The organism is Bradyrhizobium sp. MV1.5, from assembly GCF_055807615.1.
This window is the reverse complement of the sequence record NZ_JBVVPL010000050.1, coordinates 1-40,746: the sequence shown is the minus strand read 5'-3', so window position 1 is coordinate 40,746 and position 40,746 is coordinate 1. Positions and strand designations below refer to the sequence as shown.

The window sequence follows — 40,746 nt, the reverse complement described above, 5'->3', positions numbered from 1 at the left end:
ATCTAGTGGCCGAATGACAATGGTCGCTGGTTTCACGGGATAGAGCGGGCGCCCTGCGTCTCGGAAGCGTTCGGTTTGGAGCGCTTAGCGTCCCCGATAGTCCGGGGACCGCTTCTCGAAGAACGCATCCATCCCTTCCTGCTGGTCGGCGGTCGTGAAGGCGACCCGGATCGCTTGACGCTCGAACTCCACGCCGGCATCAAGAGGCGTCTGGTAGGCAGCGAGCACCGCCGATTTCGCGAGCTCGACCGAACGTGGCGGCTTCTGCGCGATGATGCTGGCGATCTCGAGGGCCCTCGCCGTCGCCGTCCCGGTCGGGACAATGTCCGCAACGAGTCCAGCCTGCAGCGCGGTCCGCGCGGAGATAGGCTGGCCGGTCAGGACCATCAACATCGCCAAAGATTTTCCCGCCACCCGCGTCAGGCGCTGCGTACCCCCATCGCCGGGTATGACGCCGATGTTGATCTCCGGTTGGCCGAACTGAGCGCTCTCGCCCGCCACGACGACGTCAGCGAGCATGGCGAGTTCGTTCCCACCTCCGAAACAGATGCCTTCGACTGCCGCGACGATCGGCTTCACGCAGTTGGTGATGTCCCGCCAATCGTTCCGCCTGTCCGGATTGTTGATGGCTTCGAATCCACGCTGCTGCATCTCCTTGATGTCTGCGCCCGCGCAGAAGAATGCGTCACCGCCCGTAAGTACGATGCAACGGATATCCCTGTCGGCAACGGCAGCTCTGCAAGCGCCAGCGATCGCCGCGATGAGCTCATTGCTCAGTGCGTTGCGCTTCGCGTGTCGGTTCATATTCAACAGTCGAACATGCGGAGACGGCGTTGTCGCGATGACGAGGTCCGACGTAGTCATTTGGCGTACTCGGGTTCGAATTTGATTTTCATTCAGTCGGATCCTGTGAAAGGACCGCGCAGATCAACCGAAAGCTTTCTTGCCGCGCGCCTCGGCGATGGCCTCGACACTGAATCCGAACGAGGACAGAACTTCGTCGGTGGCGGCGCCGATTGCCGCCGGATGAATGCGCACCCCGGGCGGAGTTCGCGACAGACGCACTGGAAGGCCGACGAGAGGCACGGTCCCGCGGCCCGGCACTTCCACGTCCCACATAATGCCGTTGTGTGCAGTCTGCTCCTGAGCGACGGCATCGGCAATTTCATTGACCGGCATACAGAGCAGATCGACTTCGGACAGCTTTCGCACCGCTTCTTCCGTCGTGAGTGCCGCAATCGTCGTTTCACAGTATGCCTTGACGACAGAAAGGTGCTCAACCTGCCCGCTCAGAGACGAAAGCTCCGGTCGCGTGCTGATGTCCGGCAGTTCTAGCGCCTTGCACATGAGGCCCAGCGGGTTGTCCCGAAACAACATGACCACGGACACCCAACCGTCCGACGTCTTGAAGAAGATCGATTGCTTGATCCAATTGGTCTTCGTGCCGTAGATGCTCTCACTCGCGACCTCGCAAAGCTGCATCGCGAGCGCTACGTCGTACAGGCACGTAGAGACGATCTGGCCGCGGCCCGAAGTCTGCCGCTCGATGAGAGCGGCGAGAACCCCTTGTACAAGAGACATCGCCGCGCCGTAATCGACGATGGGCGAATTGGTCAGGTGAGGCGGCTCGTTGCCTTCCAGCCCACCGCGGGCCATTCCGCTGAACGCCTGAGCCAACATATCCTGGCCTGGTCTATCAGCCAGAGGCCCGCTCTCGCCGAAGCCGAAGCCCGCGGCGTAGACCAGTCGCGGATTGCGGGCGCTCAGTTCGGCGTAACCGAGGCCTAGTCGTTCCATGACGCCCGGCCGGAAGTTGTGCATGAGGACATCGGCCTTGTCGACCAACTGAAGCAGAATCTCCTTCGCCACCGGGTTTTTGAGATCCAGCGACAGCAACCGCTTATTGCGCCCCATTGCCGCGTAGTAAGAACTCATACCGCCCAGGCGCGTGGCTTCGAAGTCGAGACCGCGGGTGATGTCGCCTTGCGGCCGCTCCACCTTGATGACGTCCGCCCCGAGGTCGCCCAGAACTTGGCAGGCCAGCGGAACCTGCATCACCATCCCCACTTCCAGCACGACGATGCCATTCAGGGCACCAGCCTTAGCGGTGAGCGATTTGCCGTTGGGTTGAGCGTTCACTGGGCATCCTCTCCTAGAACGGGTTCTTGGCCGACCGAGCCGACATCCGGACGCTACTGCACATCTCCCGGGCGGTCAATTAATACTACAGCCCAATTATTAATTGATATATCTCAATTCCTGTGAAAACAGAATTGCTGCGGGATTGGTCTTTGCCCGTTGCTCGTCCCCGCAGGGCGCCCCTCCCACATGGATCGACACGAGATGACGTTGAATTACATCGCCGGAGAATGGACCACCGCAGCAGATGCTGCTCCGAACGTGAACCCTTCGAACACGAACGACATTCTCGGGGACTATGCGCTTGCGTCGTCCATCGACGTCGAGCGAGCCATCGACGCAGCATCCGATGCGTTCCGGAGTTGGTCACGTGCGACCATCCAGACCAGGCACGACTGCCTGAATGCGATCGCGACCGAGCTCCTCTCTCGCAAGGAGGAACTCGGGCGTCTGCTCTCCCGTGAGGAAGGCAAGACACTCCCGGAAGGGATAGGCGAGGTCACGCGCGCCGGACAGATATTTCAGTTCTTCGCCGGCGAATGTCTGCGCCTCACGGGTGAGAAAGTGCCGTCGGTTCGTGCGGGCGTGGACGTCGAAATCACGCGAGAGCCGTTGGGCGTCATCGGGCTTATCACGCCCTGGAATTTCCCGATCGCAATCCCCGCCTGGAAAATCGCTCCAGCACTGGCATATGGAAACACGATCGTATTCAAGCCGGCGGAATTGGTGCCGGGATCGGCGCACAAATTAGCCGAGATCATCGCCCGCTCGGGGATCCCGTCGGGAGTGTTCAATCTCGTGATGGGGCGCGGCTCGGTCATAGGCGAAGCCATGCTGAAGAGTCCCAAGATCGCGGCCATCTCGTTTACGGGTTCGGTCTCGACGGGAAAACACGTCGCCCGAGCCTGCATGGCCTCCGACCCAATGAAGAAAGTTCAACTCGAGATGGGCGGTAAGAATCCCATGATCGTACTGAACGACGCTGATATCGACGTTGCCGTTGAATGCGCGGTGAACAGCTCCTTTTTCTCGACCGGTCAGCGTTGCACCGCGTCGTCTCGCCTGATCGTAACGGATGGCATCCACGACGCTTTTGTTGCTGCGATGACGAAACGCATGATATCCCTCGTCGTGGACGATGCATGTAAGATCGGGACTCATATCGGTCCTGTCGTCGATCAACGCCAGCTCGACCAAGATCTACGCTACATCCGCCTCGGCCAGGATGAAGGCGCCAGGCTCGTCACCGGAGGCGAGCTGTTGAAACGAGATACGCCCGGCTTCTACTTGTCTCCCGCGCTCTTCACGGACGTTGACAACGGAATGCGCGTCGCGCGCGAGGAGATCTTTGGGCCGGTGGCCACGGTGATCCGCGCCAGAAGCTACGAAGAAGCTCTCGAAATTGCAAACGATACACCGTTCGGGCTGTCTTCCGGCATCTGTACGACGAGCTTGAAATGCGCGAGCCACTTCAAGCGCAACGCTCAGGCCGGGATGATCATGGTGAACCTGCCGACGGCGGGCGTTGACTATCACGTACCGTTCGGCGGTAGAAAGGGCTCGTCCTATGGACCGCGCGAGCAGGGCCGCTACGCCGCCGAGTTCTACACGACGGTGAAGACGTCCTATTCCTTCGACGGGACCGTCTGAAGCATAGCTCGACATCGGCAATCGGACCGAAATGCGCCCGCCGCATTCCGCTCTCAGATGATGGACATGTCCGCTGCGTGGCCGATCTCAAGCGCACCGGCCAACTGCCGCAGGGCCCATTCGAGGTCTTCGAGCCGCTCGGGAACGCCGATCGAGATCCGCAAGCCGGAGATCAGCGTCGGATCAACAAGGAGAGCGGACGTGGGCGTGGTGATCACGCCACGCTGCAGCGCCCGTGCGGCAACTTGTTCGACGGATTCGCTCGGAAGATCGAGCCAGACATGAAAGCTTGTCGGATGACCTGCCCGGACGTACGGGCGCAGAATCTGCGAAGCGAGCTTAACCCGATTTTTCGCTTCTTGGATCAGAGACTGGCGAACTCTCGCAGCCGTGCCGTTTTCGATCCACTCAGAAGCGATCATGGATGAGATCGGGGAAGCCATCCAACAAGTTGCCCGCATGGCCTGATGAATGCGGGGAATGTATTGCTCCGGCACCACCAGCATGCCCAGCCTGAGGCCGGGCGCCAGGCATTTCGAAAGCGTATTGACGTAGAACGTCCGCTCCGGCGCCAGGGAAGCCAACGGAACGCTGGCCTCGTCAAGGAAGCCATAGGCATCATCTTCGATGATCAGGATATCGTGCTTGCGCGCGATCCGAACGATTTCCTGCCGACGCGCCGCACCCATGATCGCGGCGGTCGAACTCTGCACGGTCGGCATCGTGAACAGCACGCGCGCGACGCCGGACGCCGCCGCCTTCTCGAACGCGTCCGGAACGAGGCCTTCCTCGTCCATAGCAAGCCCGACCAAATCGAGCCTGGCGAAATGAGCGTAGGATTTCATGCCGTGATAGGTGGTCGCCTCGACGAATACCTTGTCTCCGGGCTGGCAAATCGCGCTCAGAGTCTGAGAGATACCGTGCAGCGCGCCATTGGTGATGACAAGATTGTCGGGTGATGTGTCGAAGCCGGTCTCGCGCAACAACCTGGCAAACTGATTGCGGTGCTCGAGTACGCCCGATTGCGAAAGGTAGCCGACGTAATTTGAGATGTCGCTGGGAAAGGTCCAGGTGCTCTCGGCAAGGACCTTCGGCAAGATGGAAGGACCCGGTATGTTCAGGCTGAGGTCGACGACCCGCCCGCGCGCCTGAGAGTTCTGTCGTTGTTCTGCGACGAAAGTCCCTCGGCCCACGTGGCCGACGAGCAAGCTCCTGCGCTGCCCCTCCGCGTAGGCCTTGATCACGGTACCCACACTGAGACCAACACGCTCGGCCAAGTGGCGTTGCGTCGGAAGCTTCGTCCCGCTAGCAAGCGTCCCTGACGAAATGTCCTTCTCGATCGCCTCAAGCAAACGGAGAAAGGCGGGGGCGTTGCCGGGTTGTATTTCGGGGTACCATTTTTGCATTGTAGTCGCTTATCTTACAGGACCTCGACTTCCGAAGCCCAGCTCGCGATCGCGAATTTGGGCGAGAAGTTGCTGATTTTCAACAGATTTGAGGAACCCGGCCGGGCCATTCCCGAAGTGAAGTGGCCAGCCGGCGTCGCGAACGCCCCACGTACACCATTACAAGACCTTAACAGAAATGAGCTCCGTCTTATCGTCGGCCATCATCGGATTACGCAGCGGCCGACCGAAGGCCTCGGCTTCCACCTCGAAGATGTCGCCGCTCTGCGGCATCACTCCTGAAGCGAAGCTCAAGACGCTCGCACCGAAGAAGTGCACGTGCACATCGCCGGGCCGACGGAAATGACGATACTTGAAATGATGGTGCTCGAGGTTGCCTATCGAATGGGACATGTTGTCCTCGCCTGAGATGAACTTGCCGGACCAGACCGTCGAGCCCGACCGCGTCACGCGGACGCTGCCGTTAACGTCATTCGGCAGTGGACCGAGAAGGACCTCTGGGCCGTAGGAGCACTGCCGCAACTTCGAATGGGCGAGATAAAGATAGTTGCGCTGCTCCATCACGTGATCGGAATATTCGTTGCCAAGACTGAAGCCCACGCGCAGCACTTCTCCCCGATCGCCGATGACGTAGAGGCCCACGACCTCCGCTTCGTCTCCGCCATCTTCAGCCCATGACGGCAGCCCCAACGCATGTTCAGGAGGCACTGCCCATGAACCGTCTCCCTTGTACGCCCACTCGGGCTGCACCCCGATGGTGCCAGGGCTCGGCTTGCCGCCGTCGAGGCCGAGTTTGAACATCCGCATCGTGTCGGAGAGATCGGCAGCGGCCAACTTCGCATGCATGGCGTCGCGCGACTCGGCGCTTCCGAGATGGGTCAGACCCGTCACCGAAATGATGCAGTGGGAAGGCTCCACATGATCAAGGGGCGGGAGCAGTTTCTTCTCGGCGATGAGTGTATCGTAGTCGACTTCTCCGTCAAACCCGCGTTCCGAAACAAATTGTTCCAGAGACGCGCCCCTACGCGCGGCTTCGAGTGCGAGGTCGCGGACGCTCGCCGCATTCCTGACCACGACCGGCTCGGCACCATTCGTTAGGATGGCGCCCACCTGCCGACGTCCCTCCGCAGTATTGAATTGAATCAATCGCATGACCGGGCTCCCTAAACGTCGGACGGTTGTAGGCGACCGCTAAGGATGTGCAGCGCTTCAAAAAGGTAGTAGCTACCGAAGATCAGTTCGGCGTTATTGATGAAATCCTCGGGTCGGGAATCTTCTCTCTTGTTGAAGCACCCCTCGACCAACATGCCGACGTGCCTTCGGTCGTCGCACCGTATCGGGGTGAGATAGCCCCCCACTAGCGCAGCCGCGGCCTTCTCCGCGGCGTCGCGATATTTCCGACGCAAGCTCTCGGACGGCGCGATCGAGCCCAACTTCAATAAGGTCGACGCCATGAACGCGGTAGCAGCGGTGTCCCGTTCGGTGTTCGGAGCCGCCGGGTCATCGAAATCCCAGTACGAAACGCCGTCGGCGGGCACGTGGTCTATCCACCAATCCGCCCCCTTCGTTGCGGCGGCAAGCAAGCGCTCGTCAATGCCGCCCGAAAGGCAACTGATCGTCGCGCCCAACACGCCCCATGCCTGTGCCCTCGCCCAAACGCTGTTTGCACTGTAACCCTTGTGGGTGTAGCGCTGCAGAAGCTCTCCCGTCTTCGGGTCGAGTTTCGAGGATTGGATGAAGGCGCCATCCTCGCGTTGATGAAGCGCGAGCACCCTGGCTGTGTGACGCGTAGCGATGCCCTTCATCTCCTCATCACCGGATTCCCGCGCCGCCCAGAACAGCAACAGGGAAACCACCAGGCTGTCGATGCTGCTGGCGGTCGCGCCAACGTGCGCGCCCTCTTCTGCCTTGGCTCCCAGCGGAACCAGACCGAGCAAAGGATCGAAACGTCGCTTAAGGTCGTTCGCCGCAGCGAGACCCATCGCGCGAGCGGACTCGCTCCCCGCAAGCAGCGAACCCAGTCCGGCGCCATAGTAGAAGGTCGCGGCTTTGAAGGCCGTGTCGGCGGTCACCCGCGGCGCGAGGCGCGCACAAACGGCCTCGGCGAGGCGACGATATCGCTCACCACCCGCATCGCGGGAAACCAGCCACAGCATTCCGAGCCAGTAACCACCCGTCCAATCCCCATTTTCGGTCGTCCGCCATATGCCGGTATTCGGATCGGCCCAATGAGGAAATCCCTCGCCTACCTGTCGGGCCGTCCCATGGATGCGCTCGCTGATGAGGTCGATCGCCTCATCCCAGCTTCTAAGCATTTCTCGTCCTCATAGATTGCATTGGCGCTGTTCCCACTGGAGCGGCGCATGGCAATCCTAAGCTGGCACGGATTTTGAGATAGTTCAATTGGAACTTGAGATAGCCTATCAGGCGACTTAGACCCAAAAAGACTCAAATTGGCTGCGCCACTGGGTGGCGGCGCAAGGTCGAGAGCCGTCTAGGCCGTTGAAGACTCGGCTGCGGTGGTCATCCCCGTACCGGCGTTGCCATGCCCTCAAGCACCTCCATGACAGCCGTTTGGGCATCAACCGCTTCATTTATAGGACGGACATAGTTCAAGGCCCATCCTGCGGAGCCCGCGGTTTCTTAGTCATCAGCATCGAGCTGACGAATTCTTCCGGCCGCGCGAGCGTTGCTGCCGATTAGCACGCAGCAGGGGTTTCGAACCGACACGTCCGCCCCTTCTCCATGTGATCCGCGGCCCCTTTTAGAACCTGGGCCGGCAGAGCCGGATCTACTTTCTCGCCGCTTGCTACTATCCTGGCCACCATCCGGACGGTTGCACTGCAGGCCCTTCGCCGCGTCCGAGGGGGGCGCATCCAGACGTCGTACTCCTCTGTCGTCGCGAGGATCGCAGGCATGGCCTTCGGGTGAACGCGACCTACCGCAGCATTGGGGCTCCGTTGTGAGGAAGGTGCAGATGTCAGCGGTGACCTCGCCTTCGGCGAATGGCCCGGTGTGGCTGCTCGATCGGTTGACCATCACTGCGACATCGTCGAGACCGAAAATGATAGCTGGCGATTCAAAAGTTGCGACGACGATGCGCAACCCGCGGTCGTCTCGTCTCCGCAATCCCGGCCAGCTCCGCCGAGCGAGCGCTAGCGTCAAACGGCGCCGCGAGAAGGGGCGAAATTTGCAAGCCGGTTTACACTCTGACGGCATGGGTTGCGTCGCACGCCATGACATGGACCGGAAGCTAAAAAAAGAGGCCGCTGCTGGACTTCTCCAACAGCGGCTTGAGTCGAGGGAGGAAGCAGACGAGGCCGGTCTGCCAGCGGAGCCGACCCGATCCAGGGAAAATCGGCAATGGACTGTGGGCCGATTGACTTCTCGCGGCGCAGTTCTCGTGGGAATATGCCCCAGCCAGTAAAGTTCAGCGTGCGCTCACATCTAGACCGAGCTGAAAACACGTATAAGATCGATAAAGGATACAGATGAGCAAAATCGGGTAGAATGCCGTGAACGTGGCAGCTGTCGGCAAACTTGCCACTCTTCTGCCGGTCGCCCGTGAAGGCGCGTCCTTGGAAATCTACGCACCATCTTTGCGCAGCCTTCCGAAAGGCTCCATGCTTGTCATGACCACCTTGCCTATTATCGACTGGAACGACTGTCTCCTGCGAGACTTGCAAACCGTTCCCAAGGGAAGGCGTACCGATATTTACGCGGCGATCATGATGATCGATCCGTTCGCGTGCTGGGAGGACTTCGCCGAGGCATTGAAGAATGCTGGAATCCTCGGAGTAATAAACTTCCCACCTGCCTCCATGATTGAGCGGTCGATGGCCGGCGAGCCGGTCGATACCGGCCAGGAGCTAGAACTTCGGCGTATGGAATGGTTTACGAGTCGGGGATTCAAGACGTTGTTCGCCGCTGCCGAGGATTCTGCAATCATATCGGCAGAGAGACGACTTGGTTCGGATCTCCACGGCATTGTCTATTTGCCGGAAAAGGCTCTTGAGCTGAGGATTTGCGTCGAGATGGAGCTCGTCAGCCTTGGCCAGCAGGGGTCGTCGATGCCGAAGTTCGCGCTCTTGGAGGGGACGGCCTCAAAGCGGCCGGTACCCAAAAATTGACGGCAACTGCTACTCCAAGATCCTCAGCTTCTTGATCTTGTTGTAGAGCGTTTTTCTTGAAAGCCCCAGAGAACGAGCAGTCCTCCCGCGGTGGAGCCTGTTTCGTTTCAACCCTTCGATGATCCATTCGCGCTCGGAGAATGCCGATGTGGGCTTGGCGGGTAACGCCGCATTCAACAACGGCTTGAGGACCTCGGCGACTATATGGGTATCCTTCAGCGCCACAAGTTGATTGACGATCTGGCGCAACTCCCTCAAGTTTGCGGGCCAATGATGGCCCGCTAGCGCCAAGAAAGCAGACTTTTCTATCGCGAGCGTTTGCGCGTTCGAATCCCCCTTGGCCTCAACTGTAAAATGCTGAATGAGCTGCGGAAGGTCCTCTAGCCGGTTTGGCAAAGCGGGTACTTCTATGTTGAGCCCAACAAAGAAGGCAAGAAGGCGAGGACATAGAACACTCTCCAAGCCTGCCCCGCGAGCTACTGTTGCAGTTGCGACGATGCGGGCGTTCGAGCTTACAACGGACACGCCGTTCAGCGGCGTGAAGCTACCCGTCTCAAGATAGTCGGCAAGACGCTCTTGCCCATCCCGCGACAGCTGATCGACATGCATCAGCAAGAGGGCAGAATTGTTCGCGGCTTCCAGGAGCGACAGTTGGCGTCTCCTGTCCTCACCTCCCTCCATGCCGAACAGCGCACCGATCGTATCGATTAGCTGACCCGTCCGGCAAAGAAACAGCGCCGCCTTCGTGTTTTTCCGGTCGCTGAAGGCATGAATGAGACTTGCTATTCGTCGCTTCCCTGATCCCGGCTCGCCCCACACCAGCACCGGATTGGGGTTGCTAGCCAAGCGCCTTGCGGTCTCGAGCACGCGTTGCATGATGGAGGACTGCGCAATGATGCCGTGCCTGAACCCGCTCAACTGGAGCTGGCGCTCGAGGAGATCGACCTTCTCTCGTAGCAAGTGAATGGCCTTGAAGCCCGAGGTGACTTCAAGGACCGACATTTCCAGTGGGACGCGGTCGAGCGAAGAGCCGCCGATGAATCCCTGGATACCGGTTTCGCGGCAGATATCCAGCAATTCGTCCGGCTTCGTCATAGGTCCGCCGCCAAGCAGGCAGATCATGCTCTTGTCGATGGATTGAGCCGCGCGTGCAACTGCGCTGGTGCGAGCAGCCAGCTCCGATAGGCTGATCGATGGGTCGGTCCCGCTTTCGACCTCCCGATTGAGATTGAAGTTGATGCAGATGGCCTCAACTCCCGCTTCAACCATGCGTCTTGCTTCGGACTGGGTGCGGGTATAGCCGATCGTCATCAGGCCGCGTCTTGCCGCCTTCACCAGGAGTTTGATTTCCCGCTCGTAGCCGAGCCCGCACTTTTCAAGGAGCGACCTCCTGTTGCCATCGATGTGGATGACCGAAGGGAAATTTGTCACACCTGAAAAGCCCCACCTGATGATTCGGTCGAGAAAGCGGTCGATATCGAGCTGCGGTTCGAAGGTACAGGCTCCGAAAAAAACCGGCAATTTCGTGCTGGGCAGTATCTCGGTCCGGCCGAAACTGGCCACGAATTCGTTGCTGTTGCGGATTGGAAGAATGGAGGCTGGCGAAGAGCCTCCCATCGCGCGAAAACGGCCGGCATTAAGCGCAAGCACGAAATCTGCCCCAGCGCGTTCGGCGGCTCGCGCGGTCATGCCCGATCCAATTCCCGCGCCAAGCACAAACGAGCGCGAGTTCCGGAAGAATTGCCTGATCTCGCCGCCCTTTACCTGGTCCGCTCGCGTATGCATACCGGCCCGCCTCCCACACGGCAGGTCCGAAAACTAGCTCCAATTTGCGGGCGCGTGCAACCGTCGGAGCGCTTTTCCGTTCGTCATGAAGAGGTGGCAGTCCACCGTGGAAGCCGCGAGACGGACCTTGCCGGACCTGTTGGCCAGCTCCGATTTCGGTGCCTTTGCAACCACTGCTTCGAGCCCAGCGTTGCCGTAGATGTAGGTGACGCTGCCAAGATGCTCAACAAAATCGACGTCAAGCTCGATCGCGACCCCCTTCTTCTCGTCCGGGGACAGAGAGAAATCATCAGGACGAATTCCAAGGGTAATCGGCTTGCCAATGAGCAATGCATCAGGCTGGACAGGGACGGAGACCGTCGCCCCCGCATCGAGCTTGACGTCCATGCCGGTCTCGTGCGCTGCCTCGATGTGGCCGTTGAGGAAATTCATCTTGGGCGAGCCAATGAATCCCGCCACAAACCGGGACGTTGGATTGTGATAGAGATCATGGGGACTCCCAACCTGCTCGATATTGCCGTCCTTAAGCACAACGATTTTGTCGGCCATCGTCATGGCCTCGACCTGGTCGTGCGTCACATAGATCATGGTGTTTCCCAGCTGCTTGTGCAGTTTGGCAATCTGAACCCGCATTTGCACCCGCAAATCAGTATCCAGGTTCGACAGCGGCTCGTCGAACAGGAATACCTTGGGTTCGCGCACAATGGCACGTCCAATCGCCACACGCTGCCGCTGTCCCCCTGAGAGCTGCCGAGGCTTACGATCCAAGAGGTGATTGATCTGTAACAGCTATGCAGTCTCCGCGACCCTGGTATCAATGTCGGCCCTCCTCGTCTTGGCCATACGCAAAGGAAAGGCCAGGTTCTCGCGCACCGTCATGTGCGGATAGAGTGCGTAGCTCTGAAATACCATCCCGAGATTGCGGTCAGCGGCATCAACATCATTGACGACTTCATTGTCGATCAAGAGCCGGCCGCCGCTGATGCGCTCCAGCCCTCCGATCATGCGCAGCAGCGTCGACTTGCCAGACCCGGACGGTCCGACGAAGACGACGAATTCGCCATGATCGATGGTCAGGTCGACATTCCGCAGGATCTGGATCGTCCCATAGGCCTTATTGATGCCTTCCAAACGAACATCGGCCATCACGCTCTCCTCTGGTTCCGGCTTCCAACCAGCGGCCGGGACACCGAAATCTCTGTCAGGCTGGACACGATGAAATCAGGCGGCGTCAGTGCTGGATCGTCTCGGGGCGGCACGCCGGTCGTGACAAGCACGGTCGACAGACCAGCTCGCTTACCGGCCTGTATATCCGTCGAAATCTGGTCACCGATCATCAGTGTAGCGCTGCGCACCGTTCCTAGGCGGGAAAGTGCGTTTTCGATCATGTGCGGCTCGGGCTTACCGACGATCAGGGGTTTGACTTGGGTGGCCGCAGCCACAGCGGTAATCGTTGCTCCTGCCCCTGGTTCGAAGCCGCCTGAAGTCGGCAAGAGGAGATCGGGGTTTGTTCCGATGAATACCGCCCCGTTCAAGATCGCCTCAACCGCAATCCGCATCTTCTCATGCGTGATCTGCCGGTCGAGCCCCATCACGACGGCTTGCGGCTTTTGATCGGTTACCTCCAGCCCCTTATCGGCAACAGCCTGCACCAGCGATGGCGCGCCGATGACAAATACACGCTTAAGGTCCGGGAATTTCAACCGTAAGAGTTCGGCGGCGGTGACGGCGCTCGTGACAACGTCTTTCGGCGCGACCACCAGTCCAAAACCCTCCAGTTTGCCAACGACATCGTCCGGCGTGTGGGTCGAGTTGTTTGTTACGAAGCAGAACGGCAATCCGGCCGCCTGCCAGCGTCCAAATGCCCGGACGGCATCGGCGATCGCAGCATCGCCGCGATAGACCACGCCATCCAGATCCGAAATGATTCCTTCGACCGGCGGCCAATCGAGTTGGGAAGCGGTATTAGCCATTCATCAGCATCCCGCCGTTCACGTGCACGATCTGGCCAGTCATGTAGGACGCTGCGGGACTTGCAAGGAAAACGGCAAGCCCTGCGATATCCTCCGGCACTCCCAGGCGCCCCAGCGGAATGCGGCCACTGTGCCGGGCTTCGGTCTCCTCACGCGGACGGCTATGCATCGGTGTATCGATGATCCCGGGCGCAATTGCGTTCACATTGATGTTGAGGGGCGCGCATTCATAGGCAAGAAGCTTGGTTATGTCGTGAACGATCGCCTTCGACAGGCAATAATCAGCCCCGCCGGCCTGGTAGTTGAACACTGCACCCTGCGAGGACAGTGAAGAGCCGACGTTGACGATGCGCCCGCCCTTGGCTTTCATGAAGCGTTCGATAGCCAGTTTTGAGCAGCGCAAGACAGCGACCGAGTTGATCTGGATGGTACGCTCGATTTTATCCGCATTGCCATTCAAGAGCGGCTGGGCAGATTTGATGCCGGCGTTATTGACCAGCACGTCGAGCCGGCCAAACCGCTTGGCGACCTCATCGAGAACCCTGGCGACATCTTCCTCGCGCCCGACATCCATCGCCATCGGCAATACGCCATTCCCATATGGCAAGCTTGCCAAGGTGCCCCTGAGATTTTCCAGGTTGGCGTCGGTGGCGAAGACGTTCGCCCCTCCCGCCCGAAACGCATTCACGATGGCAGACCCGATGCCGCCACCGGCTCCGGTCACGAGCACCGTTCTGTCTGAAACGGAGAACTGTTCGGTCATTCCAACTCCAAGATCGTTTGGGACTTCAGAAATTCGTCAACGGCGTCTGCACTCGGCATGGAGCTTTGAGCCCCGCGGCGTGTTACACACAGGGCGGCTACCGCCAGCGCCTTTCTCACGGCTTCCCTCAATGGCAAGCGCTGGGCCAGTGACGCGGCGAAAGCGCCATTAAAGGCATCTCCTGCGGCTGTGGTATCAACGGCCTTGACGGGAAAGGCATGTAGAGCAAAGGAGTGTGTTGCGTCGGCGTAATAAGCTCCTTGCGCCCCGAGGGTGATCAGCGCGGCACGTGGCCCGAGATCAAGAAGCCTCACCGCCGCCGCGGCGGCGCTGTCGAAGTCGCAGACTTCGATTCCTGTGAGCTCGAAAGCTTCCCTCTGGTTCGGCGTGACGAAATCGACGCTTCGCCACGCCGCCGATGAAAGACCGGGCCGTACCGGTGCTGGGTTGAAGATGAGCTCGAAGCCCTTGTCGCGCTTCATCTCGAACAGTCGATTGAGCGCAACGCTCGGCATGCCCATTTCGGCAACGACGATTGCGTCGTGCTCTATGAATTTGGTTGCGCTTGCGATCATGTCCTGCGCCACCTTCGCATTGGCGCCCGGGTCTATGACGATCATGTTGGAGCCGTCGTCGCCGACCAGAACCAACGCCGAGCCCGACACTTCCCCTACACAGATCTCGATTGCATCAGTGCAAACGCCGGCTTCCGTGAGCGACTTTAGGAGCGACTGACCGGCATCATCATCGCCGAGACGCGTGTAGAAGTGTGGTTTCAGTCCAAGCCGGGCGGCGGCAACGGCCTGGTTGGCGCCCTTTCCTCCTGGGTGGCGGCTCAAAATACCCATCAGGCTTTCACCAGGCATTGGAAGCCGCTCGACATTGAAGCAGAGATCGAGATTCGTCGTTCCGAAGAACATCAATGGCCTGGCAGTCATTTTACGGCACCGAAGGTCAGACCACGTTCAAGGTGACGCTGACCGATCACGATCAGAATGACGGGAATGATCATCGTCACAACCAGCCCTGCAGCCATGACCGGATAGAACTGCACGCCGGGATTGAGCAGCTTGAGAAGAGCGACGGTCACCGGTGCCTTGGTCGAACTGAGGATCAGACCGAGCGCGAAATTGTGCCAGGCGAGCAGAAAGATGAGCAACGAGGCTCCGATGAGGCCGGGCTCCAGAAGTGGCAGCACAATGTGCAACACGATCCGGACCGGTTTGGCGCCATCCATGGCGGCCGCCTCCTCGATATCTTTCGGAATGTCCTCGATATACGAACGGCTCAGCCAGACAATCATGGGCAATGTGACGACCTGGTAGACCCAGATCATCCCGATATAGGTGTCATACAATCCAATCGTCTGAAACAGGCTGAAGAGCGGGATGACGACCAGGAGGACCGGGGCAAAGCGGAAGCCCAAAATGAAAAAGGCAATGTCTTCCTTGAGGGGTATGTCTCGCCTCGCCAGGACGTAGCCGGCGGGCACCCCAACGAGCAGAGAGATGATTACGGAGCCGAGAGCAATGACGACGCTGTTCGTGATCGGCGTCAAGAAGTCGACTTTGATGGTGCCATAGCTGCTCGCTCCGGCCTGAGCGACATCAAACAAGACGCGAAAATTCTCCAGTGTCGGCACGAACAGGAAGGTTGGCGGCCAGGTCATGACCTCAGCCTGCTGCTTCAGCGACATCATCACGATCCAGACGAGTGGAAATGCCAGGATCAATGCGCAAATGCCAACTAGCAGGTTTAGCACCAAACTGAGGGAGGTCGAGCGCTTCAGTCGCATAGGTTACCTCCTCAGCTTACGCGCTGCCGAACGAAGCGCCACAGCTTCACCATGGCAAACGTTGCGATCAGCACGATCATCCAATTGACGACCATAAGTGCGGCACCACGCCCAAAGGTGAGATTCTGGAACGCGGTGACGTAAGCTCGCACCGAAAGTACGGAGGTGCTATTTCCGGGCCCGCCTTGCGTTGTCCCGAAGATGATGTCGAACTGATTCAGGGATTCGATCAGCCGAAACACTGCGGCGATCAGAATGTATGGGGCAACCAGGGGCAACTCGATGTGCAGGAAGGTTGCCCACCCCTTCGCGCCATTGACACGCGCGGCCTCCCTCACCTCTTCATTGATGCCCTGAAGGCCTGCGAAGACGATTAGCGCGAAGAATGGCGTGTAGGTCCAGACGTCAATGAAGACCACTGAAAACATCGCGGTGTTCGGATGTGAAATCCACGCAAACCGGCTTATCCCCGCGAGGGACAGCAAGTAATTCAGAATCCCGCTTTGCGGGTCCATCATTGTCGTCCACATGAGCGCAACGCTCATCGGGGGCAGGACGAGCGGCAAGAGAATGACGGGCCGCATCACACGCGCAAGGAAGACTTCGGTTGCGAACAGCTTGGCAAGTGCGAGACCGAGTACAGCCTCCGCAACTACCGCCGACCCGGCGTAGACAAGAGTGGCACGAATGCTGTTCCAATAGTCGCTGGTCTTGATCAGTGCAGCGTAATTATTGAGGCCGATGAAGTGGACCAGCGGCCGACCGAACTTGAGATCGGTCAGCGACTGAAAGACGCCATAAAAAAACAAGAAAAGAAAGCCAAGAAGTATGATGATAGTGGGCGCTATTGCGCTAATGCTCCACCAATCAAGGCGCCGCTGTTCGGCGATCCTGACCGCCCCATGTTTTGGCGGGGCAAGTTGGCTGGCCGAAGGCTGCAGCGTCACGATTCCGTCGGATCCTCGAAGGTCCATCTCACTATATCTCTACAATGCAAGGGGGCGGCGACGATGCTCGACGCCCCCAGCTCGCTTCACATGGACGAACGGATCTCGGAGGCGAGGTCAGCCAAGGTCGCCTTCACATCAGCTCCATTGACCATTTTTTGCATGGCCACGGCCCAACCATTCATTGCTTCGGCGAAGCCGACGCGAGCTGTAAAGGCGAGTTGTGCTCTGTCCTGCACGGTCTTGAACGTTTCCACGAAGTTGTTGAACTCCGGCTTTGCCGCATACTCGAGCCAAGCCTTATCGCTCCAGGTTGATGCACGCGGAGAATTGACGAGCTTGCCGGCGACCGCGCCATTCAGCTCGACCTGCTTTGACGTTGCCCATTGAATGAACAGCCAGGCTGCCCCCTTCTTCTGGGACGCAGCATTCATAGCAAGAGACCATATCCAGATGTTGGACTCGAAATTCTTGCTGTTCGGAGCGTGCAGGGGAGGCGCGAATGCGATCTTCCCCGAGGCAGGCTTGCCGGCCACGTCATTCCAAAAGCCGAACATGTTGGAATCGATCGCCATCGCCGTTCGCCCCGAACTGATGCCATCGACCACCTGGTACCAGTTGTCGTTGGCAAAGGACGGAGCCGCGCATTTCTTGATCATGTCCACATAGTCCCTGTGGAACGCGATCGACTCGGGCGAGTCGAGGTCGGTGTCCAGCTTACCGTCCTTGACGACGAAATCATGCACCCCGTAGGACCTGGCAATCGAGATAGCAGCCGTGTGGATGCTGCTCCAGAATCGAACGCCGCGCACGCCCAAAGGTGTGATCGCGGGGTCCGCAGCCTTCAGCTTTTCGCAGGCCGCTGACATCTCCGGCGGAGTCGTTGGGACCTTGACGCTGTACTTGTCGAGGATGTCCTTGCGGTAGAACAACTGGATGTTCTCAAAGCCATGCGGAATGGCCCACACCTGTCCGCTTCCCGGCTCAATCTGCCCTTCTTTGACCTTCCAGGTCAGTGCATCCCGTAGTGCAGGGAAGAAATCCTTGTAGTCGTAGCCCCCCGCCGTGAGCTTCGGATCGTTCAGATAGCGGTCGAGCGGCTCAAGCAGTTGACCTGGTGCAAGATCCCAAGCTGGTTGAATGCCCGTACCCACAACGTCCCAGCTCGGCGACTTGGTACTGAGCTGGATTGTCAACTTGTTCCAATAGGCATCATCAGGATAAAGCTCGGGCGTCACCTTGATGCCCGTGAGCTTCTCGAATTCCGACAACTGGGCTGCGACCGCGTCGGCATACGGATGAATGTCGTAGGCCCAGACGATCGACGCGCCTTCGAACTGGCGCCAGTTGATGTCGTCCGCCCTGGCTTGGCTAAACGCCGTGGCCATTCCGGCCAAAAGCGTGGAGCCGATGAGAGCCTTTTTGGCAAAATTGGCCGAATGGCCGCGACAAGCGGCGAGCTTCCTTGGCATGATTCCCTCCGATGGGCTCTTTGGCCCGTAGACCACGCGCCCCCTCCCCTTCCAGAGGCCGCAGTGTCGGGAAGGCTAGCCCTCATTGTACGGTCGTAAGCGGCTTTTCAAACACCGGTTGGGTAAGGTTGGGTAACCTCCAACTGGCTGAACCGAAACGCGTGCGACACGTGAGAGCAGTAGTTGACCGGTCCGATCGCGGCCGACCTGCCGGCGCTGGCTGGGATCGGCTTGATGGGAGGCGCGATGCTGCGGGATTTCGCCATCGTTGCATCGGCCTTCGCTGTTTGATTACGGCGGACCCTACGCCAGCGGTTTCTTCTTTAGCTTCATCGGGAGAGTTCGTCCGATGCCGGCTCAAGTATGGGCTCTCGCCACGTCAATCCGCTGGACAGTCGTTGTGGCCGTGATCCTGCTCTATTTGAATCTCAGGCTTGGCGAATCCGGCCGCCGTTAAAGAGACGCCTAGTCGTGATTGCGCAGCCGTGTCCATGGGACTGCCGGGCGGATATGGCCCGGTCCAAAAAAAGGGCCTTCAAACGCCCCGCCGAATTGGAAACGCCCACGGGGGAGCAATCGCTGTCAACCGGGGCCACATGCCGTAAGGTGATGCTACCCGCAGCGACTCCGCGGCTGCCAAGGTTCTCGAGCACTTCCTGACTCGTCGACATCGATATCGATTCCGGATGCCGATCATGGTGGTGCTGATGCTGGTGCTAGTGCTGATGCTGATGCTGATGCTGATGCTGCCGATGATGATCATCATTGGCATCGACGACGACATGTCGATCATACTGCTGGCGGCCGTCGCCGGAACCTATGCCTCACCGAGCAGTCGACGGCATTGCCCGGCTCTTGCGATCAGGTGCTCGGCGAGACGCCCGATGATGACATTGTCCAATCCGTCTTTCCGGGCTTGCTTCCGTACAGCGGCTACAATATCGGGAAGCTGCTCGGCCATGGCAATCAGTCCGGTGATCACCTTGTCAGCATCGAGCCGCGTTTCGCGCGCGAACTTCTGCCAATCGCGCAAACTAATCTGGCTGAGCTTGTAGTCACCGCCGATTTTCATCGCGAGCTTGATCTTCTGAAGATCGACGTCATCGTAGGGAAGAATGCTGGCGATGTCGTAGAGCGGGGCGAGCCGTACATGAGGGCCTCCGGCCAGCAGCAGCGAATAATTCTTGGCATGCGCATCCGTACCCGCGATCAGCCAATTGAAGCCTAGCGCGTCGACAAACGTGTCAACGTCGGCGACCCGATCCGTGGAGTAAGTGCGCAAAAGCTCGATTACATCGGCAGGGCTTGGTCCGCCATCGTTTTGATACTTCCTGGTCGGCAGGATACCGAGGGCCTGGCAGATATCTTCCTGGTGGACACGGACGATCTCGTTCCCACTGAACTGCCGGTCGTAGCGCTCGATGACGATGGCGATTTCCTTTCCGAAACGCATCACCTGGGTGTCGGCGACGGGCAGACCGAGACTGCGCGCAAGCATGAGGCAGATGTGTTCATTTTCCGCGTGTCCATCGAAATGGCCGGTCGGCGGTTTGAGGATATGCGTCGTCGGAATGCGCCCAGAGGGAATTCCCCACTTGCCTTTTTGCCGAAGCAAGGCGGTTTTCGGTTGGGCACCCGCAAGGCTGAATTGTCCGGCATCGCGCGGCAATCGCCAGGCGGCGTGATCCTCGCGTAAGGTTTGCAGGCGTTTGGCGATCGCCGTCTCATCAAGCCATTCGACCTTGTCTTCGGCCCCGCTTCGCAAGGCGCCCAGCCGATCGGGCGTGACGAACTGAACGGCACCCGCGCAGTCCTCGCCGACATGGGAAATAAGGGCAAACACGTTGCGCGCGGACACCTGAAATCTTCGGGCCCACCGTTCCAGCACGCGCTCGTTGTCGGGCAGGAGTCCCCAGAGGAAGGCCTGCACGGCGGAAGGACCGTGCTCTTCGGCCGCGAGCGGCATGGACAGCGATAGCGGATAGGCTCCCTCGGCCTGGCGCCAGTCCTTGTCATAGACAAGGGTGAGCCGGCCGCGGGCGTCATTGCGCACGCGGCCGATTTCCCGACCATCGAGCAGAGCAACAAGTTCGCTCGTCATGCCTTTTTCTTCCTGGCCTTGGCCACGATGGCGTTGATATCGACGGCTGGCCTGGTGGTCCCGCGGGCTGGCGTTTGTTCGGTGCCCGCATCCAGGCGGATGTCCAGGGCGTCGAGGGCGCGAAGGATCAGCCCGAGCTCCGCGCGCGGGTGACCGTGCTCAACCTCGATCACCCATTGGCGGCTGACGCCAATGCTCTTGGCAAACGTCGATTGATCGAGTTTGAGCTTCTTGCGCCGGTCGCGAAGGATGGCGCCGAGTTCGGCCGGTGTGCGTATGAGCATGGGATATCCAAATGTCTACGTTCGCCTACTTTAGCATAAGTCGGCGTTCGTTGACAATTTATGAATGTCAGCGATCGATGACAAAGTTGAAGGTCATCGAATGCTGATTAGTCCCAAGTGTTCGAAGCAGGTCGTCCCCACTTGCAGCGATATGGCGTGTTCCGGAACGACTATACCGCTGCAGCGCTCCGGGGAGCACTACGTCCTGAGATCGCCGCACGGCATGTTCTCGGGCGCCGTTCAGGCAATCGCATAAGGGTTCGATACCCGGGATGGATCGCCCCTACAATGAGAACGCAGATGAGGGGCATCGCTGCTGCCAGGTAGCGTCGATTCAGGAGTGAGTTGGGGGCGACCCTCCTCATTGAATCAATTCGAACCGGATTTGGTTTCTCTGGCAATTAGCCCGAGCAAATATTCCGGCTGGTTACAAATTGGACTCCGATTTCCGAGCCGTCCAGTCGAATCAACTTGCATCGCCGGTAAGCTAATCCGACCGTTGAAAGCAGCAGGAAGAACTGGCGAGCATTGAGCACGTCTGTCGATCCATCAATTCGAAGGCGTGCTCCGGTGTCGGAAACGTCGATGAGAATGCAATCGCGCCGCCACGTGCCGTCTAGACCTAAAAGGGTTGCCCGGTACTCGTGCTCGAAGTGAACGCGCTTTGATTTTCCCTTATCCCACATCCAATGGCTTTCAGTCCAGACCAGGCGAAGCGGAGTCAAATTGCTCCTCATCTGGCCTCGCATCTGCAATCAAATGAAATGACAACTACCAAGAGGCAAAATATCTGTCGGCTTGATACGATGGCAAAGATACTGAAAGCGGACGCGGCTCTCGCCACCACTTTCCGAAGATGGTTCGTGCGGGCTTGAGCGACGTAGTTGGAGAAGCTCCGAGACAACAGCGATTGAGGTCTACAAAGATGGCAACACGACCGACCAATTTACTTTACGTGAAGACGAGCGGAAGCAGAGTTGCGCAACTCAAGCTGCCGACGGCACCAGAAGCTGCTGCTGACAAGATCAACAATGCCCATGAACGAACTCAATTTTGGCGAGGAGTAGAGATCAGGTAATCCTCGGTTCGCCGGCTTATCATGAAAGATTATTCAAATACGGCGCATAATTCCTGCTGGTCTCCCAATGGACCGCTGGTTTCCAGCACGATCAGCGAGCAGTGCGCCGCATTCCCGCACCGTTCAACCCTGTGGCGTGTAAGGGGACGCGATCGCTAATCGGCAGTAGAGTAGAGCACCTGCGTTCAGATGCAGAGCAGGACCGTCGAACTCGGAGACGTCTTGGGCGCGGCACAATCGCGACGCGAAGCCCATTTGGCTTCGTAAACAACTAGGCTGATGCCGCCCAATTTGAGCGCCGATGGCTACTACTCACTTTCGATCGCCGTCTGTGCGCAATGGACGCCTCTACAGTAGTCTAGGCACGGGCGAAAGATCATAGGTCTGAAATCGTTTTTGACTTCACAAGTGGCGAGTCCGACTTTTGATTCTGGCGGTCCCCAAGTAGGGGCTCTTATCTCGAACAGGGTTTGAGGTAACTTCAAGAGGCCGCTGTCCCCCGCCAGCGGTGTCTTAGCCTCGTCGGGAGAGTTCGTCCGATGCCAATCCAAGTATGGGCTCTCGCCACGTCAATCGGTTGGACATTGGTCGTGGCGGCGATCCTGCTCTGCTTGATCTTCAGCCCTGGCTAATCCAGCGCCTTACGAGGGCGAACGCCTAACCGTCGTGATTGCGCAGCCGTGTCCACCGGAGTGCCGGGTGAATGGGGTGGGCAAGAGTACTCAGAAGCGCCCCGCGGAATTGGAAAAGCCGCGGAGGAAAAATTATCTTTTGCTGGAGCCTCGAAAGAGCACCTCTAACGTGAGGTGATGCCGGCAGCAGCAGCGACTACGCGGCTGCCACCGATCGCGAGAAGCGACCGACCGTGGTCGACATCGACATCGATATCGGCATGCCGACCGCGGGGATGTTGATGCTGGTGCTGCTGTTTGCGTCGAAAACGACAAGTCGATGATCGGCGGCAATCTCTGACTGATCCGCCGAACAGCATGGTTACGCAGGCGGCCAGCGCGGAACCTGCGAGCGGCGCCTGATTCCATATCTCGGTCAAGATCCGTATCGAGCAAGTCGGTGATGCGGTGCTCGGCCTGCTTGGCGATTATCCGACACGCTCCGGCTATCTGATCACCCGGTTGTCCTATGGACCGATCGCGCCGCTCTAGCGCCGAACCCGCAGGAGGTCGCCTCCGTCCACCACATCGCACTTCATACGGTCGAGCGCGAGGACGCTTCGACTTCGTTGCCATCCCCGAAAGCGAGCGGCGCGTGATCCGCTTTCATCATCAGGGAAGCCTGATCCGCGCGCCGACAGCGGCCCTGATTTATCAGTTCCGCGAGCTTCTCGCGGGGCGCACGACCCGCGTCAGCGAGTTGGAACAACCGGTCTTCGCCTGGAAGTAAACGGCGCCTCACGCAGGCATGCCAACGATCCCAGATCGTGTCGCGCTCGGAGCGTGACCTTGAGCTTCCCGCGGGTCAAGCCGTCGAGGCGTGTGGCAAAGACGCGGGGGAGATGGTGAAGGGGTCTTGCCCGTAGGCGCGTACGATTCTCTCAAGAGCCAGATGATCGAGCTGCGGGCGGCGCAGCCGAATGGGGGCCACGTCGCGCGAACGCAATCGCAAGGATTAAGTGGCCTTACTCACATATTCCGGTGGCGTTCGTCGAGGGCGGCCGTTCCTCGCTGATTACCTGCCCGGTAATTTGTTGAAAATATTCCTGGATGTGGTATCCTCGGAGGATTTACTGCGCCGCGAAACGTTTTCGCGGTGAAATTCACTCAAAGTTGGGCCCGATTATGCAGTACGATCGGATTGATGCCCGCATCCTCGAGATCGTGCAAAAAAACAACCGCATCACTTCCGAAGCAGTCGGCGACCTGGCCGGGCTTTCTGCCACCGCGTGTCAGCGGCGACTGAAGAGGCTCCGTTCTGAAGGGATCATTGAGGCCGATATCTCGATTGTTTCGCCGAAGGCGGTAGGCAGATCAATTCAGATGCTTGTGCTTGTTAGTCTGGAGCGCGAGCGTGCTGATATAATCGACAAATTCAAGAAGGCCGTCAAATCTTCAGTTGAAATCGTCAACGGTTTCTACGTTACAGGTGATGCGGACTTTGTCCTATACATTACCGCCCGCACCATGGAGGATTATGAGGAGTTCACCCGGAAGTTTTTCTATGTGAATCCTGACATAAAAGGCTTCAAGACGATGGTCGTCTTGGATCGCATAAAAGCGGGCTTTGCGGTACCGATCGAGATTCCCTCGGAAGATTGACCACGGGTTCAGGTTCACCGCAGATCGCCACGATTATCTTTCTTCGCGAGCGCCGAGGCCTGCAGCACTGAAGCGCAGCAACTTGAAACGGGCCCACGACAAGGCCGTCGCTTCCATCAACGCTGGTCGGAGTTTCACTCGGGGGGCAGCGGTGCGCCCCCGGGACAGGGCCTTCCGGTTTGGGCGGCTGGATCACTCTCTTTACCGGCCTCAAAAAACGGGATGGGGCTGGCGAAGGAGTCGGGGGCACAGTCGTGGCGACGGGTAAATTCTGCAAAACACAATCTTCGCGGTCAGCGCCTCGATCTGATCCGTCATCCGTTTCAAATTGGTCTGCTGCGCACCGATATTGCGATTGAGCTCTGCCATTTCGCCTATCGCTTGCCGTTGCCCGATCGAATCTCCCAGACAGTTTCCCTATCTTCAGGTGATAAGCTCGGCACAGGGACAGGTTCATGCGCGATGACGTCGCGAAAGCTGTTTCGATGTTAGTCCAATAACAAGCTGCCCCGGCGCACAGAGCGAGGGAGACGGCCACGAGCGCGAGAATCCAAGAAAACGACTTGGGGATTTGGGTCGGGTGGCAACTCCGAGGCGCTCACTTCGTCAATGCCGCAGATAGCATCGTTCTACGCGACTTTGTCATCGCTCGCCTCTCTTCAGTGCTGTTATAGTGGGCGCAGCAACTCGTTCGGGAACTTTGGAGCCAGGACATGTGATCCCCGTGCGCGCGTTGTGCTTCGCGTTGCTCGAGAACCATGGGCAATTGAGCTTTATTGGCTGGAGAAAGTCGAACCATGTTACTCCTCAACCATCATCCCGATTACCGGGCCATCCTGGAGGTTGCCGATGCGGACACTTTGAGTATCGACGCCGCTCGAGACGTCGAGCGCTTTCTGAGGTATCGCGAAGGTCACAAGGAAACGCCGCTCCTTTCATTAGCAGGGCTCGCTGGCGAAATCGGCGTGAACTCCATTCATCTCAAGGATGAGGGTCATCGACTCGGTCTTGGCAGCTTCAAGGCTTTGGGCGGCTCCTATGCCGTGATCCGGCTGGTGCTGGAAGAAGCCACGCGGCGGCTCGGCCGAGATGTTGATGTGTCCGAGCTACAAAATCCCGAAGTGAAGGCCGTGGCGCGAGAGATGACGGTATCGTGCGCCACAGACGGCAATCATGGCAGATCGGTAGCTCAGGGCGCTCAGCTTGTAGGAGCAAAGTGCGCCATCTTCGTTCATTCAGGTGTCACCGTGGAGCGCATCAACGCGATCGGTCGCTATGGGGCCCAGATGATCCGGGTCGATGGCAACTACGATGACTCCGTCTGCGAGGCGTCGCGAGTTGCAGCCGAAAACAGCTGGATTACTGTGTCCGATACCTCCTGGCCAGGGTATGAGCGCATTCCCGGCTTAGTGATGCAGGGATATACTGCCCTTGTAAGCGAAGCTCTGTGCCAGTTGCCCCAGGTCCCGACACATGTCTTCGTCCAATCGGGTGTGGGCGGTATTGCTGCAGCGGTCGCGGGCCATCTTTCAATTCTGCTCGGCAAGAACCCTCCATTTTTCACGGTTGTTGAGCCCGCCCGCGCAGCGTGTCTTTTTGAAAGCGCGCGGGCTGGACGCGCTGTGAAGGTAGATCATGGGCAGTCGACGGTGATGGCAATGCTCGAATGCTACGAACCCTCGCTCGTCGCCTGGCGCATCCTTTCTCGCACAGCGGATGCCTTTATGACTGTGGAAGACGAGGACGCAATCAACGTCATGAGGAAGCTTGCCAATCCCAGCAATACTGACCCCGCTGTTGTTTCAGGCGAAAGTGGTGGTGTTGGTCTCGCGGGCTTGCTGAAGGTCGCTTCCAAGCAAACTGTGCGGGACAAGGTCGGGCTTGGACGCGATTCTCGAGTCTTCCTGATCAATACCGAGGGCGCGACCGATGCTCGCCGCTATGAGGAACTTGTCGGCCTGTCCCCAGCCCAGGTAACTCTGTCGAGCCGCTCGCCCGGCTAGAGACAGCGTGAGTCACGGCGCTTCACCCATGACGGGACCGGATCGAGCGGTCTGCGATAGACTTCGTCACTCGAACTGAACAGCCCTTATCTCTCAGCTCGGGGTACACAATAGACAATTCGGTCGCAAGTTGATCCGCTCGATCGCCGGCAAGCTCAACATTCTCGAGGATAAGGCCTCCTTGATCTTTGTACTCCTCTCCAACTACGAGATCAAAAGAGTAGTACGGCATCCGAATGTTTCCTTGCTTCTCCAGTTGATCTCACAGTCCACGAATCGTGAAACGGCCGGTCCGTGTTGTCGAGCAGAACTGCCGAAGGGCGAGCTAGCATCTGCTCATCAAATCGTTTGCAACGGGTCCAAGGTCGTCCCTCGCCCGTCTCATGCGGCGGCTAGCACCCTCGGCCAGAAAGAGGAACAGTCCCGCTTGTAGAGCCGGTCAGCATCCGAGCGATCATCCACCGTTGCGCGGGATACGAGGGCGTCACTGCAGCGCCCGAGTGAAGCACATTCGACGCACTCTCTCACTATGAGACTGCGCAGGCTGTTCCGCTGTGGCCACGGCCCGCGGCGAAGACACGAGTTGATTCCCGAGCTGCATGAGAATGCACTGAAGTTGGATCCTTTGGATGGTCTCTCGCTTGCTGCCTCGGACCAGAGCCTCTGCATAACTGTACATTCGGAGTCGGTAGAAATAGCGAAACATGTCCTACTCCCTCGTCCACAATGTGCGTAGCTGACGTCAGTAATGCCAGATAGTATCGAAGTGTTGCTTCCTGTTGGTGCAATGAAGGGGGCGCCAACGCTGAATTTCTGCTTTCAGCGCCTTCTTTTTTTTGGACTTTCAGCATAACGATCATTGTCGATATTGCGAGACCTGACACACCGACGGGTGCCATCCGAACGATGCCGTGGTCCGATGACCGTCGTCGCCTCGGTCGAATGCGCCCCGCGGCATCAACTTTTTCTGGCCTGCACACACGTTGAAGGGGCCGTCTCTCCGGCAGCACTCGTGGGCCTCGATCTTGCAGCGCGGATACAGGTGCATGCCCGCAATACCCCGCAAGGCGCATGATTCCTGCGCGGAACCCTTCCAAACGCATGATGCAATCGCGATCCCAGATTAATGTTCCGGTGCCCACCAGAGGGGGACGTACGTCGAGGCGCGAAGTCCCAGAGAACCGACGCCTACAGTTTTCTCCCACTCTTCACCCGGGCAAAGTTCACTCAAGGCCTATTTTGACGAAAGGATAAGGACTGCTAGTCAGGCGCTGGCAACATAACAATTGACCCAATTGAGAGACGTCGAATGGCTAGTTACAAGAAGACAAACTATCTGCAAGTATCGACTGTTCAGGCTTTGACGAAGCGTACCGGGGCTCAGTATCCCGGAATTTGCCGCTGCATGGGCTGGCAGCGCGGAAGCGGCATTGCGTCGCGACGCGTGCTACCGGCGCAATCCGATCACGCGCGCACACCCGGTCAATGAACGATTGGCTGGCGATTGATCGTGTACGCCGGCCACAATCCGAAATAAGCACGAGCTCCGACCAAAGATCGAAATTTTGTTTTCAGGTAGCTTTACGCATACGATTGTCGCTGTCACATAACACGCTTAGCACGCGTTATCCGTTATTGGTTCAGCCAAGCTCCTTTAGAGGGCACAATGTTCGACGTGTATGTAAACGACAAGCATGATTTTCTGGTGGTTGCGCAGGGCGCCCCGTTTCCCTTTATCGGGGCTCTCGGGAAATGGCGAAGAAAGAAAAGACGCGTCATCAGCGTCAGTCACGAGATCAGATCGGCTGTTCAGAAGCAGGGCTTCTACATCCGAAAGATGAGTGACATCAGAAATCTTTAAATTTCCGGGCACCTTTCCAATTCGGCGCCTTCATTGGAGTTCATTCGGCGTCGGAATGTCTCGCTTCTGCCTGAGGACTCTATCGATAACTTTTGAACTCGGCGAACGGCCTAAACGGGCCTGGATTCTGCCCAACCTGACCGTGTCCCCAAACAAACAAGGAGTAGTGCCAATAGCCGATCGACTCGAATGTGAGGAAGTAGCGGATACCTCGATGTGTTCCCTCGTACTCGATAGGTTGATCCTTACGCTTCGCCACGCACCGGGCATGGCCGATCAAATCAGGTGCACAATCAAGAGGCCGCGTCCGGTCATTCGAGCTAGATCAACGCGAATGCGAGCAGGCTGGAGCAGAGCAAAGCGATCCCAGCAGCAGTGAGCGCCAACAAGCCAACGGAGACAAGATCACATCCGTACATGGAATGCCCTCGATCGCCTGAAAGAAGCCGGCCGACGCTCAAACGCTAGCGATCTGAGAATTGTTAATCGAACCCGACGCATTCTTCCTGCCATTGTGGAACGCCTGTGCATTTTTTCGACGATTCTGCAGGAAGGACTGCCGACTTGCGGCGCGCGAAGAGCGCTATTGAGCAGTCTCGCCACTTGCCTCCGTCTCGCATCAAGGCATCCCTCACATCCGAATGCATTCGGATCGGCGGATGTGAATGGCTCCATAATTTTACCAGGTTATTTCAGGTATTTCTTTGAAATGCGCGGACTTCTGATCCTCCTTACGGCGTTTGCGATCATTTTGGCGGCACGCGGCCAACACCAGAATGTTTTCGAGCCGCTCCCGACCGGCCCGATGCCCCCGGTAAACATCCCTTAGCTCACGCGCCTTGGCTCCATCTGTGAGGCGACCGGATGCACTTCATCAACGGTGAGAAAGCCTCGTCACGCCTCTCAGACTTTTACTCCCGCTCTGCACGCAGCCTTCGTAGTAAGTACATCTTCTACCCTAGCATGGGGGTAGCTCGGTCATTCTGTCCTTGCAATATTGGCGCAGCGCACTTAAATCCAGGCTCCCAAGCCAAACTCAAGGAGCTCATTGGCGATTCGCCACCCGCTCGGATGGCACGGCATACACGCGCGCCTCGACGTTCCACCCTGTGGGACGATTCGCTAGTCGACCTAGAAGCGTATTCTTGGGGTTAGTTGCGCCGACGCACTGGATGCCTGCCCCTAGCCCACCGTGGACCTTCCACCGTATGACCAAGCCCGCATCGTTGCTTGGGCAAATGACCCACACGCTCTCATTGAAGGATTATCAGCTCCTGCCGGCCGGAACGCTCGTTCACAACGGTCCCGGCCATGCCGTGGAGATCGGCAACGACTATCCCGTCGCTATCAGAACGGACCTCGATGGCGAACTGGTCAAAGGCGCGGCCCGCCTGAAAACCATCCTGGACGATGCGCTTGGAAGTTCGTAGATGGCCCTTCCTGATGCGGACAAATGTTGTCAGATCCGGGGGAGATCACCAAGGCACTGCGCTCGCGGCAAGCCGCGTGCGTTTGCGTAACCGATCAGCGCCTCGGCCGCCTTCGCGTTGGCAGCTTCCGCTTTGGCGCTCGCCGCGACCCCTTTCGCTTGAAGGCGCGCGGCGCGCTTCGCGAGGATCATCGCATGCGCGGCGGCAAGATCGGTGGGAAGCGATTCAGATGTGGTCACGACGATGATGGAATCACATCATCACGATCCACAAGTTCAAAGGCTCATTCGACCGATGTCGGCCGCCACGTATCTTGTGGGTGCCTCCAGTCGATTCCCGACAGGAGGTAACCGAGCTGCGCCGACGAGATCATCACCACCCCCTCCACCGGGCTCAGCCAGATGAAGCGACCCCGCTCCAGGCGCTTCGTGAACAAGCAGGCACCCTGGCCGTCGTGCCAGATCACCTTCAAGAGATTGCCGCGACGGCCGCGGAAGCAAAACAGGTAGCCGCCCAGCGGGTCGCGATGCAGGGATCTCCTGAACCTGCAATGCCAGCGACGGAAAGCGCTTCCGCACGTCGATATAGCCGGTTGCGAGCCATACCCGCACGCCGGCCGGCAACGGAATCATCGTGACCGTCCATCAGGCAGCGCCGCCACGACTGCGCTCAGCGTCGCCGCGTCAACCGCGCCTGTGATCGGCATCCGAGCCCCGGCCGCAAACTCAATCTCGATTTCACCGCAGGCTCAACGGTTGCCGGTCTGGCGCAATGTAGACTGCCGCAAAACGGACTTCGTCATCCTGGCGCTGCACCGGCCCAGCCCGCACGCAAGACGCCTGTGCGCGCCTGCCGACGCCAAGCGCAAAACGGGGCTCATAATCGGGCCATCGGGCGTTCGCGCGGCGGCCTGACCACTAAAATCCATATGGCTGTGCGCGACTGGAATTGCCCGGTCCGCTTCGTCCTAACGGCAGGTCAAGCTGGCGATGTCAACAGGCCCCGCCGCTCATCGAGGGGCTCGCAGCCAAGGTCGTGATGGGCGATGCCGCCTATGATTCCGATGCGTTGCGATCCGCGATCTCCGCAAAAAAGGGGCCCAAGCCGTCATTCCGAACCACCCCTCACGCGCCATTAAACATCCGCTCAAGCCTCTCTGCGCCAAGCGTCACCTGATCGAATGCTGCTTCTGAAACTGAAGCGGTTCAGACGTGTCGCCAGGCGATACAAAACGACAGCGCAAAATTACTTCGCCGCCGTCGCTATCGCCGCAAGTCTGCGCTGGCTAGGGTAATTGTCCACACAGCCTAGCGCCACATCGTTGGCGCCTCGGTGAGAGCCTCACGTCCGATTTGCTTGAGGCGTTCGCGCGAAATATCGCCTCGAGCAGCGGCTTCCAGCATCTTTGAGGCGACGTGAGCGCGCGCTCCGGTGTCATGGCTGGAAATATGTTCGCAGACTTCATCAAGGACGGCACGCAGAAGTGCTGTGGTTGCAGGATCAAGCATAGGACCCCCAAGGGAAAACCTATCGTAGCGAAATCGATCTAGCCCAGAATTCAAGATTGTTAAACTTTCAAGCCCGCAGGGACTCTAAGCTGGTTTGTGCTTGGCACACTAGGAGAAGGCTATCGGGCTGCGATGCAGTCTTGCTGAGCCGGCGCGATACTGAAACTCCAGCCAAGGCATGCTGAACCGGCCTTCCCCACGGGAACTCGGCCTGACGAGGCACGCGCAGCATTCAAGCGATCTCCCACCGGGCCTCCCGATCGCACTCAAGCTTCGTTCACACGCCGTCATCTGACTTAGCCGAAGTATTCACGAGCGTTAATCTAGCAGAAGCTTAACCATCCAGGCCGATGTCGTCTCGCGACCGATCCGTTGGATCAGACCTGTCTACCAATCCTTTTGAGCTGACGACGAACCGTCCGGCCTTAGATGCCGCCGTTCCCCTTCTCTCTTTGTAGCTCAAGGCGCCTTTGTCGACAGCATGACGCTTTATGCCGCCGCTTAAAAACAGCAAGGACCCACGTGCCGGCTTTGATCGCTCCATGTCGGCTTTCGCAAGTGCGCTCACGGCGGCGTCATACTCAAGCCGCAGGTCGCAACAAATGGTTGACAATAATCGAATTGATTAGGAGATCTAGGCGAGCCTAGAAATATCATCGCCGCTGTCGCTGCCGGGGCGGCGCTTGCCAGGCGCAATGACCGGGAGAGAGCAATGCAATCGGACGCCTTTGCTCGGGCGCGCAAAAGTCGGGTTGATCTCTTTCAAACCCGCAGCGTTCCCGTCGCCAGGAACCGCTCGCTCGTGCTGTACGGCCGTGCTTTCTTAGCTCCTGACTCGCTCAGAACGCAATCAAGCAGCCCTCGCGCTCTCAGATTTTCGCGTGTTAGGCCGTTGCGCGCTACGCAGGCTCCGCTTCAGTTCGTCAGGCAAGGTGTCACGACGTATTGCGTCTTTCTGACGCTCATCAATCGGATAGAGCTGGGCCGAATGGTGGTCCCAGATCGCTATATCTCCGTGTTTCCAGCTCCACAGAAGAGCATTTTCCGGCGCAGTCATATAAGAACGAAGCAGATGAAATAGCCTTTTGCTCGTATACCTCTGTAGTCCAACAAAGTGACGTTCGCATTTTCCGAGCGCGAGAACACGCTCACCCGTCTCGGGATGGATCTCGACCACCGGATGGTCGACGACAGCTTTCGTTTGGTCAGGCCACTCATCCGCAAACATAGTGTCTGCATCCGCGAGCCGTGAGTCCGTGGTATCCGCCGCCTCATCATCTCTGATCACCCATAGATCGTCAGCGAATCTTCGTAGCGGCAACGGAAGGTCAAGATATGCAGTTCGCATATTCGACCAGGCTGTCGCGCGACCAGATGCGATTGCCGCTGCACGCAAAATGGAGAATCCGGGATCGAGCCGGTGGGTGACATTTGTAGGCCCATTGCCATGTGGATAGGCAGCCTCCGATCCCACATTGCCAAGCCGTTCCAAGAGCCGCTTGTGCTCGGCGCCAGCAAGAGGCTTCTGCTCTCGGAAGAAGATCACTTGGTGCTCACGCAGCAGCCGGCGGATAGCACAGAGAACATCATTCGGGATATCAGCGGAAAGTCCGACCCCTACGATCTCAGCCCCCAGCCGAGGCGCGCACCGAATGATATTTGCCCGCGGGATCAACGTGCCCACCATCTTTGCATCTTGCATCGCTCTATCCTCATCCTATGATCCAGCAAATAACGCTCCGCCACCCGCCGACCGCTCGTCGACTTGGCGTTTCCTGGTCCCATCGATAAGTTTCTTTTCGAGCAGCGCGGCCGGATTTCACTTCAGCATCATGACCTCGCTCGGACACTGAAAATGTAAGAGCGATCTTCCATCAGTCAATGAAAAGAACTCGCTTTTGTTTCGGGTTAACTGCGCAGTTTACTTCGCAAACGAAGCCGTTCTTGCAATATTTTTTAGAGGCGTAGCTGGGACTGTCGCGTCGAGTGGATGTCGACGACGACTAATCGCTCTTGTCGTTCTGCATCAGCGCGATCTGAGCAAGCAATGATCTAATACAGGTTATGACGAGAGCATGAGGCGCCCATGAAGCGTCGCTGCAATCACCACGTCAATTTCTAGCAAGTGACCGCTCTCAGCGGCTTAAATCGGTTGCCACGACTTCAAAATCTGCAGGATTTCTGCGCCACCAGTCGCCTTCGGACGACTGCGAATAATAGCTCACACTTAACCTCATCGACCAAGCAGCGATCGGCACTTTTGCGGCACCGCAAAGCTCGCCTCTTCGGAACAAGCAAGCAGTTCACCGCCCTTTACTTCCGAGCGCCCTAACAAACAGCGGACCGCGATAGGGCCGGCTTAATTAGGATTTGCGAATGCAAGCATGCCGATCGACCCAAGCCCGGCCGCCAGGACACGATCCCACGGATCATGTTATCCGCTTACGGAACGATGGACAACAAACGGGCGACAGCAAGCGTAGCATGTCCCAAACCTTCAAGGCGTTCGAGTAGCGACGTCGGAGCTCAAGGTGCAAGGTTCTCCGCCTGATTCCGCTAAGGAACCGGTCGAGCTGATGCCTTAACCTAGTGCTTTCGCCAGACAATTGCTCAGCTGATTTGAGCACCTGCACTGAAGCTCCTCCCGTTTCAGTCGCCCGATTTGTAACTGCGCCCGCACTCGAGGCCACCTCAACAGCCTTTGCCGCAGCTTCCTGTAAAGTGAGCGCGATATCCCTGCCAGTCGGCTTCTGATCCTCAATTGAGGCGACGGCAGACATGGCGATGTCGGCGATACGAGCGACGATGACGCCGACGTCAGTATCCTCTTGGACCGCTTCGCTCGTGGCTGCCTGAATATCGCCAATCTGCTTGCCAATTTCGACGGTTGCTTCAGCCGGTTGCGAGGCAAGGGAGTTCACTTCCTGCGCTACGACGGCGAATCCTCCACCCACTTCGCCCGCGCGCGCTGCTTTGAAGGTCGCGTTCAGTGCGAGTAAATTGGTCTGCCGCGTGATCGCGGCAATCAATCGGACCACGCTTCCGATCCTCTCCGCCGCGGCTGCGAGGCTAGCCGAGGTCATTGACGCGACCGTCTTGGCGATGCGCTGACCAAATAGGAAGGCGAGCAGCCCCACCACCATTGCTGCTAGCGCGATAATCCAGATCGACTCCCGCCGAACGTGATCAGCAACGGCATCCCCGAGACGCGAACGCACATCAGCTGCAGCTACAATCGTCTTAAGCATCGGATGAATGCGCTGTCGATTTGCTTGAGGTCGTCGACTTGTTCTCGCAGCGTCTGCTTGGTTACCATAAGCGCTAGAAAATCCGATTTCTATGCACGGATGAGCGCCAGGGCAGCCGACATTACCTCGGGAGCAAAGTCGCTATGCCTGAGGAGGGTACCAACTTTTGCGTCACAGTCCACGAGCTGGTCGCCATTCTTGTCCTCGCCCGGGCAACAGGAATTCGCTCTCGTAGCGTCGCATCTTTTAGCATCGACATCACGAGCTGAGGCTGATTGAGCTCGGTCACTGGGTGCTCAACGGCTTGCACAGCACTCCGTAACTTGCGTTGAAATCCCTCATTCTCGCTGAAGCCGAGGTTACGCTGCGCCAAGACTACGTTCTGGAACCGCATGGCACAAAGATTGCTCACGGATCGCAGAGAGTTTGCATCCTTCATGGGGTCGCCGTCGTGTACATCCGCCACGAATGTCTCGACCCCTAGTGCCGCAAGCTGGAGTTCCTTATTCTCCGCATGCTTCTTGGCCACGTCTGTGACAACGCTGCGACATGACCTTTGAACTCGTCACTCGCCCTCGACTCTCGTTCCGCAACGCTGAGGTAGAGCATGGCGGCCGCGCAGATCGCGCCTGTGACAATAACCCCCGAAATCCCTAGCAGTGCCAGCTGCTCGCGCAGCCCTATGCGGCAGCCGCAAACCGGTGATGATGTCCGGCGAATTCCGATTGCCACTTGGCGCATTAGCGCCTCAAGGGTTTTATTCGACGCGCCTGGCGCTCGTACACACTGCCAGGACGCACAGCGCGTCCTGCTGGATCGCGGACAGCCCGTCGTGACGAGGCGCTGACTAATTGAGATTGATTTCGAAAACCTGAACCAAGCTCTTTGAGCGTACGCGCGAATACACAGATCGATGTGCACGATGGTGTCTGTGAGGAGCACGCAATCTCCGACCATACGCGAAACAGCCTTCAAAGCAGCGGTTGCGCTGCAAGCTTGCCGCCATTTGCGCATAAAAGCTGCAACTTATCCTACGGAACGCCGCCAATCCTCTCAAAGAAATGAGTATGCGATGTCTGCTTGCACGATTTCGCGACGTTTCGTGCAAGATTGGAGTGCCAGTGAGTTCATTTACTCACTGGGCTTCTCTCAGTGCCCTTCGGGGCGTTTCCTCCCTGACTTGGCCGCGCGGTAACTCGCGCGGCCTTTCTTTAGCTGTTAATGGCAAATTGGATCTCTTGGATTCAAAGAGCTAGGCGTACGGCGATGAAACTCGGGGCCGCTGCGCAAGCCAAGCTCGCCCATTGTGCGCGATCTTCTGAAGGGTTCAATCGCTTCTCCGGGAGGCCTGCTCCATGAGTGAAGCTGGCTTGGCGTGCCACGCTTTTCATGACAATCCACCGGCAAGTACCGAGCTCGCCGGGTGCCGCAGCACGCGACGGCACCCAGGCAGGCGTTACGGGCGGTCCGCCGATCAACACGGAGCCGATCGACAAAGTTGGGGGCAACATCGCGGACGTCCTGAAGCGCGGCGCAGGTCTTGACGGGCTGCGAGCATCACGCGCTTGGCCGCTCGTTCTTTGAGCCGACCGTGATTCGCCAATGTCACGGCCGGATTCGTAGATCGCCCTTGAGGAGACGTTCGGTCCTCTTCCGTCGGTGATTGGGTTCAAGAAAGAGGGAGTCTGACGCGTCCCCGAGCCGCTGGAATCCGCCATTCGGCGCCCACACCGGGCTGATCACCACTGAGGTTGCACCGTTCGCCGACTTCGAAGAGAGCGGTCTTGGCCGTGAAGGCTCGCGTCACGATAAGGAAGAATATGGCGACGTCAAATACATGACGATGGTTGACTTCGGGGTCGTCGATGATCGGTGTAGGGCCTGAAACTCGAGGCGATCATGTTGGGGCACGCCTCACCATGGGTCGCCGTTGCTGTCAGCCTCACATAGATCCAACAATCCCCCATGCCGCCGCTCCTTCGTTGAACGGGCCACGCATGTAGCCTCCCCGAAATTGCACCTCTCCAGCTGGCCTGGCATGACATCTTCGGACCGGCGGGGCGTTCGAATGTCACGCGGGCACAGGCAATATGATATTATCGATCAGCCTAGTTGAGCCGACATAGCCCGCCACGCAGAGGGCCGCCGTAGTCGCTAATGGGCTTTCAGCAGGTTTAAGGTCAATGCTATCGACCAAATCGAGGTACTCGAGCTGGTCGATGCCTGCCATATGCTGCCTCGCGATCGCTAGCAGTCGGCTTGCGTCTCGTTCTCCTGCTTGAAACTCTTCGCTCGCGGCGAATAGGCCGCGGCAAATGGCGAGCGCCCGCTGACGCTGCTCCTGACTGAGATAACGATTGCGGCTACTCAGCGCCAGCCCGTCAGCCTCTCGCACTGTTGGTAGGACGAGGATCTCAATTGGAAAGTCGAGATCAGCCGTCATACGACGCACGACCGCGCATTGCTGGAAGTCCTTTTGTCCAAAAACTGCAACATCAGGCTGCACCATATTGAACAGTTTGCAGACTACGGTTGCAACGCCTCGGAAATGCCCCGGCCTGAAAGCTCCGCAGAGGGGCCTGGCGAGCTCGCCGGGCTCAACGAAGGTGTCAAATCCAGCCGGATATATTTCTTTTGTATCCGGCGCAAAGAGGATCGTGACCCCGGCATCTCGGCACAGTTTTTCGTCGCGCAGGAAATCGCGGGGATAAGTGCCGAGATCCTCGTTTGCAGCGAATTGAGTCGGGTTCACGAAAATGCTCACAACGCTGACATCGCACTGCGGCCTGCTTGCTTCGATCAGGGCCCGGTGCCCCTGGTGTAGATAGCCCATCGTGGGAACGAAGCCGACCCGGTTGTCCGGCTTACGAATTTGCCGGATTGCCCGCCGAAGCTCGGCGACTGTCCTGACGGTTTCCATCTGAAGCGTTCACTTCGGTCCCGAGGGCGTCCACCGTGCGATTGCCTCGCCGCAGTCATGAGGCAACTGATAGGATTCGTCCGCGCCCGGAAACGAACCGTCCCGCACATCCGCAGCCCAGCGCGGCAACGCGTCTTGCAAAATCCCAAAGCCCTCCGCATAGGCGCGAACAAATTTGGGACGGTGGCCCTTGGTGAGGCCGAGTACGTCGTGGAATACGAGCACCTGGCCGGAGCAGGAGGGGCCTGCACCGATTCCGATCGTTGGAATCGCTAGCGTTTCGGTTGCACGCGCCGCGAGTTCGGCTGGAATGCCTTCAAGGACCAAAGCGAAGCATCCGGCTTCCTGCAGACTGTAGGCATCCTCCAGCAGCCGCAGGGCATCAGCAGCTGTTCTTCCCTGCACTTTGTATCCGCCCATGACAGTAACGCTTTGCGGCGTGAAGCCGAGATGGCCCATCACGGGAATTTCGCAATCCACCAAAGCACGGATCATTTGGACGCGCTTGGCTCCGCCCTCCAGCTTCACAGCATCTGCACCGCGCTGCAGAAACCCACCAGCGTTTCGGATCGTATCCTCTGCACTGAGGTGAAAGCTGAGGAATGGCATATCCGCCACCAGTAACGCACGATGCCTCGTACGGGCCACCGCCTCAAGGTGGTGGCTCATCATTGCCATGCTGACTGGGAGTGTGTTTTCGAGCCCTAGGCAGACGTTGCCGACACTATCCCCGACCAGGAGAATATCTACCAGAGGATCGGCGATGCGCGCCGAAACGGCATCGTAAGCGGTGGTCATGGCGAGACGACGTCCCTCCTTCTTCCAGCGCCCTAGGATTGGGATCGTCACTCTTTCGCTGATAGAGGACGGAATGTGACTCATTCCTTGAACTCCTTGTCTCTCGACATCCACTTCGTGGACTAGCGTTCGCGCCGCACACATCACGGGAATTGCGATGACGACGGTCGAGCGAATTGCGGATTTATCTTATTCTGCCACTCAAGCTTACGAAGCTCTCCGATCATGGTGCCCTTTCATCAGTGGGGAACTATGGCGCAGTGAAAGGCGTGGAGGTCAGACACCATCTTCTGGCCATGCGCCGGGAGTCTTTTGGTCCCCCGCGGGCAACGCCATCAGGCAAAACGGCATCCAAGCCAAAAAAAACGGAAAAAGGAGAAGAGGGGCGAGCGCGCCTTGGAGCGCTGTCGAGTACGGCACCTCGCCTCCTGTTCTACGCGAAAGCCGCCTGCTCTCTTTGAAAGTGCCAAAATCGATGATGGTGGCTGACATTTCTTTGACCTTTTGACTCCGCGCCGCTTTCTCAAACAGCGTAGAAACACTCAATTCTCTGCGGACCACTCGCCGCAAGCCCAGTTAGCTCGCATCGCATTCTCTTGGATCAGAGTTCGCGAATCTACTGACCGATGCCGCTTCCCGGCTCCAGAAATGCTTGGCCCAGCCTTGGTGAAGCGCGGTTCAAAAGCCACCTCTGCGCAATCATGCCGTCCGTGATTCTACCTCAGAGGCGCGCCATGATAGGCAACCTGTGGCGACTGTAACCAGCTGAGGTCTGCTTCCCGCCGCGCCTTGAGGCGATCGACGCACTTTCTCGAGCAAAGAGCCGTTCGCCAATTGTAGTAACGAATCAGTCCAAACTGTCCTCCGCAAATCGGGCAGCATCGGTCTGAACCGTGGCGCGAATTGTCCAAGTTACTACGCATTCTCGCCTCCTATAGACGCTAGGCATTTGGCCTTCACACTGATTGCGACGCGCCCCAATTTGCTTCGAGGCCTGTCAAATGGAATCAGCTGCCCGATTTGGCTCGCATCACCCCTGCTACGGTGTGGCTCGATGAGCTGTCGGCACTCGCCGCGAGTCCGCACAACTTACTCCCGAGCGAAAGGCCGCGTAGTGCAATAAGCGCGCTACGGACGAGTAATTCCTGCTCTCTTGGTGTCGTCTTCGACGGATTCGCGTCGATTGACGCACTTCGCATATATAAAGCGGCAATCGTTCCGATCCGAGCACGAGCTCTCGTCCTGGCGGGACACTTTTCGTCCCAATCGGCAAAATTGCCTGCAAATGCCATGAGGTCAGAAAATCGGTGCCTTCTCCGGTCCCGGCATAGATTTTGTCAAGAGCCCCCGCTGTCGCGCAATACGGCAGCATCACATAAATCGCTTCTGTTGCCGGACATGAACTGGCGCTCCATGTCGAGGTCCACGCGCCTATCATGGACTTTTTGACGAAAAGCTCCGCCCGCCATCGAGCCTTTATTCTCGTCGGGTATTGGTAGACTGGGCCCACTTGCAAGGGCGTCAGCTCGTCTTGCAATTCGAGCGCGGTCGCGTAGTCGCCCGCCAGACACGCATTTTGCAAGCCCGCAGAAGGCATGGCGCAACTAGCAACCATACTCGGCATGCCCGCTCCGGCAAACAGATCCACTTTCGCCCGGCTGACCTATGGACCTCCGGGGGTCGTCAATGCTGATCACCGCCATGATCGGTGATCAGCAAGGCAACTATCTTTTGATTTATGCAGCCGAACGCCGCCCTCGCCTCGTCCAGAACGGAGTTTCGTTTCGACTCTTCGCTCAGCTAAGCCGCGACGTTTTCGAGGAACTCTCTAATTACGGTGCGCAGTTCAGCTGTCCGAAGGGCCACATCGGAGGACGCCCCTTTAGCATCAACGGCGGCCTGGTTGGTACGATCGGCTACGCGCGCCACGGTAGACAAGTTGGATTCCACATAAGTTGTACCGCCAGCCGCTTGCTGCATTGAGTGGATAATGTCTTTGGTTGTTGTGTCCAACTGCTGAATGGCGATGCCAACCTCGGCAGCCACACTGTTGACCACACTCACGACGTTCGCAATCTCTTCGATTACTTCCGCAAACGTAATTCAAGCCGGCTCCGCCATAGGCCTCTGGAATCGTGGCCCCCAGCAGACCAAGCTCGCCCATGCTTCTGAAAATGCCAATATCGGTCTTTTCATTACGGAATGCTTCCTGCACGGACGGCAGCAGCTGTTCTTGACAGTAGACGTGCGCAGTGTCGCGAACAGCTCGCTCCTCGGCTATCTGCCCTTCAAGCGAAAGGGGCCGTCCCATTGAAAGGGCATTTCTAGCTTAGACATCAGCGAAGTTCGCAATGAGGGTGGTTCACTTAATTAGGCGGAAAGAATTGGAGGAGTTGTCGATCCGTCGGAGCTTTCCACAGCTGGAACGATCGCGGAACGGCCGAAGCGATCGCGGCAGCTCTGCATTCTCACCTCCGAGTGGACCTACTTGCAAGTCTTCACCGCTACATCACCCAGCGCGAGCACCACGGACAATAGCGTCTGGTCAAACGTGCAGGCGCATCCGGCCAAGTACGTGCAGCTGCGATTTGCCATCGAGAACTTCTCGAGCCGCTCCAAGTAAACTTACACCCGCTAGATGCTTAACACCACGATCCGCACACCATCATTACGCCTTCGGTACGCCATTCACGGATTGCGATCTCAATCAACGCGATTCATTGTGATCGCTCGTCCATTGTTCGGCTGGGCCCCTCTTCCCGGAGCATATGTGAGGGAACTGGACTCCGCAGTTCTTCGAGCGAGCCGAATTTAATGCCCATTCTCGGATTTTGCCGACAGCATGAAAGCTATTTCTGATACCATGTCAGCGACCTGCCACCGTGTTCTAACCAGGCGCGATGCGATTGTTTCGGTCAACCAGCACAACGCGTGGTCTGAACGCGTTCGCCTCGGCCTCATCGAATGAGCCGTACGCAATCACAACGATTCTATATCCGGGCATTGCGAGTCGGGCAGCCGCCCCATTCAGACTTATGGTGCCTGACCCTGGAGCCGCCTCGATTACATAGTTTGCGCATTGCGCTCCAGTTTCAATATTATGAGTTTCGACCCGTTCGTTGATTAGAAAGCCTGCCGCATCGAGCAGCGCACGATCAATGGTTATTGATCCCTGATGATTC

At 58.2% G+C, this 40,746-nt stretch carries 31 protein-coding genes and 5 pseudogenes; 11 read left to right on the top strand and 25 right to left on the bottom strand.

The annotated features are described in order from the left end of the window. Nucleotides 1-84 precede the first annotated feature (84 nt). Complete coding sequence (locus AC0L2J_RS30475; protein ID WP_354111723.1) at nucleotides 85-864, bottom strand: enoyl-CoA hydratase-related protein; 780 nt, start codon at nucleotides 862-864, stop codon at nucleotides 85-87. 63 nt (nucleotides 865-927) lie between these two features. Next, a complete protein-coding gene (locus AC0L2J_RS30470; RefSeq protein ID WP_473395472.1) occupies nucleotides 928-2,139 on the bottom strand; it encodes a CaiB/BaiF CoA transferase family protein in 1,212 nt (403 codons plus the stop codon). Nucleotides 2,140-2,343: 204 nt separating this feature from the next. Between AC0L2J_RS30470 and AC0L2J_RS30465 the strand changes: the two genes are divergently transcribed. Next, nucleotides 2,344-3,789: an aldehyde dehydrogenase family protein gene (locus tag AC0L2J_RS30465; protein ID WP_473395471.1), complete on the top strand. Its 1,446-nt coding sequence runs from the start codon at nucleotides 2,344-2,346 to the stop codon at nucleotides 3,787-3,789. A 53-nt stretch (nucleotides 3,790-3,842) separates the two neighbouring features. Here the strand turns inward: AC0L2J_RS30465 and AC0L2J_RS30460 are convergent, their stop codons facing one another. The 3 genes from AC0L2J_RS30460 to AC0L2J_RS30450 all read right to left on the bottom strand — a co-directional run bounded on the left by AC0L2J_RS30460 (nucleotide 3,843) and on the right by AC0L2J_RS30450 (nucleotide 7,510). Continuing rightward, entirely contained in the window at nucleotides 3,843-5,195 is a 1,353-nt protein-coding gene (locus tag AC0L2J_RS30460) for an aminotransferase-like domain-containing protein (protein WP_473395470.1), read from the bottom strand. A 159-nt stretch (nucleotides 5,196-5,354) separates the two neighbouring features. Then, nucleotides 5,355-6,347, bottom strand: coding sequence for an AraD1 family protein (gene araD1 / locus AC0L2J_RS30455; RefSeq protein WP_473395469.1), 993 nt, complete (start codon nucleotides 6,345-6,347; stop codon nucleotides 5,355-5,357). 11 nt (nucleotides 6,348-6,358) lie between these two features. Then, a complete protein-coding gene (locus tag AC0L2J_RS30450) occupies nucleotides 6,359-7,510 on the bottom strand; it encodes a hypothetical protein (RefSeq protein WP_473395468.1) in 1,152 nt (383 codons plus the stop codon). A gap of 664 nt (nucleotides 7,511-8,174) precedes the next feature. Between AC0L2J_RS30450 and AC0L2J_RS30445 the strand changes: the two are divergent. Both AC0L2J_RS30445 and AC0L2J_RS30440 read left to right on the top strand, forming a co-directional pair. Beyond that, nucleotides 8,175-8,394 (top strand): annotated as a pseudogene (locus AC0L2J_RS30445) (IS21-like element helper ATPase IstB); the annotation flags it as partial. A 316-nt stretch (nucleotides 8,395-8,710) separates the two neighbouring features. Then, a complete protein-coding gene (locus AC0L2J_RS30440; RefSeq protein ID WP_473395467.1) occupies nucleotides 8,711-9,325 on the top strand; it encodes a hypothetical protein in 615 nt (204 codons plus the stop codon). A 9-nt stretch (nucleotides 9,326-9,334) separates the two neighbouring features. On the opposite strand, the gene AC0L2J_RS30435 is transcribed toward AC0L2J_RS30440, so the two are convergent. The 8 genes and pseudogenes from AC0L2J_RS30435 to AC0L2J_RS30400 all read right to left on the bottom strand — a co-directional run bounded on the left by AC0L2J_RS30435 (nucleotide 9,335) and on the right by AC0L2J_RS30400 (nucleotide 18,060). After that, the gene (locus AC0L2J_RS30435; protein WP_473395466.1) at nucleotides 9,335-11,014 is read right to left on the bottom strand and encodes a phosphoenolpyruvate hydrolase family protein; all 1,680 of its coding nucleotides are present in this window, start codon (nucleotides 11,012-11,014) and stop codon (nucleotides 9,335-9,337) included. 129 nt (nucleotides 11,015-11,143) lie between these two features. After that, nucleotides 11,144-12,256, bottom strand: a pseudogene (locus AC0L2J_RS30430) (ABC transporter ATP-binding protein). Then, nucleotides 12,256-13,083: an HAD-IIA family hydrolase gene (locus AC0L2J_RS30425; RefSeq protein WP_473395465.1), complete on the bottom strand. Its 828-nt coding sequence runs from the start codon at nucleotides 13,081-13,083 to the stop codon at nucleotides 12,256-12,258. The pseudogene AC0L2J_RS30430 and the gene AC0L2J_RS30425 overlap by 1 nt, the downstream one beginning before the upstream one ends. Then, on the bottom strand, nucleotides 13,076-13,846 hold the full coding sequence (locus AC0L2J_RS30420) for an SDR family NAD(P)-dependent oxidoreductase (protein ID WP_473395464.1): 771 nt from the start codon (nucleotides 13,844-13,846) through the stop codon (nucleotides 13,076-13,078). The genes AC0L2J_RS30425 and AC0L2J_RS30420 overlap by 8 nt, the downstream gene beginning before the upstream one ends. After that, on the bottom strand, nucleotides 13,843-14,784 hold the full coding sequence (locus AC0L2J_RS30415; protein ID WP_473395463.1) for a ribokinase: 942 nt from the start codon (nucleotides 14,782-14,784) through the stop codon (nucleotides 13,843-13,845). The genes AC0L2J_RS30420 and AC0L2J_RS30415 overlap by 4 nt, the downstream gene beginning before the upstream one ends. Beyond that, a complete protein-coding gene (locus AC0L2J_RS30410; RefSeq protein ID WP_473395462.1) occupies nucleotides 14,781-15,641 on the bottom strand; it encodes a carbohydrate ABC transporter permease in 861 nt (286 codons plus the stop codon). The genes AC0L2J_RS30415 and AC0L2J_RS30410 overlap by 4 nt, the downstream gene beginning before the upstream one ends. Nucleotides 15,642-15,652: 11 nt before the next feature. After that, the gene (locus tag AC0L2J_RS30405; protein ID WP_473395461.1) at nucleotides 15,653-16,615 is read right to left on the bottom strand and encodes a carbohydrate ABC transporter permease; all 963 of its coding nucleotides are present in this window, start codon (nucleotides 16,613-16,615) and stop codon (nucleotides 15,653-15,655) included. Between the two features lie 59 nt (nucleotides 16,616-16,674). After that, on the bottom strand, nucleotides 16,675-18,060 hold the full coding sequence (locus AC0L2J_RS30400; RefSeq protein ID WP_473395459.1) for an ABC transporter substrate-binding protein: 1,386 nt from the start codon (nucleotides 18,058-18,060) through the stop codon (nucleotides 16,675-16,677). 201 nt (nucleotides 18,061-18,261) lie between these two features. Here AC0L2J_RS30400 and AC0L2J_RS30395 point away from each other — a divergent pair. Further along, a pseudogene (locus AC0L2J_RS30395) lies at nucleotides 18,262-18,348 on the top strand (malonate transporter subunit MadM); the annotation flags it as partial. 529 nt (nucleotides 18,349-18,877) lie between these two features. Here the strand turns inward: AC0L2J_RS30395 and AC0L2J_RS30390 are convergent. The 3 genes from AC0L2J_RS30390 to AC0L2J_RS30380 form a co-directional block, all read right to left on the bottom strand. After that, the gene (locus tag AC0L2J_RS30390; RefSeq protein WP_473395458.1) at nucleotides 18,878-20,161 is read right to left on the bottom strand and encodes a type II toxin-antitoxin system HipA family toxin; all 1,284 of its coding nucleotides are present in this window, start codon (nucleotides 20,159-20,161) and stop codon (nucleotides 18,878-18,880) included. Then, nucleotides 20,158-20,445: a helix-turn-helix domain-containing protein gene (locus AC0L2J_RS30385; protein ID WP_473395457.1), complete on the bottom strand. Its 288-nt coding sequence runs from the start codon at nucleotides 20,443-20,445 to the stop codon at nucleotides 20,158-20,160. The genes AC0L2J_RS30390 and AC0L2J_RS30385 overlap by 4 nt, the downstream gene beginning before the upstream one ends. A 401-nt stretch (nucleotides 20,446-20,846) precedes the next feature. Next, nucleotides 20,847-21,131: a PilZ domain-containing protein gene (locus AC0L2J_RS30380; protein WP_473395474.1), complete on the bottom strand. Its 285-nt coding sequence runs from the start codon at nucleotides 21,129-21,131 to the stop codon at nucleotides 20,847-20,849. A 1,462-nt stretch (nucleotides 21,132-22,593) separates the two neighbouring features. Here AC0L2J_RS30380 and AC0L2J_RS30375 point away from each other — a divergent pair. The 4 genes and pseudogenes from AC0L2J_RS30375 to AC0L2J_RS30360 all read left to right on the top strand — a co-directional run. Then, nucleotides 22,594-22,924, top strand: a pseudogene (locus AC0L2J_RS30375) (NUDIX hydrolase); the annotation flags it as partial. 395 nt (nucleotides 22,925-23,319) lie between these two features. Next, nucleotides 23,320-23,796, top strand: coding sequence for an Lrp/AsnC family transcriptional regulator (locus tag AC0L2J_RS30370; RefSeq protein ID WP_473395456.1), 477 nt, complete (start codon nucleotides 23,320-23,322; stop codon nucleotides 23,794-23,796). Nucleotides 23,797-24,593: 797 nt separating this feature from the next. Beyond that, nucleotides 24,594-25,799 (top strand): diaminopropionate ammonia-lyase, encoded by a 1,206-nt coding sequence (locus tag AC0L2J_RS30365; protein WP_473395455.1) that lies wholly within the window; start codon nucleotides 24,594-24,596, stop codon nucleotides 25,797-25,799. A 3,069-nt stretch (nucleotides 25,800-28,868) separates the two neighbouring features. Next, nucleotides 28,869-29,090 (top strand): hypothetical protein, encoded by a 222-nt coding sequence (locus tag AC0L2J_RS30360; protein ID WP_473395454.1) that lies wholly within the window; start codon nucleotides 28,869-28,871, stop codon nucleotides 29,088-29,090. Between the two features lie 29 nt (nucleotides 29,091-29,119). Here AC0L2J_RS30360 and AC0L2J_RS30355 read toward each other — a convergent pair whose 3' ends face one another. Beyond that, nucleotides 29,120-29,281, bottom strand: coding sequence for a hypothetical protein (locus AC0L2J_RS30355; protein ID WP_473395453.1), 162 nt, complete (start codon nucleotides 29,279-29,281; stop codon nucleotides 29,120-29,122). Nucleotides 29,282-29,373: 92 nt separating this feature from the next. Next, complete coding sequence (tnpB, locus tag AC0L2J_RS30350; protein WP_473395473.1) at nucleotides 29,374-29,595, bottom strand: IS66 family insertion sequence element accessory protein TnpB; 222 nt, start codon at nucleotides 29,593-29,595, stop codon at nucleotides 29,374-29,376. 357 nt (nucleotides 29,596-29,952) lie between these two features. Between tnpB and AC0L2J_RS30345 the strand changes: the two are divergent. Next, a pseudogene (locus AC0L2J_RS30345) lies at nucleotides 29,953-30,384 on the top strand (IS5 family transposase); the annotation flags it as partial. Between the two features lie 13 nt (nucleotides 30,385-30,397). Here the strand turns inward: AC0L2J_RS30345 and AC0L2J_RS30340 are convergent. The 5 genes from AC0L2J_RS30340 to panB all read right to left on the bottom strand — a co-directional run bounded on the left by AC0L2J_RS30340 (nucleotide 30,398) and on the right by panB (nucleotide 37,648). Continuing rightward, entirely contained in the window at nucleotides 30,398-30,598 is a 201-nt protein-coding gene (locus AC0L2J_RS30340) for a hypothetical protein (protein WP_473395452.1), read from the bottom strand. A gap of 850 nt (nucleotides 30,599-31,448) precedes the next feature. Further along, nucleotides 31,449-32,300, bottom strand: coding sequence for a TauD/TfdA dioxygenase family protein (locus AC0L2J_RS30335; RefSeq protein ID WP_473395451.1), 852 nt, complete (start codon nucleotides 32,298-32,300; stop codon nucleotides 31,449-31,451). A 727-nt stretch (nucleotides 32,301-33,027) separates the two neighbouring features. Beyond that, nucleotides 33,028-33,846: a methyl-accepting chemotaxis protein gene (locus AC0L2J_RS30330; protein ID WP_473395450.1), complete on the bottom strand. Its 819-nt coding sequence runs from the start codon at nucleotides 33,844-33,846 to the stop codon at nucleotides 33,028-33,030. 2,071 nt (nucleotides 33,847-35,917) lie between these two features. Continuing rightward, nucleotides 35,918-36,766: a pantoate--beta-alanine ligase gene (gene panC / locus AC0L2J_RS30325; protein WP_473395449.1), complete on the bottom strand. Its 849-nt coding sequence runs from the start codon at nucleotides 36,764-36,766 to the stop codon at nucleotides 35,918-35,920. A gap of 9 nt (nucleotides 36,767-36,775) precedes the next feature. Beyond that, nucleotides 36,776-37,648, bottom strand: coding sequence for a 3-methyl-2-oxobutanoate hydroxymethyltransferase (gene panB, locus AC0L2J_RS30320; protein WP_473395448.1), 873 nt, complete (start codon nucleotides 37,646-37,648; stop codon nucleotides 36,776-36,778). 73 nt (nucleotides 37,649-37,721) lie between these two features. Here panB and AC0L2J_RS30315 point away from each other — a divergent pair, with 73 nt between their 5' ends. Next, complete coding sequence (locus AC0L2J_RS30315) at nucleotides 37,722-38,072, top strand: hypothetical protein (protein WP_473395447.1); 351 nt, start codon at nucleotides 37,722-37,724, stop codon at nucleotides 38,070-38,072. Between the two features lie 1,178 nt (nucleotides 38,073-39,250). After that, on the top strand, nucleotides 39,251-39,547 hold the full coding sequence (locus tag AC0L2J_RS30310) for a hypothetical protein (protein ID WP_473395475.1): 297 nt from the start codon (nucleotides 39,251-39,253) through the stop codon (nucleotides 39,545-39,547). Here AC0L2J_RS30310 and AC0L2J_RS30305 read toward each other — a convergent pair. Both AC0L2J_RS30305 and AC0L2J_RS30300 read right to left on the bottom strand, forming a co-directional pair. Then, nucleotides 39,453-39,875: an acyl-CoA dehydrogenase family protein gene (locus AC0L2J_RS30305; protein ID WP_473395446.1), complete on the bottom strand. Its 423-nt coding sequence runs from the start codon at nucleotides 39,873-39,875 to the stop codon at nucleotides 39,453-39,455. The two genes, AC0L2J_RS30310 and AC0L2J_RS30305, sit on opposite strands and share 95 nt — an antisense overlap. Nucleotides 39,876-40,451: 576 nt before the next feature. Then, a partial coding sequence (locus AC0L2J_RS30300; protein ID WP_473395445.1) for an aspartate 1-decarboxylase occupies nucleotides 40,452-40,746 on the bottom strand: 295 nt, incomplete at its 5' end.

Bases quoted from the DNA above. Each gene is read 5' to 3' on its own strand.
- AC0L2J_RS30465 (WP_473395471.1), top strand. From the start codon at position 2,344: ATGACGTTGAATTACATCGCCGGAGAATGGACCACCGCAGCAGATGCT.
- panC (WP_473395449.1), bottom strand. From the start codon at position 36,766: ATGGAAACCGTCAGGACAGTCGCCGAGCTTCGGCGGGCAATCCGGCAA.
- AC0L2J_RS30400 (WP_473395459.1), bottom strand. From the start codon at position 18,060: ATGCCAAGGAAGCTCGCCGCTTGTCGCGGCCATTCGGCCAATTTTGCC.
- AC0L2J_RS30405 (WP_473395461.1), bottom strand. From the start codon at position 16,615: ATGGACCTTCGAGGATCCGACGGAATCGTGACGCTGCAGCCTTCGGCC.
- AC0L2J_RS30355 (WP_473395453.1), bottom strand. From the start codon at position 29,281: ATGATCCTCGCGAAGCGCGCCGCGCGCCTTCAAGCGAAAGGGGTCGCG.
- AC0L2J_RS30390 (WP_473395458.1), bottom strand. From the start codon at position 20,161: ATGACGAGCGAACTTGTTGCTCTGCTCGATGGTCGGGAAATCGGCCGC.
- panB (WP_473395448.1), bottom strand. From the start codon at position 37,648: ATGAGTCACATTCCGTCCTCTATCAGCGAAAGAGTGACGATCCCAATC.
- AC0L2J_RS30415 (WP_473395463.1), bottom strand. From the start codon at position 14,784: ATGACTGCCAGGCCATTGATGTTCTTCGGAACGACGAATCTCGATCTC.
- AC0L2J_RS30380 (WP_473395474.1), bottom strand. From the start codon at position 21,131: ATGTGGGATAAGGGAAAATCAAAGCGCGTTCACTTCGAGCACGAGTAC.
- AC0L2J_RS30425 (WP_473395465.1), bottom strand. From the start codon at position 13,083: ATGGCTAATACCGCTTCCCAACTCGATTGGCCGCCGGTCGAAGGAATC.
- AC0L2J_RS30305 (WP_473395446.1), bottom strand. From the start codon at position 39,875: ATGGGACGGCCCCTTTCGCTTGAAGGGCAGATAGCCGAGGAGCGAGCT.
- AC0L2J_RS30450 (WP_473395468.1), bottom strand. From the start codon at position 7,510: ATGCTTAGAAGCTGGGATGAGGCGATCGACCTCATCAGCGAGCGCATC.
- AC0L2J_RS30340 (WP_473395452.1), bottom strand. From the start codon at position 30,598: ATGCTTGATCCTGCAACCACAGCACTTCTGCGTGCCGTCCTTGATGAA.
- AC0L2J_RS30410 (WP_473395462.1), bottom strand. From the start codon at position 15,641: ATGCGACTGAAGCGCTCGACCTCCCTCAGTTTGGTGCTAAACCTGCTA.
- AC0L2J_RS30385 (WP_473395457.1), bottom strand. From the start codon at position 20,445: ATGCTCATACGCACACCGGCCGAACTCGGCGCCATCCTTCGCGACCGG.
- AC0L2J_RS30475 (WP_354111723.1), bottom strand. From the start codon at position 864: ATGACTACGTCGGACCTCGTCATCGCGACAACGCCGTCTCCGCATGTT.
- AC0L2J_RS30330 (WP_473395450.1), bottom strand. From the start codon at position 33,846: ATGCTTAAGACGATTGTAGCTGCAGCTGATGTGCGTTCGCGTCTCGGG.
- AC0L2J_RS30335 (WP_473395451.1), bottom strand. From the start codon at position 32,300: ATGCAAGATGCAAAGATGGTGGGCACGTTGATCCCGCGGGCAAATATC.
- AC0L2J_RS30365 (WP_473395455.1), top strand. From the start codon at position 24,594: ATGTTACTCCTCAACCATCATCCCGATTACCGGGCCATCCTGGAGGTT.
- AC0L2J_RS30310 (WP_473395475.1), top strand. From the start codon at position 39,251: ATGCTGATCACCGCCATGATCGGTGATCAGCAAGGCAACTATCTTTTG.
- AC0L2J_RS30460 (WP_473395470.1), bottom strand. From the start codon at position 5,195: ATGCAAAAATGGTACCCCGAAATACAACCCGGCAACGCCCCCGCCTTT.
- AC0L2J_RS30370 (WP_473395456.1), top strand. From the start codon at position 23,320: ATGCAGTACGATCGGATTGATGCCCGCATCCTCGAGATCGTGCAAAAA.
- AC0L2J_RS30420 (WP_473395464.1), bottom strand. From the start codon at position 13,846: ATGACCGAACAGTTCTCCGTTTCAGACAGAACGGTGCTCGTGACCGGA.
- AC0L2J_RS30435 (WP_473395466.1), bottom strand. From the start codon at position 11,014: ATGACCGCGCGAGCCGCCGAACGCGCTGGGGCAGATTTCGTGCTTGCG.
- AC0L2J_RS30360 (WP_473395454.1), top strand. From the start codon at position 28,869: ATGACCAAGCCCGCATCGTTGCTTGGGCAAATGACCCACACGCTCTCA.
- AC0L2J_RS30315 (WP_473395447.1), top strand. From the start codon at position 37,722: ATGACGACGGTCGAGCGAATTGCGGATTTATCTTATTCTGCCACTCAA.
- araD1 (WP_473395469.1), bottom strand. From the start codon at position 6,347: ATGCGATTGATTCAATTCAATACTGCGGAGGGACGTCGGCAGGTGGGC.